The organism is Microcoleus sp. FACHB-831 (assembly GCF_014695585.1).
GTDB lineage: Bacteria > Cyanobacteriota > Cyanobacteriia > Cyanobacteriales > FACHB-T130 > FACHB-831.
Genome location: NZ_JACJON010000028.1, coordinates 115,343 through 173,013, shown reverse-complemented (window position 1 = coordinate 173,013; position 57,671 = coordinate 115,343). Strand labels below are relative to the sequence as shown.

The following is a 57,671-nucleotide window of genomic DNA, read 5'->3' as shown; positions in this document are numbered from 1 at the left end:
ACTCAGGATTGCTGACAACATCAAACTCAGCAGCAATCTTGGCGACAGTCTCCTCGCTTACGACGCCACCTGCTCCCACGAGAACTTTTTGGCGTTCTGCAATTCCATCCATCACGATCATCCGCACCCAGTCACCCGAACCAATGGGCACGGTTGATTTATTCACAATCACCTTATACCCATCAGTAAGATGGGCACCAATTCCCCTAGCAACAGCCTCGACGTAGCGGGTATCGCTTTCACCAGTAGGCAAAGGAGGCGTCCCCACAGCGATGAATAAGATTTCTCCGTGTTCGACGCCAGCGCCTAAATCAGTTGTGAATTCAAGGTTGCCGCTTTGATAAGCAGCTTGCATGATATCTGACAGTCCTGGTTCAAAGATTGGGGACTGACCAGCCTTCATTAACTTTATTTTTTCTTCGTTGTTGTCCACGCAGATAACGTGATGCCCGATATGGGCAAGACAAGCACCTGTAACCAAGCCAACGTATCCGGTACCAATAACACAAACGCGCATAAGGGGGAGATCCTCAAAATTTAGGGTTAGCAGTTAGTCTTAAGATGCTGGAGGCTAGGGGTTATCCCTAACCGTTCCCTGTTTTATTGTTCCCGTAGTTGATGGAATTCTAACTATGTGGCCGAAGATATGCGATCGCTGAAATCCTGTATCGTCAGTTTCAACCCTTGTTCCAGAGGTACGCTAGGTTCCCAACCCAAGTATGTTTTAGCGCGGGTAATATCTGGCTGGCGTTGCTTGGGGTCATCTTGAGGCAGGGGTTTAAATATAATTTCCGCCTCTGGATTCACCATCCCTTGTATTTTCTGAGCCAGTTCTAATATGGTGTATTCGCCTGGATTGCCTAAATTTATCGGGCCTGTATGCTCGCCGTTCATTAACCGCATCAGACCTTCCACCAGGTCGGAAACGTAGCAGAAACTGCGGGTTTGCGAACCATCCCCATAGACGGTCAGCGGTACTCCTCTGAGAGATTGAGCTATAAAATTGCTCACAACTCGACCGTCATTTTCTAACATCCTGGGGCCAAAGGTGTTAAAAATTCGAGCTACGCGAATATCCACACCATTTTGGCGATGATAGTCAAACGATAAAGTTTCAGCAATACGCTTCCCTTCGTCGTAACATGCTCTGATCCCAATAGGGTTGACATTGCCCCGATACTCTTCTGTTTGGGGATGAACATCTGGATCGCCGTAAACTTCAGACGTAGATGCTAGCAAAAATCGTGCTTTAACGCGCTTGGCTAAACCCAGCATATTCAGCGTCCCCATCATGCTGGTTTTGACAGTTTTGACGGGGTTGAACTGATAGTGAACTGGGGAAGCAGGGCATGCTAGATGATAAATTTGATCCACCTCTATCCGAATTGGTTCGGTGATGTCGTGGCGGATCATCTCGAAGTAGGGGTTATCTAACCATTGCAGGATGTTGCGCTTAGTTCCGGTGTAGAAGTTATCTAAGCAGACAACTTCATGACCTTGTTCCATCAAGCGATCTATAAGATGGGAACCAACGAAACCCGCACCACCTGTAACCAAGATTCGCATCGGTAACTTACTCGCCTTGTTGAATCGCCATTTAAGATTAACCGTCGGACTGTTTAGGTGTCCACATCTTCAGGTTAGCAACCAAGCTTACACTATGCAGGAGCGATCGCGATCCGCTAAAAACGGTTACTCGCGATGCTCGTCTGCGATCGCCAGGTTGTTTACTCCTTATCCAGTCGCAAAACTGCCATAAATGCCTCTTGCGGCACGTCAACTGTCCCAACTGCTTTCATCCGCTTTTTACCCTTTGCCTGTTTCTGTAGCAGCTTTTTCTTACGACTAATGTCACCGCCGTAACATTTTGCCAGCACGTCTTTCCTTAATGCCGGGATGTGTTCGCTGGCGATCACTTTAGAGCCGATTGTGGCTTGAATCGGTACCTTAAACTGATGGCGCGGGATAAGTTCTTTCAACTTCTCAGCCATCGCCCGCCCTACGTTATAGGCTTTGTCCCGATGGACGATCATTGCCAAAGCATCAACAGGATCGCTGTTGATCATAATATCCAACTTGACTAAGGGATTTTCGCGGTAGCCGATGATTTGATATTCCATGCTGGCATATCCCCGCGTTCGCGACTTCATCTGGTCAAAAAAGTCTGTAACTACCTCTGCTAAGGGCAACTCATAAGTTAGTGTTGTCCGCCCTTGGGCAAGATACTTCATATCCTTGAAGACGCCACGCCGATTTTGAGACAGTTCCATCAAAGTACCCACGTACTCTTCGGGGGTAATCATGTCCACTTTGACATATGGCTCTTCGATTTTTTCCCGTTCGTTGGGCGACGGTAACGTACTGGGATTGTCGATTAATAACACCTCTCCCTTGTTGGTTGTTACTTGGTAAACCACTGAAGGAGCCGTAATAATCAAATCCAGGTTATATTCTCGCTCTAGCCGTTCTTGGACAATTTCCATGTGCAGCAAGCCCAAGAAGCCGCAACGGAAGCCAAAACCCATAGCGCTAGAGGTTTCCGGTTCGTAGGAGAGAGCCGCATCATTTAGCTTTAGTTTATCTAGGGCTTCGCGCAAATCTGGAAACTGGTCTGCATCAATGGGAAACATTCCGCAGAAGACCATCGGCTTGGCTTGAGCGTAACCTGGTAAGGCAGCGGCAGCAGGGGCAGTAGAGAGGGTAATTGTGTCTCCTACCCTGGCGTCTTCGACGGCTTTGATGGCGGCTCCCAGGTATCCCACTTCTCCGGCGTGGAGTTCGTTTACTTGTATTTGGTTAGGGGAAAGGATGCCAAGTTCGTCAATTTCGTATTCTTTACCCGATGCCATCAGACGAATGCGATCGCCTTTTTTTACCGTACCATCTACTACTCGGAAGTATACAATTACACCCCGATAGCTGTCGTAGTAGCTATCAAAAATTAACGCCCGCAGCCGTTCAGACACAGTATCGGCAGGCGGTGGTACTAGATGCACAATTGATTCTAGAATTTCGTCAATGCCAATTCCTTCTTTAGCAGAAGCCATAATTGCACCGCTGCAATCTAGGCCGATAATTTCTTCGATTTCTTGTTTCACCCGCTCTGGTTCAGCACCGGGCAGGTCAATCTTGTTTAAAACTGGGATAATTTCCAGATTGTGTTCTAGAGCAAGATAGACGTTGGCAAGGGTCTGGGCTTCGACTCCTTGGGAAGCGTCTACAACTAGGAGCGCACCTTCACAAGCGACGAGACTGCGCGACACCTCATAAGAGAAATCTACGTGCCCCGGCGTATCAATTAGATTGAGAACGTATTGTTCTCCATCTTTGGCTGTATAGTTCATCCGAGCTGCTTGCAGCTTGATGGTGATGCCGCGCTCCCGTTCCAAATCCATGTTGTCCAGGAACTGTTCCTTCATCTCCCGGGCAGTGACCGTGCCCGTTGTCTGCAACAGTCGGTCTGCCAGAGTCGATTTTCCGTGGTCGATGTGGGCGATGATGGAAAAATTGCGAATACGAGAGACGGGAACTGAGGTCATAGGTTATGTATCGTACAGCCAGGAGCGGCAGTAGAAGGTTCGGGATACTTAATGTATTTTAATGTTTCCATGTCTGCTGGGGGCGCTCGCTCGCGACTTTCCCCTCTGACACTAGAAAGTATTTGCTTACAGGCGCTAACAGACTCAATGCAGATAATGCCGCAATCGGCCTATATCGACGGAGCGATCGCAAAAACTGAGGCAGCCCCAACTATAGAGCTAATAGATCAACTATTGTGTAAGTTAATATTACAGAGCCAGGGCTTAAGAGCGGTTCGGTAGTTTAACGTAGAATGCATATAAGGAAAGAATATGTATTGTTTCCTGTGCTTCGGCAGTTGTGCATACGCCGATCGCCAGCTTGGCTGGAAGTTTAATTAACAGAATTTCATAAAACCCCCGTAAAAGTGCTTATGAACGATCGTGCATTATATTCCCAACAGTCAGGAGAAAAGGTGGAAATTTCAATACACCTTGACCCTGAACTACTAACTCAAATTAAGCACCTGACGAACGATCCTAGTAAAGTCATTGAAACTGCTATCAGGCAGTGGCTCAGAGGTAACGGAGAGCGAGATGATGAGCTTACCCGGACGTTAGTGCGAAATCCACCCGTACCGCCGCGAGGCGAATGGAACGATTAGTTATAGCCAAGAACGAGTTTAGAGACCGTATGAACCCGGTCTCTAAACTCGTATCTAGCAAGCGAGTGTTGTCTGGTTGCATCTACGGGGGTGACGTCGAGTCATCGTTGCCTATTATACATTGCAGTTTCCAGGTCTTTTCTGATGACTGCTCCTGCTGATTTTCAATTAACTTCTCTAGAGTCAACAGATTTGGCATCTGCCAATCCTGCACCAAACCTGAATGGATTTTTGCATGGGTTAGGAGCCGAACTGGCGTTTACTCAAGATGCATCAGGCCAATACCTTGGATTTTATTGGCAGTCTGGCCAACGCTACGGTCTGACATCGGATCGGCTTGTTGGACGAGAATTAAGCCATAGTTTTGGCCCGGTAGCACGTGATGCTTATCTAGCTCAAATAAAGAGAATTCTTGAGCTGAGAATTCCCGAAAGCGGCAGTTACGAGTTTACCTGCGGCGGTCAGTCTTTAGTATTTGAGCTGACGATAACACCGATTTTGCCCCCTGATGGAATTGCAACGGCGGTTCTAGTGATGGGATGCCAATCGCATCAAATGAAAGAGGCGATCGCGCTAGTAGATCCAGATACCCACGAAAGGCTCGTGGCTTCCCTCGCCCGCAATATCAGGCGAACCCTAGATCTAGACACCATTTGGCAGCAAACAGTCATGGGTCTGGGAAAAGCATTGAATGCTAGCCGCTGTATTATCTGCTCCTACAAGCCTGGAACAACAAAAGTACAGGTAGAAGCGGAGTATGCCCAGCCCCAGTTACGTTCGATGCTGGGTGAAAAGCTCGTATTTGCTGATGAGCCGGAACTATTTCAAGCAATTGAAACCCTTGAACCAGTAACCATATATGAGGATAGGGCTAGTTCATACAAACAACTCTCGGTTCTGGCGATCGCTACCTGCGACCAAGACCATCCCAACGGCTTGATCGTATTGCACCAAACGGATCGCCAACGCCAATGGCAGCCAGAGGAACTGGATATGGTGCGCGAACTAGCCGATCAAGTTGGTTCGGCGATCGCTCATGCAACATTGTATAAAGAACTAGAGGCAGCTCGCGAACAAGCCGAAGAAGCTTCCCGCCTTAAAAGCCAGTTTCTAGCCAACACCTCCCACGAACTCCGCACGCCCCTAAACGGCATGATAGGATTCCTCAAGCTGATTCTGGACGACATAGCAGACGACCCAGAAGAACAGCGGGAATTTATCCAAGAAGCCTACAATTCAGCGCTGCACCTGCTAAACATCATTAACGATATCTTGGATATCGCCAGAATTGAAGCTGGCAAAATGAATCTGGATATGGGGCCCGTGAAGCTGCAAGAGTTATTTTCTAATGTGGAAAACTTTACAGGGAATCAAGCCCATCAAAAGAACCTCAGCTTCACTATTGATATGCCTGCCACCCATGATGAAATTATCTTGTATGGCAACTACCAGCGGCTGCTACAGGTGATGTTAAACCTGGTTGGCAATGCTATCAAATTCACTCACGAAGGTGGGGTGACAGTAAGTGCCGAGGTAATCAAAAAGAAAGTCAAGTTTGCAGGTCAGGAATTACCCGGCATGGTAAAAGTCCAAGTGGCTGATACTGGAATTGGCGTCTCCCTAGTTGACCAAGACAAACTTTTTCAATCTTTTAGTCAAGTGGATGGGGAACGCACCCGCACATATGGGGGAACGGGATTAGGGCTGGCAATCTCCCAAAAGCTAATGGAAGCTATGGGTGGAGTGGTTAACTTTTACAGTATGGGCGAAGGACTCGGCTCGACAGTCACCTTCACAGTGCCATTGTTTCAAGAACCTTTGATGGTTACTACGTCATAGACTAGATTTACTTGCCCTTTTTAAATAGGAGGGGCAAAAAAACTTGTTTAAACTCGTTAGTACTGGTCGCAATGCCGGAGTTAATTCCTAACTGTTTTAAGCTCGATTGTGGCTAAATATCTGCAAAAGGTTTCTACGCATAGATAAGTCTATTGGTTAGGAGGGGCTGTGACTGAGGAACTTTCGGCTCAATACCAAAAACAGTTGACCCAAATCGCCAAAAATATCCGTTGCACCCGCGACATAAATATAATTTGGCAGCAAACTGTTCAGGGGCTTGGAAAAGCTCTAGAAGTCAGTCGTTGCATAATTTGTCCTTATAAAAATTCCAGCTCGGAAGTACAGGTAATGGCTGAGTATTGTCAGCAGCCATTTACTTCGATGTTGGGTGGGGTAATGACTGTGGCTGAGGAACCAGAACTAACACAGGCATTAACAACTAAAGAGCCGATTGTACTGGATACTCCTGAAGGTGTTAAGGATAAATTTGAGAGATATACGCTTCTGGCGATCGCTACTTGCTATGAAGATCAACCAAATAGTTTGATTGTGTTGCATCAATGCGATCGCCTGCGCCAATGGAATGCAGCTGAAATTGAATTTGTACGAGAACTTGCCGACCAAGTAGGAGCTGCTTTAGCTCACGCCACTATCTACCAAGAATTACAAGAAGCTCGCGAACAAGCACAAGCAGCATCTCACCTGAAAAAAGAGTTTCTAGGCACTATCTCCCACGAACTCCGCACGCCGCTCAATGGCATGATTGGCTTCCTCAGCCTAATTTTAGATGATATGGTGGACGAGCCAGACGAACAAAGGGCATTTATCGAAGAAGCTCACCGTTCATCTCTACGTTTGCTGAACATTATCAATGACATTTTGGACATGGGTGAGCCGGATAAAAAAGATTTAGAGCTAGAACTGGGATCTGTAAACTTAAAAGAACTGTTGAGCGATACCGAACATCTAACGCGGCAAAGCGTACAGCAGAAGCACTTAGAATTGATCGTTGAAAAGCCGCCAACCCGCGATGAAATTCTGCTTTACGGTAACTACCGAGCGCTTCTCCAAATCATGTTAAACATTGTGGGAAATGCTATTAAATTTACCCCCGATGGTGAAATTACTATCAGCACTAAGATTGTTAAGAAGAAAATTCGCGTCCGCAACCAGCAACTCCCAGGTATGGTGGAAATTGCCATAGCTGATACTGGCATCGGGGTTCCTATCGACAAACTAGATAAACTATTTGGACTTTTTACTAAAGTAGATGGCTCCCTTACCAGTCGATATGCTGGGACTGGCTTGGGACTAGCTATCTCGAAAAAGCTTATCGAAGCAATGAATGGTGAAATTAATTTTTACAGTATGGGTGAGGGACTAGGCTCGACCGTAACTTTCACCATACCGCTGTATCAAGAACCAGTAATGATTTCTCCGCAACAAACAAGCTCGATGAATATATTAATTTAGAGCGATCGCCATGAGTCTACACAATGGCATCCCGCTTTTCCATCCATTGGGGGCGATCGCGCTGTAATTACCATGCAAAGATTTTTAAACTAGAGATGTTGATTCACTCAAGGTTCTATGACTGAGCAAACAAACGCTCGCGATTTGTTTCGGGCTGCATACGAAAACCGCTATACCTGGGATGCTGGCTTCCCCGGCTACAGCGCTGACATAAAACTGAAGCAAGGTGATGAAGTCTACGAAGGCAAAATTCGCATCAACAAAGACCTCAGCGTGGAAGTCACTGGTATCGAAGACGAAACCGTGAAAGAAAGCGTCTATACCCAGTTGAGGGATATTGTCACCCACCGCAAACGGGCAGATTTTGAAAAGGCTCACGGAAAAAATCAATTCAACGTGGGACAAGAAGACTCCACTGGTGCGGTGGAGATTCTAGTCCAAGGCGATGCGATGGGGTCTAACTACAAAATCCGGGGCAAAGAAATTTGCCAGGTCAGCCGAGTCATGGGTCGCATGGCTTTTGTCATCGATACCCAAAAAAGCTTAGACACTGGTAAAGGCTACGTTTCCAGTCGCTACGATGTTGTATTCCGCAATCCCCAGACTGGCGAGACGATCAAAGAAATGGAATTTGAGGATAGTTTCTCAGAAGTTGGCAACTACTGGGTAATGACTCGTCAGGTTATTCACTCAAACGAGCAAGGTCAGCGGATTACAACCGAGTTCAACTTTTCCAACGTCAAGTTACTCGAACCTGTGGCTGTTTAAGATTGCAAAGCCATGAATGGCGCTTGGGGATGAGTTTCCTCAAGCTCCGCAATCTTTTTTGTCCAGTTGGACTAGGATCGACATAGCTGCCTAAAGCGTAGCGATCGCTCTTCGCACGAAAGAATCGATAAGGTAAACAAACCATGTCTCAAACACTGGCACTCACTTCTGAAAACGTCGAACAAGTTCTCGATGAACTGCGCCCTTACTTAATGTCCGATGGTGGCAATGTGGAACTCGTAGACATAGACGGGCCAGTTGTCAAACTACGGCTGCAAGGAGCCTGCGGTTCTTGTCCCAGCTCGGCTATGACCCTGAGAATGGGCATCGAGCGCCGCCTGCGCGAATTCATCCCTGAGATTGCTGAAGTCGAACAAGTAATCTAGGTAGTCTTGAGTGTTGAGTATTGAGTTTTGAGTTTAAAGGCTCTAACTTAACACTCAACACTCATAATTCATACCTATCCCTATGCCTCATCCCTTATACGTCGCCTTCATCTGGCATCAGCACCAGCCGTTGTACAAATGTCGCGACAGCGTATCGATTGCCCCAGGCCAATATCGCCTACCTTGGGTGCGGCTGCACGGTACGAAAGATTACCTGGATTTAGTGCTGCTGCTGGCAAATTATCCCAAGTTACATCAAACGGTTAATTTAGTTCCTTCTCTGATTCTGCAACTAGAGGATTACATTGCTGGCACTGCCTTCGACCCATACCTAACAGTTGCCCTGACTCCTACAGAACAGTTAAGTCGGGAACAGCACCAATTCATCGTCGAACATTTTTTTGACGCCAATCACCATACCCTGATTGACCCCCATCCCCGCTATGGCGAACTTTACCATCAACGACAGGATAAAGGCGCAGCTTGGTGTTTGGAAAATTGGAGCCTGCAAGATTACAGCGACCTGCTAGCATGGCACAATCTTGCTTGGATCGACCCTCTATTTTGGGATGACCCAGAAATTGATGGATGGCTTAGACAGCAACGAAATTTTACCCTGAGCGATCGCCAGCGAATTTACTCAAAACAGCGAGAAATCCTCAGCCGCATAATACCGCAACATCGCCAAATGCAAGAGGCTGGGCAACTGGAAGTTACCACCACACCTTACACTCACCCCATATTGCCCTTACTTGCAGACACAGACGTGGGACGGGTGGCGATTCCCAATATGACCTTGCCACAAAAGCGCTTCCAGTGGGCAGAAGATATTCCCCGGCACTTACGAAAATCCTGGGATATGTACAAAGACAGGTTTGGCGTCGCGCCGCGTGGCTTGTGGCCTTCTGAACAGGCAGTCAGTCCCGCAATTTTGCCTTACATAGCCGAACAGGGGTTTAAGTGGATTTGCTCGGATGAAGCAATATTGGGTTCCACTCTGAAATATTTCTTCAACCGCGATGGTGCGGGGAATGTTTGCGAACCGGAATTACTTTATCGTCCCTATCGCCTGGAAACTCCTCACGGCGACTTAGCAATTGTGTTCCGCGACCACCGATTATCAGACTTAATTGGTTTTAGCTACGGGTCGATGGAACCGGGTCGCGCCGCCGCAGATTTAGTAGGACACTTGGAAGCAATATCCCGCAGCCAACAACACCGACAACCAGACCAACCCTGGCTGGTGACAATAGCCCTAGATGGGGAAAACTGCTGGGAACACTACTACCAAGATGGCAAACCCTTCCTGGAAAAGCTTTATCAGACACTTTCCCAGTACGAGGATATTAAACTGGTCACAGTTAGCGAATTTCTCGAACAGTTTCCAGCGACAGCAACCCTACCATCTGACCGATTGCACAGCGGTTCTTGGGTGGATGGCAGTTTGACTACATGGATTGGCGACCAGGCAAAAAATCGTGCCTGGGATTTGTTAGCAGAGGCGCGACAAGTTTTAGCAAATCATCCAGAAGCCACAGAAGAAAACAACCCCGAAGTTTGGGAAGCCCTATATGCTGCCGAGGGTTCTGACTGGTTCTGGTGGTTTGGGGAAGGTCATTCCTCCAACCAAGACGCCATGTTTGACCAGTTATTCCGCGAACACCTGAGTGGAATCTACCAGGCTTTGAATGAGCCAATTCCCCAGAATTTAAAGGTAGGTGTGGAAATTCACGACGTTCGCGGCGACCACCGACCAGAGGGATTTATTCACCCAACTATAGATGGATTGGGAGATGAGCAGGATTGGGATCGAGCTGGTCGCGTCGAAATTGGCGGGTCGCGGGGGACGATGCACAAAAGCAGTGCCATTCAGCGGCTGTGGTACGGGGTTGATCACCTGAATTTTTATCTGCGGCTGGATTTCAAAAGTGGGGTCACACCTGGTGTTGACTGCCCGCCTGAGTTGAATTTGCTGTGGTTTTATCCTGACAAGACTATGCACAACAGCCCAGCGCCGTTAGCGAATGTACCCGATGAGGCGCCTGTGAACTATATGTTTCACCACCAACTAGCGGTTAATTTACTGACGCGGACAATTCAATTTCAGGAGGCTGGGGAGAGTTATCAGTGGCATCCCCGTTTCAGTCGCGCTCAAGTGGGTTTGGATAAGTGTTTGGAGTTGGCTATACCTTGGGCAGATTTGCAGGTTGGCCCAGACTATCCGCTACGCTTGATATTGGTTTTGGCGGATCGCGGCAGTTACCACAGCTATCTGCCTGAGAATGCGCTCATTCCGATTGATGTTCCGTAGGAGATTTTTACCCCCTGATAACTTGGGGGGTTAAGAGGCACGAACCGCAGAGGTAGCAGAGGAAGAGAGGTGCGATCGCGCCTTTCTTCTTCTGTTTTTGATCTAGATGCGATCGCTCTTTTCCCACAAGGTCCAAGTTGCTGAACTTCGAGGTAGTGAAACTTCTGCAACGCGCGATCGCGAGGTTATTTTGGTAATAACTTATTTAAGGGAAACTCTTATGCAACCGACGCAAGAAAAAATTAATCAAACTGGCAGATACAACTACCTGCTGTTTCGCCCAAGAGGTTATGAAGAATTAGAACAACAATGGCCTTTAATTTTGTTTTTACATGGCAGTGGCGAACGTGGCGATAACTTAGAGCGAGTGAAAATACAGGGGATTCCCAAGATGCTAGAGCAGGAGAAGCATCAGAACTTCCCATTTATTGTTGTCTCTCCACAATGTCCTGAAGGGGAAACCTGGTCAGCCGAGCTATTGAGCGCTTTTCTGGATCGGTTAATGGATGCCTACTTTGTCGATCGCAGCCGAGTTTACCTGACTGGTTTAAGCATGGGCGGGCATGGAACGTGGAATCTAGCCGCCGCGCAGCCGCAACGCTTTGCTGCCGCTGTGCCCATTGCTGGTCGCGGGAACCCCGTCACCGCAAACACGCTCAAAGACCTGCCAATATGGGCGTTTCACGGTGCGCGGGATCGTAGAGTCCCCATAAAAGGGTCGGAAGCAATGGTGGAGGCGATTAAAGCCTGCAACGGTAAGGTGAAGTTTACCGTCTACCCGGAAGCCGACCACGTTGAATCGTGGGAACAAGCATACAGCAATCCGGCGCTGTACGACTGGTTGTTGCAGCATCGGCGCAGTTCGCGTAGTTAAATTTGTCCGTCTGGGGTTCAATCCCCGGCTTGGTAGAGAAGGTGATTTATCGCGTCTCCAAGATGAGCGATCGCTCCTCAATCTAAAATACCCTTATTGAATGAGCGCAATAATTAAAGTATGACTACTCAAACTCCTATCCCTGTCGTTGTTAACGGTGCTACTGGCAAAATGGGCCGCGAGGTTGTCAAAGCCGTTGCCCAAGCACCTGATATGACGCTTATTGGCGCAATTGACCGCAATCCCGAATACATTGGCAAGGATATCGGTGAAGTTGTTGGCTGCGGCGCTTTAGAAGTTCCAGTTCTTAACGAACTGGAAAGTACTCTGTGTATGGCTGCCCAGGAAAAACAAGTGGGGGTGATGGTAGACTTCACTCACCCTAAAAGCGTATATAACAACGTGCGAGCTGCGATCGCTTATGGCGTTCGTGTTGTGGTTGGCACTACTGGCATGACTCCTGCACAAATTCAAGAGCTTGCGGAATTTGCCGACAAAGCTAGCACTGGTTGTTTAATTATCCCCAATTTCTCAATCGGGATGGTCTTGCTTCAGCAAGCTGCCATCCAAGCATCCCAATACTTTGACCATGTGGAAATTATCGAACTCCACCACAATCAAAAAGCCGACGCACCCAGCGGTACCGCCATTCAAACTGCCCAGATGCTATCTGAATTGGGCAAAATTTATAATCCACCATCTGTGGAAGAAAGTGAAAAAATCCCTGGTGCTAGAGGCAGTCTAACAGAGGATGGCATCCGCATTCACAGCATTCGCTTACCTGGTTTAATTGCCCACCAAGAAGTAATATTTGGTGCCCCCGGTCAAGTTTACACCTTGCGCCACGATACAAGCGATCGCTCTTGTTATATGCCCGGTGTCCTATTATCCATCCGCAAAGTCCTCCAGCTAAAATCCCTGGTCTATGGCTTAGAGAAAATTCTGTAGCTGGCTAATTGCAATTACCAATTACCAATTCTCCATTACCCAAACTGATGCTAGTCCCCCTAACACGCCAGAAATTTGAACAAATAATTCCCCTAATTGCGACTGGCCCCCAGTACGCATATTACTGGGGCAAATTCGCAGATTTTTTAAAGCGATTGATGATTTCTGTTGTTGCTGTCACCGTCCTTTTTTTCACCTACAAAATCGTGGGAGAGGGATTTGGTGGACTCATATTTTTCCTGGGCATCTTTGCTGGTCTATATTGGCTGTGGGGGCCTATATACTGGGCAAGCATCCGCAATGCTGGTAGCCGCCGCTACTTGTATGCTGGGTTCTGGCGCGGTCGAGTGTTAGATATCTTTGTGTCTGAAGAATTGATTGGCGAAGAGCAAACCGTCAACAAACGGGGCCAGTTAGTAATTATTGAAAACCGGGAACGTCGCCTTAACTTAGAAGTGGGTGACGATAGTGGTTTCTCTACAGCTTTGCAAGTACCGTTGCGCCGCCTTCATAAATCGATTAGGCGCGGTCAGATTGCTGAGATGGTAGTTATGTCGAATCGCCCAGACCTTAGCAGCATTGTTAAGGTATCTGATATTTACATTCCCGATCTGAATTTATGGGTAAGTGACTATCCTTATATGCGTCGAGATGTGTTTTCTCTCGTCAGCCGCAAGTTGGAGAATACTGATGACGAATATTATCCATCAAAGCAAGAGCGTAAACCCAAACGACGCAAGCGCCAGCAGACCGATAGGCTATGAATTACTCAGGGCGATCGCTTTCAATACAACTTCTAGCGGCGGTCGATAATATTAACTTTGAATCCTATAATTTTGTGAGCTATAGGAATAGCTAGAGGTCTTTGAACCAGAGGGATACATCTCTAGGGGCGCAAAATTTTGCGCCCCTACCGAGCAAGCGTATAACTACAACGGAAAACTGCTATATTTGCTTATTAAAAGTTTTCAATATTGGAATTATAAACAAACTGATTTAAATATACTTTAATAGTTAAACTAAATATCATAAAAATGATTATTTACCAGAATAAATATATTTAAAAATCAAAATTTATAGCATTTTTTTATGCAAGCAACAGTTAAAAGTTTGCCAATTATCTGCTGTTTGCATAAAACAATTAAAAACAAAAATGATATCTACTACCCCATATTGTGGGGAGCTTGACCGTAGGCTTGCCATGCCAAATCTACTAATCCGCTGACAATAGCAGATGCCACAACAGAACTGCCCTTGCGACCTTCAATGCGGATGTGAGGAATGAGAGAATCTTTCAGCCTATCTTTGGCAACATCCACATCGATAAAACCCGAAGGCGAACCAATGACCAAAGCAGGTCTAATTTCCTCAGCTTCAATTAGCTCGACGAGTGCAGTAAGAGCAGTCTGAGCCTGACCAACAACAAAAATACCTTCTGGATAACGTTTGGCTAAGGTTTCAATACCCCAAGCCGCACGAGTTTTTTCTTTTTGCGGTCGTGTAAGTGCTTCCATACTGCAATACACGGGGTTAGCGAAGGTGCTTTGGATTTGGGGGGTGATGCCAACTTGTACCATTGGCGCATCAACCACAATAGTACTCCTAGCCGCCAATGCTGCTGCCCCAGCTTGTAAGGCACGTTCAGAAAAACGAATTAAAGACTTATATTCAAAATCAGCTGTGGCGTAGATAACCCGTCGCACAATTTCGTATTCTGCTGGAGAGAATGCGTGGTCGCCAATTTCTCGATCGATAATTGCCAAACTTTGGGCATCTGTTACGTGCCATTCCATCGTAAGTGGGCTTTTTATACGCTATGGGGCTGCAAAGAGCGAAGCTTATATCTTTTCCAAGATTGCTTCTATCAGCTTTCAGCTTATCAGACTGAGGATTTTAGATTTGAGATTGTAACTGCAAGTGAAAATCTCTTTGCGTTGCAAGCGTAGCACAATATACACATACCCCCCTATTGAGGGGGGCATCTAAAAGCCGAAATTCTCTAAGTCTCAGAAGTTGTAGACTGAGTGAATGTGGGTGAGAGGTAAGCCACCAAGGCACCAATTGCGAACCCGGCGACGTTGCGAAATAGAGGCAACCATTCTGAGGTTCGGGTGACAACTGGGCCAACACCGAAGGCAAGAAACAAAATTCCCCATAGAGGCGAGAAAATTAAAGCCCACTGCCAAGCAAAAACCTGTCCCTCTTTGCGGGGTATGGAGGCAAAGCCAAAGATAACTCCGCCCAATGTAGAAGTAATCAGAGTGAGAATCCACTGCTCTTTTGGCAGTCCGGGTACAACGCTGCAACCTCCCCGGCGCAGACAGGTTTTGAGCGTTTCTAAAGCTCCAAGGATGGCTCCGTCTTCGCCGTTTTCCCGCACGTAGTACATATTGCCGAACCGAGTTTGTAACTCAATCCAGAAGGTACGGGGCATCATTTTATAGATTGTATCGCCGACATTGAAGTTAAGAATATTGCCGCCTCGTGTATCAGCTACGAGCAAGATGCTTTTATCGTCTAGATGCCAAAAGTCTCTGACGGCGCGACCGGGGGTGCGGTCAAATTGGGTCAAAACTCTGAGCTTCCAGCCTGTTTCTGCTTCAAAGCTTTCTAAGTTTTTAGCTAGCGCCTCTTCCTGAGTAGCGGTAAGGGATTTGGCTAAGTCAATGATTGGGGTGGGGGCGTTAGGCAGTAAGTTGGGGTTGTCGTAGGCGTAGGCGACGGGAGCAATTGCCCAGAGGGACAATGCTATGAAAAATGCGGCCAAGGATACCAAAATTCGTTGGGGAAAGCGTTGCTGCATCGTGATGTTATATTTCCAGTCTCAAGTGTGTGCGGACAAGAAGGATATATTTCTGTACGAGAGGAATAGAAAAGTAATAATTTCTTTACACAACTTTACTTTACTTTAATAGTAGTAGCATCGCAAAGCATCCAGGCAATAGAGATAGCTAGTAGTAAGCAGAGGGCAATATGTGGGTAGTGCGCTGTGAAAGTATTGACAGAAAGCCCCAGATGCAAGTAGATGCTCTGGGGCAATGCGATCGCCAAAAGTGGTTAGACTTATTTCAAAGAAGCTTGAGCCTCTTGTGCGACTTGCTCAACTTCATCTTTAGCCAAAGTTTCTATAACTTTGCGTGCCTCATCGCCACCCAGTCGATTAAGCGCCTGTACGACTCTGTAGCGAATTTGCCAATCTTCATCTGTTGCATAGGGAACGAGCAGAGAAACCGCACGGCTATCGCCAAGTTCCCCAAATGAAGAGACAGCAGCAGTTCGTATCAGTTGATTTTCAGAAATGAGAGCGGACTTTAGCAGCTCAAAAGCACGGCTGTCGCCCATTTCTCCCAAAGCGGCAATAATGCTGAACTGGACGAGCCACTCAGGGGAATTTTGGTAAAGGCGCTGCATATCTTCAAAAGCATCTGTCATCCGCAACGCACCAAGGGCATCAGCGGCGGCAGCTTGAACGTCGGGTTCTGAGTCATTAAGCAGGCGATCGCGCAAAATTGTGAAAGTTTTAGATAAATCCTGCTCTCCCAACGTATCCAGTTGGCTGATAGCAGCATATCTCACCCTCGTGTTGCTGTCATTAACAACAGGCTGGATCAACTCAAACGCTATCGCTTTTTCTAACTGGCGCAACTGATTAATGCCGCGTAAGCGCTCGCCAAAATTCTCAGAATCCAGCAATTCTTTCACAGACTCAGGAGTAACGGTCATATCAAGGTTGGATTTTATATTTTGGATTTTGATTTAAGGTAAAGAGGAAAACAATGCTCAAACACACATATTTAGTGTATATGGCAGGTTAAACTGGCTGTTGCAAAAGGGGGTTTGATATTCTTCCAACTAACAAAGAATAGCGAATGGGCGAAACTGAGCGATCGCATTACTCCGCCGCCATTGCCCGCACAATATCTCCCCGCGTCAGCATCCCAATCACCAAACCCGCAGCATCAATGACTGGCAAGCGACGGATGTTCTTGTCATGCATCAACTTCGCCGCTTCCCGCAAGGGTTTATCCGGTTTAATGGTAATTGCCTCCGATGTCATCACTTCCCCAACAGTTTGCCCCAAAGCCTTGTGGAGTTCTTGTTCGTAGCGACCTGGGTTTTCCAGATAAATAACGCTATCTAGAATCATGAAATATGGTGGCGGCGTCGCTCCAGTTTCCCGCCACATCAAGTCAGTTTCGGAAATGACACCCACTAATTTGCCCAGTTCATCGACAACTGGCAAACCACTGATGCGTCGTTCCGCTAGGATTTGGATAGCCTCCTTGAGAGGCGTTTGGGGCGATACCACTATGGGGTCGTGGCTCATAACGTCGGCAACAGTTTTGGGCATATTTTCACGTGAGATCAATTACCTCGCTTTATTGTAGGCAATTGCGGGGATCAATTTTCAGGGGAATTGGTAATCGTAAATTCGGCGTCCAGAGTCTGGAGTCCCCATTCCTTGTAGAGGCGCCCATTTATCGCGTCTCGGAGTCTGAGGAAAGGGAGCTTAAACTCAAAACTCAAAACTCAAAACTCAGAACTCAATCCCCATTCCCCAGTTCGCAGTAGGCGCGGAGGATTTCGGCGCAGTGAGCAATCGCTCCTAGATGAGCAATCTCGTAGCCATGAGTGTTCTGCGTAGGAAAAGACAAACAAGCCGCACGACCAACATGACCAAATTTCATCGCAATCGAGGCATCGCTGCCAAAACCAGCGATCGCCGCTAGCTGGATGGGAATATTAAGCTTATCCGCTACCTGCCGTATCTCCCCATTGAGATCTTCATCGTAGATGCCATAGCCATCCTGGGAAAGCAAGACGGGCGCACTGCCATCTACAATTGGATACTCTGGCGCTAGGGGGCAAATTTCTAAAGCAATCAAAGCATCCAACCGCTGGCGTTGAGTAAAGTACACTGCGCCAATTGCGCCTACTTCTTCCTTAGCTGAAGCCACAAGATAAGTATCGGCTGCTGGGTTTTTCACAGTTTCGGCGAGGGCTAACAAAATAGCTACAGAAGCTTTGTTGTCGAGAGTGTAACTAGCAATATAATCTTTTAACCGGATTGGGTGCTTGCGATGCTTGCCTACAACCATCCTGGTTCCCGGTCGAATCCCAGCTTCTTCTAGTTCTGCTAACGTGCATTTAGTTTCAACCCAGGCGTTTTCCCACTCTAGAGCTTTATCGCCTTGTTGAGATTTTTGGGGAGATTCGTGGGAAACGTGGCGCGAACCAAAGCTGAGAATACCGTTAATGGTTTTATTGTCGCCAAGTAAGTCTACGACGCCTTCACCATAGACCCAAGGAAAAGCGCCGCCTAATTTGCGGACTTGTAGTTGTCCAAAATCGCTAATACTTTTGACAATCGCGCCAATTTCGTCTTTATGGGCAGTAATGGCGATCGCTCTATCTTTATTCCGACCGGGAATTTTTGCGATCGCATTCCCCGCCCCATCCATCCAAGCTTCCACTCCCATAGCAGCAAATCGACTCATCAACAGTTGGTCAATTTCTGATTCAACACCGCTGGGGGAATGGTGCAAAACTAACTCTTCAATAGTCTTAAAAAGATCGTCGTAATCTAATAAAGCCATGAGGGGGAGCAGTTGAGCTGCGTAGGGTGGGCACTGCCCACCTAGTATAGCTTTGCGTGGCTTTTAACTGGGCTGGTTTTTTGGCGTTTTTGCTTAAACCCTGAGACAGCACCTAAAGCACCAAACGCGAGTATCGCCAAGCCAGCAGTAGGTTCGGGGACGGACTTAGAGTTTAAGGCTAAATATGCCGTTTCGGCGACTAACTTGTGACCAGCAGTAGTAGGATGAAATTCATCCCAGAATAAGTATTCATTGGGGCGATCGCATACGTTGTAGATAAAATCTACGGGGTTTTGGAAGTTGGTTAGGCAAGGCTGCGTAACATTAGTGAAACCATATTGTGATGGATTAGCGATCGCGCTATCAAACAAGGAATTAACATCTACAGATATAAGATTAATTCCCGTCAATGATTGACTCAAATTGTTGACAGTCTGAGCCAAACCAGCATTATGCCCAACTGATAATTGGTTTAAACCATTAGAAACATCGCTACCGCGACTAAGACCTACAGGCGTATTTCCTAAATCTGGCAAATTAGGTACTAAGAAATTTCGAGCGCCGAGGCTAAAAAGCGAAGTTAATGCTGTCGCTAAATTAACCACTGGTTGGGTAGGATTTGTTGCCCCACCAAGCAAATAATCGTTGCCACCTGCCCACACAACATATAGCGCATCAGGGTTAGCGGACTTACCGCTTGTTGCAAGGCCATTTTTAAAGTAATCGATTTCTGTTTGCAATCCTGGGAGAGGAAGGAAAGGAAGATTGGCAACATTATTACTTCCCGTCGTAGCACCGCCGAAAGCGAAATTAACGCCGTCGCTAGGGCTATTACCAGGAAACCCTTGAGTGTAGCGAGTGGGGGTTAATCCTAATTTATTTCCCAGTTCTTCCACCCAGATAGGGCCATTGGAAAAACGTCCTTGATAGTAGGGAGGGCTTTGGGGAAAAAACCCTAACGTTTTGTCGCGAACATTACCAGGATCGGAGAGGCTGTCACCAAAAACATAAAGCTCATCGAACTTCAAATTTGCTGCTAGTGCTTGTGTTGGCAGAACAGCAATCAAGGTGACAGGTAACGCACTCAGAACAAATGCCGAACGTACTCTAGAAAAAACTTGCGTGGATAACATCGTGGTTTTAAGGCAGTGAAAATACTTAGGAAATTGCTTCTAGTTATTCACCTGCCAATTTACAAGGAGACTCTTACAAAAGTTTATCTCTAAAGGAAGTTTATTCTGGTTCCTTAGCTCTAACCTGGGAATTACATTAAGCAAAATTCAGCTAATATTCTTTGGCTCTTTTGCTAGTGTTATAGCACTTTTACAAAGATACCTAGCGGTTTTGGTAATTGCGGCTAAACAAACAAAGCCTGCGGAGGCAGGCTGAATTGAGTCCCATCGTGACTTCGTTTTTATAGCCACAGACTTAGACCGTGTGGGCAATTTCCAAAACCGGAATCTCGCAATTCACTAATTTCCCTATTGACTAGGAGAAGGTGAGGGCGTCACTTCCGGCGTAGGTGAAGGCTGACTGGGTTGACGCTGTAACTGCAAAGCTTCTTTTGCCGATACCCCTTCACCCTGCGAGCCAAAGTACCACAACACCGCCGCCGCCTCAGCCCTTGTCACGGGTTTCTTTGGCTGAAAAAGCGTCGTATACCCCAACAAACGCCGGATATTGGAGGATTCCGCATTCTGGAAATCCACCAAAACTGCCCGCAACGCTTTTGGTTCAATCTTGCCAGCGTCCTGGAATCCCCAAGTTTGCTTAACTGCATCAACTGAAGCATTGGGCAAATTCTGGCGAGTATCGAGAGGCACTTTCCACAAAATCAAATTTTCTCTCGTCAGTTGATTGCCGGGACGAAATAAAACAGCGATCGCATCCCCAGTTAGCGGACTGGGAATTAACCCAGCTTCTGCCAATCCTTGAATGGCTGCAAAATCTGGGTCTGTGCGGGGTACATCTTGGAAAGCAGGTTGACTTGTTGCTGATGCCAAACGAATTAGTTTGCCTGGATTATTGGCATGAATTTGATTATTAGCTGCAACCAGCCAACGGGCATATTCGCGACGGCTGATAGGTTTATTAGGCTCAAACAGAACGGCGCTAGTGGCTGAGTTACTCTTAGAACCAGTTGCGTTGATATTCAGTACACCTAATGCTGCCAAGTCTGCGATGTATGGACGCAATTCTTGGGGTGCTTTATTGATATCAGTGAATGCTGATGTGCCAGCCGAAGAAGTTGGTGATGTGGTAGGTTCGCTAGCAGTAGGGAGCGCAGGACTTTGAGTATTGGTTGGCGAAGGAAAGACGCTTGGGCGGGCCAAATCGGGAGCGCGAGCGCTTTCTCCACTGTCGCGGTTATACTGAATGGCCAACTGGGTCGTACCTGTAGCTGTAGCGTCGGGAACTAAGCCAGTTTGAATAGATACCGTCACCCGCAAGTTATTCTTACGAGCCACTAAAGTATTTGTCGGTGCATTACTCCCGGCAGTTTCGGCTGGCTGGTTGACAATTTCCCAATTGTTAGATTGAAACACCTTTTGATAAAAGTTCTGAACTAAATTGCTGGGGTCAGCGGTAGTCCACCTCGCCTCCCCGCTTTGAGCAGATTGCAGTTGAGCCTCTGGATAGATGGGAATGTCACTGGGAAAATCTGCTGGGATTTTAACTGCGTTGGGCTGGGGAGAATTGCTTGGAGACGGAGTACCAAAACTACCGGAACCGTCTTTTAGAGCCGGATCTGCCGCCACCAGTCGCTGAAGCGCTTCACCAGTTGGAGTATTGGCGCAGGATGTTAAAGATATTGCCAGGGAACCGATTAGGCCAGTAAGTACAGCAGGACGTAAAATAAGTAGCACGGCCAACAAAATAACGAGTCTTTATTCCTAAGCTAGCACTGACAATAGGATCTAATCCGGAGAGCGCGTGCTATCGTAAGACTTCAGCAAAAATTACATTCTATGGCATCTGAGCAAAAGGATTTAGCAGCAGCCAACGAGCCTCTAGGATTTGCTAATTCGTCAAATCCAGCTAAAGGAGATGCTTCTGCACAAAGTAGCGTTAATCCCAACAGTCCTAGTTTAGCTGACGAGGCTAAAGTATCGGCGCAAACGGCTGTAACTGCATCCAACAATAGTGTTAAAACTCCCGACAAGTTGCCTCTAGGGTGGCGCGTGGGTGAAAATTTACAAATTTTATTGATAGCGCTATGTTTGGCGCTTTTTATTCGGACTTTTGTAGCAGAGCCTCGATTTATTCCCTCTGAGTCGATGCTACCAACGTTAGAACTAGGCGATCGCTTGGTTGTAGAAAAAATCTCTTACCGCTTCCGCGCACCGCAAACAGGCGAAATTGTTGTCTTTGACCCGCCCAAGCAACTACAAATTCAGGGCTACGCCAAAGACCAAGCTTTTATTAAGCGCGTTATCGGTGTTGAGGGTAATGAAATTAAGGTTGAAAAAGGGAAAGTTTATATAAATGACGAGCCGCTGAAGGAAGAATACATCGCCGAACCCCCCGATTATCAGTGGGGGCCGCAGATTGTGCCTAAAGGCCAGCTGTTTGTCATGGGAGATAATCGCAATAATAGCAATGACTCTCATGTATGGGGCTTTTTGCCCAAGCGCAATGTAATCGGTCACGCTTTCTTCCGCTTTTGGCCGAGTAATCGCATTAGTCCGGTTTAACTTGAGAAGAAATCGCCCAGTGCTTGTTTTCTAGAACTGTAGATAGTGCATTAACTGGGCAGTTAACTTACCAGGAAGCGATAAACGTTGCTGGAAATCAACTAAGTTGCGATAATTCCCCGCAGCAAGACGGTTTTGCACTACTGCTTTGGCTAGATGAATGTCAACATGGGGAATTTTTGTAAGTTCCTCGAAAGATGCAGTGTTGGGATTTATTCTAGGGACGTTGTATATACTTTCGGTGTCGTAGTAATAAAATCTGAGCAGAGGTTCTAGGGGTTTTAGCCTAGCAATGGGCATACTCAGTGCTGCGGCAATATCTTCTAAACATAAAAATTGTACGCCTGAGTGGGAGAGGGAAGAGAGCGATCGCGCCTGATGAATGGATAGACCAGGTAGTCTCAGCCAATCATCGACAGTAGCTTGATTGACATCAATTTTCATACCCAATTCAGCAGCGATCGCAATTTCCTCTGACGATTGCAGCCGATAATATGGGTCGTTCAAAATCCGGTTGCGGACGGTGTGTAAGTTCGGGTTAAACGGTGTCTTGTGCAGCCAGCTAAAAAGTGCCATAGTCCCCAATCTTTGTAAAGACGCCAATTCATCGCGTCTACCAGTCTCCAACTCAGGCTATGCGATCGAGCCATTGACGGCGCTTTTGTTCAAATTCATATTCTGAGATTAACCCATCTTGGCGGAGACTATCGAGCTGGCGTAAAGCATCGGCGATCGCGCTTACCTCTGAGGGGTCAATTCCCGGGTTGTTCTGGCGGCTGTTCTTTGGGGACGAGTCCTCGCCTAGATTAAAATTGCGCTCAAAGTCCAACTCATCTTGTGCTAAGTACCAAACCGCCTCAATAGCACTAGCAACGTGGGGGATGGGAGTCCAAGACAGGAGTAAATAGACAAGACCCCACATCGGCTGACCCAGATAAAATTTGTGTAGTCCCGAAATAGGGATTACAGTCCCAGTGAATGCCAGAATTGCGGCAAATTTTCGACTTTTTGGCTTAGTGAACATGGGCGGCGATCGCGGCGTCGGGTAAAAGGCTCTATGTTATATTTCAATCCCTAATAGAGTTTTTGACCACTGTCCGCACAAATTTTATAGCAATTTCCCCACTTCTTTGTAGCTCCTACAGGCGCGATCGCGCTGTTGGGTGAAGGAGGGGAGCAAGTAGGATGCGTGTCTAATTTATTTCATTTTTATCTTTAAAAATAAGTGGTAGAGAGCTGCCTATCACTTATATTTTTACTGTATCTAACTTAACTGAAAGCTGCTAAAGCAACTATGGCGCTAGCCCAGGACAGTTAATTACAAGGAAAAATTAATTTTTCCTTAGTGCGACCTATTAGGGTCTTCTTTTCTAGCAAGACATCACCTACATTGCACGCTTTGGGCGGGAGAGTAGCCTTAGCGAGGCAGGATTGGAACAGCTTTGCCTTAGCACCATAGCAAATTATACGGAAAACCGAATTAAACCGAATCGAATGCAACCTTACTGCCTGAACTAAAATTATATTTAAACCAATCAAACTACCCATCCGGGTGAGCGATTCTGTTGATGGCAAGGTGGGAAGGCAATGGGATTTTTTGATTCAGAAATTGTTCAGCAAGAAGCCAAACAGCTGTTTGAAGACTATCAATCCCTGCTCAAACTGGGCAGCAGCTATGGCAAGTTTGATCTTGAAGGAAAAAAGATTTTTATAGAGCAGATGGAAGCCATGATGGATCGATATCGAATTTTTATGAAAAGATTTGAGCTATCAGATGACTTCATGGCCCAGATGACTGTGCAGCAACTCAATACCCAACTGGGTCAATTTGGCATTACCCCCACGCAAATGTTTGACCAGATGAATATGACCTTAGAGCGGATGAAATCTGAATTGGAAAAGTAATACTAAGTATTTTGGATTTTAGATTTAAAAATAAAATCATCGGAGGCGGAGAAACTCCGACCTCCGCAAAATCCAAAATCATTTAGGGTCTTTCAAATTTTGAAGGCGAGGGGAAGTATTCGACAGGCGTACCCTTTAACGCTGTTGCCATGAAATCTCGCCAGATGGGAGCGGCATATACACCACCCGTTATACCACCTCCTAAGCTGCGGTTATTATCTTTCCCAATCCAAACAGCAGTTGATAGCTGCGGTACATAACCCACAAACCAAACATCTTTTTCGGAGGATGTCGTACCAGTCTTGCCAGCTGCCGGACGGCCTATCTGCGCGTTTTTACCAGTACCGCTAGTAACTACCCCCTGTAGGGTGCTGGTAACCGAAGCAGCGGCCCAAGGATCGAGAACTAGCTTTGGTTTGGGCGTATTATCAAGCAACACGTTGCCACTACTATCAGTGACTCGCGCAATAAACGTTGTGGGCGAATACCAGCCATTACTCGCAAAAGCGGCATAACCGCCAGCCATTTCCAGAGGTGTTACGCCAACAGCCCCAAGAGGTAAGGAAACTACAGGTTCAATAGGACTTTCAAAGCCAATGGTTCTTAGAGTTGCAATTACCTTATCCAGGCCAACTTTCCGTCCTATAATAACAGCTGGAACATTTTGCGATACGCGCAAAGCCTCGCGGATGCTCATACCACCAGAGTAACCGCCGCCATAGTTTCTAGGAGAGTAATAGCCGCCACCATCGCGATAGCTAATCGGGCCATCGTAAACCCACGAATTGGGCGTATATTTGCCACTGGCAAAAGCTGTGTAGAAGACAAACGGCTTAAAAGCAGATCCGGGCTGGCGGCGGGATTGAGTTGCACGATTGAACTGACTCTTTTTGCGATTGACGCCGCCGACCATTGCTTTAACAAAATGTGTTCTAGGATCGACTGCTACTAGAGCAATTTCGTTGTTATAAACTCCATAGCTTTCGAGCCGATTGTGCCAACGAGACACTTTCCTTTCCGCCATCTGTTGGAATGTAGCGTCGATGGTAGTTTGGACTCGCATCCCCCCTTTTTGTACAATGTCTGCACCAAAGCGCTTATTTAACTCAGCAAGAACAGCGTCAGTGATGTAAGGCAGTTCGCTGCTCTTCCAAGAGGTTCGCTCGGCGCGTTTAATGGTTTGCTTGAGAGCAGCGGCTTCATCTTGGGGGGTGATCCATCCCACCTCGCGCATCCGGCTTAGAACCAGTGCTTGTCGTTGTTTGGCAATTTTATAGTTGACAAAAGGACTGTATTCTTCGGGAGCTTGAATCATCCCCGCCATCATCGCAGCTTCGCCCAAAGTTAGCTCTGAGGCTTTTTTGCCAAAATAGCTTTGGGATGCTGTTTGGACACCATAGTTGTTGTGACCCCAATACACCTGATTGAGGTACATCTCCAAAATTTGGTTTTTGCTAAAAATTTGCTCTAAACGGATAGCCAGAACGGACTCTGCCACTTTACGGCTAACCGCACGCTTCTGTGAGAGAAAGAGATTTTTCACCAACTGCATGGTGATCGTCGAGCCGCCTTCCACAACCGAGCCTTTCTCCCAGTTGGCTCTAAGTGCCCTAGCAACGCTGTTAGGGTTGATACCGTGGTGGAGATAAAAGTGGCTATCTTCAATCGCGAGAACAGCCCGCTTTAAGTTAGGAGAAATTTTGTTAAGGGGTACAACTTCGCGATTGGCTTCGCCGTGAATGCTGGCGAGTTGTTTACCCTTGATGTCGTAGATGTAAGTAGTTTCGGTCGGGGCGTAAGTGCGGAGAACGCGCACGTCAGGTAGGTTGCGGAAGCTAATCGCTAAACCTACTAGGCCACCAGCAATGACCGAACTGGTTAGCATGGTGATGCCAAGGAGGGTTCCGCCCGTTACCTTGCCAACTCCTTGTGCAAACTTAAAAATCGGTGGTGATGGCTCTTGCGGTTGTTTTTGGTCAATTGTGCTAGACGACACGACGATTCACTTCCTCACTAAAAAGCGTATGGGAGATTAGGCAAACGGGTCAGGACTCTTTATTAGGATTGCAGATATTCGTAGGTAGAGCCGCGATCGCGCAGACCTTTTTTCCCCCATCGACTGTGGGAGAATGGCCAGACCTACTAGGAAACTGATACACTACCGAATCATCATAATTACACCGACAAATTAAAGTCTGTAGATTAAGCATCGATTATGGTAATTTTTGCAAATTATAAATGAGTATGGAACCATATTCCTTGATGGAGATGCTAAAAAAAGTACAGACAAGATTATGTTAGAGTCTAACTCAGGTCGCAACGCCGCGCGATCGCCGGAGCAAACCTATAGCACTAAAGGGCTTGGCTGTCACCGTTGCTAAACCTTGTATTAAAGATAGCGCCCTTCCATAGGCTTTGGATAGCGTAATCGCTCCTGCTGCTGCTGAATCTTAAATACTTAAAGCCCAGCCCTAATTCAGGAAAGATTAACACGCTTAGTCACTCGCTTGACGATTCCCTGCTACATGAATTTTGAGAGTAAGATTGTCAAAATAGTCGTGCCCCCCTTACATTGGCATACTACTCGCAAGTAAGCGATCGCATAACACAAACAGTTATTTTTCCCAAGATATGACCGCTAGTGAATCCTCAAAGCCTGTCCTCGCTCAAAGCGAAGGAACGCCAGAAAACCTCGCTTGGCTATACCGGGGTGCGTGGGAAATTTTTCCCAACCAGCCAAACTCTAAAGACGCGAGCGAGAATTTGGCGGCTCGGCTAGCCCAAACTGACCGACCTTTACGGGTTAAGTTAGGCATCGACCCCACAGGCTCAGATATCCACTTGGGTCACAGCATACCTGTCCGCAAGCTGCGAGCTTTTCAGGATGCTGGTCATACCGCCGTCCTAATCATTGGTGACTTTACCGCACGAATTGGCGACCCAACTGGTAAATCTGAGGTGCGCCGTCAACTAACTCCGGCAGAAGTAGCGCAAAATGCTCAGACGTACATTAACCAAGTGCGTCCAATACTAGATTTTGATACACCCGGACGCCTGGAAATTCGCTATAACTCCGAGTGGCTATCCTCGCTGGATTTGGCAGAAATTCTAGAGTTACTCTCCACAATGACAGTGGGGCAGATGCTAGCTAAAGAAGGGTTCTTCGATCGCTACCAAAAAGAAAACCCAATTTTTCTGCACGAGTTCCTCTACCCGTTAATGCAGGGTTATGATTCTGTGGCAGTAGCAGCAGATGTGGAGTTGGGCGGTACAGACCAGAAATTTAACATAGCTGTTGGCAGAGACTTGCAGCGGCATTTTGGCAAGCAGCCCCAGTTCGGCTTGCTGCTACCGATTTTGATCGGTACGGATGGCGTGCAGAAGATGTCAAAGTCGCTAAACAATTATGTGGGAGTATCGGAACACGCGACTCCGATGTATCAGAAGCTAGAAAAGGTTCAAGATAATTTGTTGGAGCAGTATTTTGAACTGCTGACAAATTTGCCCCTCGACGAACTACCCTCAGCACCGCGCGATCGCCAGCAACTTCTCGCGCACGATATTGTCAGGCAGTATCACGGCAAAGAAGCAGCCGATAAAGCGAGGTCGGGAGATACGGAAACAGGAATACCCGAATTTTCCCTCTCGCAGGTGCAATTTCCGGTTAAATTGTCCTACATTATCAGTGCCAGCGGCCTGTGTAAAAGTAATGGGGAAGCACGGCGAGAGATTCAAGGCAAAGCAGTTAAATTAGATGGCGATCGCATCGATCAAGTCGATCTCGCCTTCGACTCCCTCGAACAACTAGCAGGACGCACGTTGAGTGTGGGTAAAAAGCGATTTGTTCGCCTGGTGGGTTGAGTTGAGCTAAAAATTAGGATAAGTATATCCTCCAGCGCCTATAGGCTCGTGAAAACAAATAACTTGTCACTAACAGATCGCATTATTGTCCCTCTGGATGTGCCGAACATCAAGGCAGCGATCGCTCTCATCGACCAATTGCCTCAGATAACATTCTGGAAAGTCGGACTAGAGTTATTTGTCAGTACTGGTTCTGAAATTCTCACGGTTCTCAAAAACAGGGACAAGCGAATATTTCTCGATTTGAAGTTTCACGACATCCCCAACACCGTCGCGGGTGCTTGTCGCCAGGCTGCTGGTTACGGAGTGGACTTGCTCACCATCCACGCCACAGCAGGAAGCGCGGCGCTAAAAGCAGCTAAATTAGCGGTACAAGAAGGCGCAGAAGCTTCGGGCGTTGCACCGCCAAAATTAATCGCAATTACACTACTAACAAGTCTATCGTCGCGGGATTTGGCTTTTGATTTAAAAATTCCTCTGGAATTACCAGAATATGCCCTACAAATGGCGCTTTTAGCTAAAAATGCCGGGTTAGATGGAGCAGTTTGCTCGCCCCAAGAAGTGGAACAACTGCGACAGACTTGTGGAGAAGACCTTCTGCTAGTGTGTCCTGGAGTGAGACCGAGTTGGGCAGAAGCGGGAGATCAGAGGCGATCGCTCACACCAGCGCAAGCCTTCAAAGCAGGGGCAGATTATTTAGTTATTGGGCGTCCCATCACAACAGCTAAAGATCCATCAGCTGCTTGGGAACGAATTTGCCAAGAGGTAGCAACTTGAAATGCATACCAGCGATCGCGGGCGCTGTGTGGATAGGGTTGCAGCTAACAATAGGGCAACTATCAGCGATCGCTGTTCCCCAGCCACTAGCAACTAATAAAGCCCAAAAAGACAACAGACAACGGACAAGAAATAACACCCAACCTCAACCTCGCCAGTGTCCGGCTGATGTGGAAAGCTTAACCGCCTTACTCGTAAGAGACTTGCCAAGCTATGCAAATCGCATCTATCAACGCTCTCGACCCCAGGTAAGAACCAGACTTCCACGAGGCAAAACAGCCCACGTCCCTAACTATGTTATAGTCGCCGGACGCGCAGACTTTAACCCGCTGAACCTCGGCCCTGGAATATATACCCCACCTGAACCAGGAAGCGAACCAAAAGAGCCAGATCAGGTATTCCTGACTACCTTAGAGCGGCAGTACACATTTGCTGACCAGCCTGTACAATTGCAGCAATTCCACTGGCTGTTTCTAGTTCAGACACCCAGCGGCTGGAGGCTGGCGATGGCATATTCTCGATTCAGTTCCTATCCGCCTGGAAGCCCTCCCTCACCGCCGCGAGAGACGAGTAACGCGGTTCTTGGTCAGGCGGTTCGCACTTGGTTGGATGATTGCCGTGCGGGGAGGATTCGACCTTTGCCAACTGCTTCAACACCTAGAAGTTCTTAAAGTTGCCATCCTCCCCTTAGCTTCAGAAGAAAAATAGATTTTCTTTCTTACCCAGCGTTGCAAATTTCATCAAATTTGGCACGAACAGCTTGAATATCCTGCCACATCAACCATTTGGGGCTGCCTTGTTCCCGTCCAGGGTTGCGAAGCAGATAAGCTGGGTGAAGAATTGGCATACACAAACGTCCTTCCCACTCAATCCAAGTGCCGCGAATTTTAGTAATTCCCCGCTTATCGTTGGTTAAGCCTTTGACTGCTGTTGCGCCTGTCAAGAGAATAATTTTGGGGTCTACCATGCGAATTTGTTCTAACAGGTAGGGTCTGCAAGCGGCGATTTCTTCGGTTGTGGGGACGCGGTTACTGGGTGGGCGGCACTTATTTACATTGGCGATATAGATATCTTTTTCAAGATCTAGCTTGACAGAGGCGAGAATTTTTTCTAGCAACTGCCCAGCTTTGCCTACAAAGGGTAGCCCTGTCTCATCTTCATTTTGACCGGGCGCTTCTCCCACAATCATAATTGGCGCTTGCAGGTTGCCGCGTCCGACGACAGCGTGAGTGCGGGTTTTTCCCAGACCACAGCGTTGACACTGGTTGCAATGTTCAGCCATCTGAGTCATGGTTTGATAAGTGCCGGGAGGAATGGGGATTTTGGCACTTGTGGGAATTAGTTCTGATACAGTCGCGGGTGGTGTAGATGCGCTGTTGGCTGAGATGTCAAAAAGGCTGAGTTGGTCTTCGTTGGACATAAATATAACTTTGTTGTTCGTTGTTCATTGTTCATAGTTCATTGCCCAAGATTGAAAGGCGGCAAGATGTAGGTTGACAGGTTATGAACAATCTGATGCCGTCTTTGTTAGATCCTATCAAGCCAGTTAAGGCGAAAATCAGCCATTATAGAGGCAATGGTGCTGCCTAGTGTTGGAGGGAGCTATGTCATCTACCCCGATGTTTAGCGATCGCGTCGATGCTGGGGAGCATCTGGCGATTTCCATCAAAGCCGAACTTGCCGCCCTGTATGCGGGTGGTGTTTCTGCTTCTCCTATTGTTTATGCGTTGCCACGAGGCGGTATCCCTGTTGCCGTACCAGTAGCACGCTGTCTGGATTGCCCTTTGGATATTTTAGCGGCAAAAAAAATTACCCAACCAGACAACCCAGAACTGGCTATCGGTGCTGTCACATCAGATGGTCACGTACTTTGGTTTGAGCCTGCGCCATTGCGTAAACAGAAGAAAAGTCAGCGCGAGGTGGTGCTTGCTAATGCGCTGAAGAAAGCGCAAGCTTTACAGGATAAGCTTTCCCCCAGTTGCCCTTCGATTAGCCCCAAAGGCGCGATCGCTATCTTAGTGGACGATGGCATTGCTACAGGGATGACAATAGCCGCAGCCGCGAAAGCTTTGAGGGCGCAACAGCCAGCATTAATCTGGATTTGTGCCCCCGTCGCGCCGCAAGGATTGAGCGATTGGCTACAGCAATGGTGCGATCGCGTTATTATCCTGGGAACGCCTAATCCGTTTCTCAGTGTCAGCCGTTTTTATGCCAGCTTTCCCCAAGTTGAAACAAGCGAAGTCATCGCATACTTGCAGCAGCACAACCAACAGCGATCGCCAGATACCCAGCCTACAGATACTCCCAGGGATGGGTAGATTTCGATAGTTGTTCTGAATTATCCTAATCTTAGATCTTGCCCTGCGAATGTGTTAATTTAAATAGCCAATCTAACAACTAAAGACCAACTATGAGAACTGTGCAATTTTGGTGGCGCACGTTATTTTTTTCGGTTTTATATAATCCCGCTTGGTTTATCGATTTGCTGCTGACGGTGTTAGCAATGATTTTGCTGGGAAGATGGGAAGTAACAAAAGAGTGGCCATATTTGGTGCTTAGTTGCAGCTACGCGATCGGGGCAGCTATGTCAATGTGGGTGCAGGCTACAGTAACGCCCTTGCACGCTCCGCCCATGATGAAAGTACTTGCTTTGCTGTTGTTAATTTATAGCTTTTGTGGTTTTGCTGAATTAACTCCTTACCTTAAATAAGAACGCTTTTAGAGTATTAAGATTTTGTAGTTTAGATTAATCAAAATCTAAACTAACTATGTTTGATGAAGAATCAAGCGATTGCCAGCAGGATCGCAGGCATAGATTTCTCTACCGTGCGATGCTGTGAGAATTTTTCCTGGGGGTGGGTATCCCAAGGTAGTAAGGTGAGCGATCGCTCCTTCCAAGTCGCTTACTTCCAGACACAAACTCATACTACCTTTAGCTGGGTGAGAGTTTTCAAACTCTTGCCGATGGGTTTCTTTTGGCCTAAAAATTCCTAATTTCACGCCGGGAAGTTGAAATTCAGCATAAACATTTGGGATCCAGATTGATGGTTCTTGACTTAGCAGTTGAGTATAAAAACTCACCACTTTTTCAATATCAACAGCCGCCAAGGTGACGAGTGCGCCAGTGTATTGGAAGACCATAGCTAGATATACCTCAAAATTATTTGAAACTACTTAATGATTGAGGATGGAACATACACAAAAGCAACGCTTAGGGAGGAATGATTAGCCTAATAATCCAAAATCAAACATCAAAAATTGATAGAACCTATCTAAAGATGGGGGAAACTAAGGCAAAAAATGGCTAATTGTGAGAGGGCAGGGCTGAGATAAGTAGGAGAAGTCAATGCCAGATGGACGCGATGACGCATCAGACAAGAATCGCTCGTTTTTAGACTTTAAGCGTCGGGAATTCCTCAAAAAACTGGGCGTCATCGGCGCAGGAGCAGCGATCGCTGACTGGATATTGCTAAACGCAGATCGACACGTCAATGCCACCGAACCAAATGTATCACCAACAATAGAGAAAATTGCACTCAAAGATGGTGAAATACCGCGTCGAAAACTTGGACGTACTGGGGTTGAAGTTTCGGCGCTGACATTAGGGGGATTTCATATAGGGTCTCAGAAAGACGAACAAGAAAGCATCCGCATAATTCAAGAGGCGATGGATGCAGGAATTAACTTTTTCGATAACGCCTGGGAATATAACAATGGCGTCAGTGAAGAACGCATGGGTAAAGCACTGCAAGGGCGGCGAGACAAAGCATTTTTAATGACAAAAGTTTGCACGCACGGGCGCGATCGCAAAGTAGCCATGCAGCAGCTAGAACAATCATTACGGCGCCTGAAAACAGATCGTATCGACTTGTGGCAAGTTCACGAAGTCGTCTACGATAACGACCCGGAAAAGCATTTTGCTAAAGGCGGAGTTATCGAAGCTTTAGAAGAAGCCAAGCGTGCGGGTAAAGTCCGATTCGTTGGATTTACAGGTCACAAAGACCCCGCAATTCATCTAAAAATGCTTTCATACGATTACCCGTTTGATGCTGTGCAAATGCCTTTAAATTGTTTTGATTCCACTTTTCGTAGCTTTGAAAAATTAGTATTGCCGGAACTCACCAAGCGCGGTATCGGCGTAATTGGTATGAAGAGTCTGGGTGGTAGTGGCGAACCAATTAAAGCAGGCGTTGTTACAGTACAAGAAGCACTGCGTTATGCGATGAGCCTTCCTGTTTCCACAACAGTCAGCGGTATTGATTCTATGCAAGTGCTGCAACAGAATCTAAATATTGCGCGTGGCTTCACGCCAATGAATGCAGAGGAGATGCAAGCTGTGCGTATAAAATACGCGACTTATGCTGCCGATGGTCGTTATGAACTATACAAAACATCGAAAAAGTATGACGGCGCACCGGGAAGAGAACAGCACGGATTTCCAGCTAAAGAACAAGTAGAAACTTGAAGCGTTACCCTATCTGTTAAGTGGTTTAGTATAACGCAGACCAAAATCCAAAATCCAAAATCCAAAATCCAAAATCCAAAATTATTATGACTGCTACACTATCGATGCCAAATTCTCTAGAGTCTTTGCTTGGTGAAGAAGCACAAGACTTGCTGACTTACAAAGCGAAAGTTTCCAAAGATGTATTGCATTTGCCGGGGCCAGATTTTATAGAGAGAATTTTTGCGGCGAGCGATCGCTCTCCCCAAGTTTTACGCAGCCTCCAGCAGCTTTATTCCAGCGGACGTTTAGCCAATACGGGTTATTTGTCTATCCTGCCAGTAGACCAGGGAATTGAACACTCTGCTGCTGCTTCTTTTGCGCCCAACCCGATGTATTTTGATCCAGAAAATATTGTCAAACTAGCCCTTGAAGCTGGTTGCAATGCAGTTGCCACAACTTTGGGCGTTTTGGGCATTGTTTCGCGGAAATATGCCCACAAAATTCCTTTCATTCTCAAAATTAACCACAACGAACTACTCACCTACCCCAACCAATTTGACCAAATAATGTTCGCTTCTGTCGAACAAGCTTGGAACTTGGGAGCTGTTGCTGTGGGGGCAACAATTTACTTTGGTTCGCCAGAATCAACAAGGCAAATTCAAGAAGTAAGTAAAGCTTTTGCCCGCGCCCACGAACTTGGTATGGCAACTATTCTCTGGTGCTATCTCCGTAACAGCGCTTTCAAACAAGATACAGATTACCACGTTGCGGCTGACCTCACAGGGCAGGCAAATCACTTGGGTGTCACCATTGAAGCTGACATTATTAAACAGAAGTTACCTGAGTGCAATAATGGCTATGAAGCTGTTGCTAAAGCGACTGGTAAAAGCTATGGCAAAACCGACAAGCGGGTTTATTCAGATTTGACTACAGACCACCCAATTGACCTCACCCGCTACCAGGTATTAAATTGCTATTCTGGTCGCGCTGGGTTGATTAATTCCGGTGGCGCTTCTGGAAAGAGTGATTTTGCTGAAGCAGTTCGCACGGCGGTAATTAATAAGCGGGCTGGTGGCTGTGGATTAATTTCTGGTCGCAAGACATTTCAGCGTCCTTTTGAGGAGGGAGTGAAGCTATTTCACACCATTCAGGATGTTTATTTGTCGCCTGATGTTACGATCGCTTAATTGTAGAACTGCCAGAAAATAAATTTTCTGGCTAATAGCTAAGTCTGTTAAAACTGACATCTTGAATCATTATCATTTAGTTTTTGGTACTGGGAGGCAGCAGCCGCCCTCCCAACCCTTGTACCCTCGTTCCCAGGTTGAACCTGGGAACCAGATCAAGAGGCTCTGCCTCTTATTGATACTGGTGCAAGATCTCAGTTAAAACGGACTGAAAAACTTCTTTTCGTTCCCACGCTCTGCGTCTAGTCCGAGAGGCAGAGCCTCTCGTAAGGCGTTCCCAGGCTCTAGCCTGGGAACGAGAGAAATACTGTTAAACTCTAACAATTAATTTATTAAGGTCAGAGGCGAAGCAAACTTCTTTTCACTCTGACCTTTTTGTTTTCAAAAGGGGTTAAACATTATAGATGTTACAAATATTGATACAAATTACTCTTTTATAAAAATATGCGGGTAAGGTAGATACTACTTTACAAGCATCACCAATATAATAGCCATGTCCCGCATCTCTCGTCGCAACTTCTGCCAATTTGCTGGGTCTGCTCTGGCAAGCTTGTGATTAAGCTAGGTGGGTGAATAGCTGACAGGCAAGATAGCGCGATCGCTCGATCCATCTATTATTAAAATTCCCCAGCTAAGAGGGCGATCGCACATCTAACATCAAAATAGTAGAGGAAGCAGGAGAAGCGCCACGAATGTAGGTGAACCTTATTCATCCTTGAGATCGGCTCTAACTGTTCCGAATACTGCCATCTGGCATGATGGTATTTTGGAAAACAACTTGGTGGAGATTAGCTCCTTCCAAATTAGCTCCAGTCAAGTTAGCTTCTCGCAGACTGGATCTTCCCAAGTCAACACTACTCAAGTTAGCCCTGGTGAGATTAGCCCTATCGAAGCTGGTTTCATGAAATCTCGCCCCGCGCAAGTCGGCATCAGTCAGATTGGCAGCGCTGAGTTGGGTATAACGCAAGTCAGCTCCATTGAAAAATGCTCCACTGAGATCGGCAGCGTTCAAACAAGAATCAGTCAACCTAGCGTTACGGAAATTAACTCCTCTCAAGATGGCACGACCCAGATAGTACTCTTCCAACCTGGTATCACTCAAGTCGGCACCACTCAAGTCAACACCATCCAAGTCGTCCCCTCCCAACTTAGCCCCAGCAAAGTTTCGTTCTCCGGCAGCATACCTTCTGAGCAACTCTTCCGTGTCTATTGTGTGCATAACCCTACTTCCGAATCAATCGACACCTTAAATAATATTAGCCGAAACCTCGGAAACACCCTCCTTACAAATTCTCGCCCTCGTGCCTGCAAATGAGCGCCAGCAAGCATTCGATTTTACTGCAAACCGTACAACAGCAACTAGACCCGACTTAGCGCAGTATCGCACGATCCATTTTGCCACTCACGGGCTGATCGACAACGTGAATCCAGAGTTATCTGGAGTAGTGCTGTCTCTAGTAGATGAAAAAGGCGTAGATACTGACGGCTTTTTGCGTCTAAACGACATTTTCAACCTCAATTTGCCAGTAGAACTCGTCGTTCTTAGTGCTTGTCAAACCGGGCTGGGTAAAGATGTCAAAGGAGAAGGATTAATTGGATTAACGCGCGGTTTTATGTATGCAGGGGCGGCGCGAGTAGCTGTAAGTTTATGGAGCGTCAATGATGCGGCAACAGCTAGCCTAATGACGAAATTCTATCAACAAATGCTCTCCAAAGGTTTAAAGCCTGCCGCTGCTATGAGAGCAGCACAACTAGAAATGTGGAAAACACAAGAATGGAAAGCACCCTATTACTGGGCTGCTTTTGTAGTTCAAGGTGAATGGAGATAAAACAATATCGCTTAAGGCGGAATTTGATAATTTTTAGGGGTTGAACGTAAATAGCGATCGCCATTTTATATTTCTATTACTTAAGCGTTTGTTTCTAGATGCAATTTAAGAAATATACCCAGCGATCGCTACACCCCAAAACATCGAATCAGGTTTGAAGCATAACCTTAAATTGCATACTATCTCATACAGCGTTTTCGCTTCGCGCAAATTTCTGACAAAAGTTAGATGAAGTTATTATAATTAAATTCTACAGTGTAAATATAAATAACAACTGGGGTCTTATAATGTTTGCTAGTGGTGACGATTCCCTTATTGCTTACGGATGGGAAAATTTATTGCAAGTTCTTTCAATGATGCTTTTTTTAAGCATTGTATTTATCGTGGGATTTTTAAGCCGGAAATTAGAAAATGCTTTGATTTTTACTATTAGTTGTAGCGTGGTAATATTTGGTCTTTATATAATTACCTTAAAAAGGTAATAAGGTCAAAGTCTCTAGTTTAGAAATGAAAATCAAGACGGGAGAATGCGGGAAGATTGTGAGAAGCGATCGCGCCGATTTATTTACCCCGAATAAAGAAATTTATACCGTACAAAGTGCATCGCACATCACCCTGATACAAACGCAGCAAAGGCAGTAATTTTAATACGCGATCGCCACCCACTTCGACTTAATCCACTACTCTCAGCACTCCCAGCCGCACCCCAGAAAAAACCCGATCGATCATAATTCGCTCTCGTTCGTCCAGTGAATCCTTAGAAAGCAGAGCCGACATCAGCTGCTGCTGGTTGAGTCGAGTAATCTTGCGAGATAGTAATATCTGCTCAACAAGTTCCTCAATGGTTCCTTGAAGCATCAAAACCTGCGTCAGCATAGTCTAGGAAAAAAGTTGATAACTCTAATATGAACTTTAGAGCAACAATCCCTAGCGATCGCGCCCCCACAAGAGATGTGATATTACTCTGACAATTAGGTGATGCCCCTCACCGCGTAATTTAACAAATAGGGCATCTTAAATTTTGACGAACCACCGTTGGCGGTACATAGCATAAAGAACCGCCCACCAAAACAAAACAGTTAGTATCGCCAAGAATAAAGAACCGTTCAACGCACCAGCCCAAGGCACGAAAAAATTCTTGTATATCCACTCATAAGTAGTTGGTGCCGCATCCCCCGTACCGATACGAGTTTTGACCATAATTTTTATTACCAAAACTGAAGCCACGAAGACAAATATTGCATTCAACCCCATCACTTCAAAAGGCTTACTCCAGGCGCGCAACTTTCGCACTTCAATTAGTTCATAACAAGCTGCAAGTAACAGCAAAGCAATTCCAGCGGTGAAGAGAACATAGGAACTCGTCCACAACTTCTTGTTGATGGGGAACTCCAATCCCAACCCCCAAACCCACCCCGCAGCCACGCAACCGATGCCAAATAATGCCATACCTGCGCTGGTGCGCGACTGTACTGGTTCGGTACGCAGCCAATCGCCAGTAAAGTAGCCAAGTAGAACGGTGACAACAGCAGGAAGGGTGCTGAACAACCCTTCGGGATCTCCCAACGATTTGTATCCATCGCCCTTGTACAAGTGCGCCGCACCAATTATCAAGCGATCGATATAAGCCCCCAAGTTGCCTTCTCGCGTTAGAATACCCGCGCCATAACCGGGAACGGGGATAAAAGACATTGCCAGCCAGTACCCGATTAGTAACCCAGCCGCGATCGCCCACTGTCCTTTGCGCGGCATTTTGAGAACTATCAGCGATGCTAGCAAGTAGGTAAGACTGATGCGCTGCAAGATTCCCATGAGGCGTATATTTGCCCAATCGTAATTCCAGAAGCCGTTAAGCAACAAACCAAGGGCGAAGAGAATCAAGGCGCGACGCGCAATCCGCCAGTAGACAGCGGCGGTGGGGCGGTTTCGTTCGGTGTACTTGCAAAGCGAGAAAGCCATTGCTACACCGACAATGAACAGAAAGAAGGGAAACACCAAGTCAACCGGGGTGCAACCGTTCCAAGGCGCGTGATCCAGCCAGGGATAAGCTTCCCCAAGACTTACTGTATTAGCGAGGATCATGCCCGCGATCGCAATACCGCGAAACACATCGAGTGAAGTCAGGCGCATGGATGATTTATGGAAGTAGTGAAATGCTATTAAAGCATTACTACCGTCTTTTAGTTCATATAGCAGGAACTATTAGCAAGCCAGAGGCTGCGATCGCTTAAATAAAAAACGCGGCATACCGCGCTATGCCGCCACTAATAAATTTTGTATTGAATAATTTCAAAAACACCGAATGCAATTTTTTTTATTGACCCTGCCGCTAAATTTAATCTACTCTTTTTAGCAAGCCGTGCCGCACGCCATAAAGCAGCCGATCTATCAAAGTATGGTCTGCTTCGTTGAGTGAATACTCTAATATGACTGATTTTAGTTTTTGTCGCTCGTGGATTGTAATTATACCAGAGGCCAATATCTCATATATAAGTGCCTCGATCATCGCTTGAGGTTTATGAGATTTAAGGGAAAATGCTGTCATTGCACTCATTCAACTCGACAATGTAAGTATGAATGGCTTCTCTTACAGTTCGTGCGATCGCAAGCGGTAAGGTACAGTGATTAAAGTCTGCATAAAATTGTGACGAATTCCCTACATTGGAGTGATTGGCGTCACTGTGAATTATTCTTATAAATGAGCGGGGTAAATTCTTTTGCCTATCCCCGGTAGGGCGTCGATCTAAAAGCCGATTTTATACATTATGTTGTATTGACTATATTCTAGTTAAATGACTATTAGTCCTAAAAACCCCTTTATTAAAAAAAATTGCTTTGTAAAAGAGTAAATACTTAGGAACTAGGAGAGGAATATGCAACCAGAAGATTTTATGAAAGTAGCGATCGCAGAAGCCAAGCTTGGAGATGCTCCTTACGGTGCAGTTATTGTCAAAGATAATAAAATAGTTGCCCAAGCACACAACACAGTCAAGACAGACAGCGATCCAACCGCCCACGCAGAAGTTAATGTTATTCGTAGTTTAACAAAAAAACTTAAAAACCCGTCCTTAGAAGGTTATACATTGTACGCAAGTTGTGAGCCGTGTCCAATGTGTACCGCAGTATGTATTTGGGCGGGAATATCTGAGATTATAATTGGTGCTTCAATTAAAGAGTTGATTGAAGCTGGGGTATCACAAATCGACATAGCAAGCGAAGAAATTATAGACAAGGGATTTAAGAAGATAAAAATTACCAAAGGTCTTTTAAAAGAAGAATCGCTGCAATTATTTAAATAGTGGTGGATAGAGAAAAAAGTTGCGCGATCGCATTCAAACAACACAGTATGCCTGAAAATTTAATTAGGCACTTCGACGTTAGATAAAATTAAGGCGATCGCAGTCTAGCAACTCTCTTTTGAAGGAAGTACTTTTAACCCGAACCCTGTCCCTTCACTGGTGTGTCTAACGGCTAACCCCTAACGCGCTGACGTGGTTCAATAACCGCCGTCTGTAAGTTTCACAAAAAGCTGAAAATATCTCGCCTTTAATCAAAAATTCAAAATCAAAAATCCAAAATCGATATTAACCCCCTCCCCCCGCATTCTGGTATGGGAACCCGATCGGCTAAGATAGCAAGGCACACCCAAACGGTAACAGGGCAGGGAAACACGGTGAAAGTCCGTGGCTGTGCGGCAGCTGTAAACGATGCGATCGTAAGCCAGAATGCCTACCTGTTAACCGTCCGCTGTAATTTTCCGCCTTGCACGGAAAAGGAACTTTGTCGATGCATACTGTTGATTCAACCCATTTGACTGAACTCTCGACTCCATCTGCCCCTTCTGTTCAATTGCCGCCTCTACCGCTACAACGTCCTTTATTAATGATCGGGCATGGCACTAGAGATGAGGATGGTAGGCAGTGTTTTATGGATTTTGCCGCCGCCTATCAAGCTTTAGATGCATCGCGCCCAGTCGTGCCGTGTTTTCTGGAACTTACTGGCCCTACAATTCAAGAGGGAGTAGATCGGTGTGTAGAGCAGGGATACACTGAAATTTCTGCTCTGCCAGTGCTGTTATTTGCGGCGCGGCATAATAAGTTTGACATTACTAATGAATTAGACAAAGCAAAGGCAAGACATCCCCATTTGAAGTTTCACTATGGGCGTCATTTTGGCATTACACCTGGGATTTTAGATTTGTGGCGATCGCGTCTGACACAATTAGACGAGATCCAACATAATCCCAAAGCAATATCGCGTGAGGATACTGTCCTGCTATTTGTAGGTAGAGGTTCTAGCGATCCTGATGCTAACGGCGATGTCTACAAACTCGCTCGGATTCTCTGGGAAGGCAGCGGTTATCTAACAGTTGAAACTTGCTTCATTGGCATTACTCATCCTAGACTAGAAGAAGGTTTCAATCGCGCAAGACTCTATAAACCCAAACGCATTATCGTTTTGCCGTATTTTCTGTTTACAGGGTTGCTGGTTAAAAAGATTTTCGATAGCACCGCGCAACAGCAAGAGCAATACCCGGATATTGCGATGACTTGTCTGCCAGAAATGGGACTTGACCCGCAGCTTTTTGCCATAACGCGCGAGAGGGAAATTGAGACACAGTTAGGACAAGTGCAGATGAACTGTGAAATGTGCAAATTCCGTCTTGCAGCTGTAGGAACTGGTAACGGTCATACTCACAGCCACGATAGTAGCCATCATGGACATGGACATAGCCACGATAGTCATCATGGGCATTCTCATGGTGATGCTAATAACCACAGCCACGATCATTCCCACGCAGCTATTGACCCTTATGCCAATTTAGAGCAATATCATCAGAAGATTTGGCAAGCACCCTAGCCATTTTGGATTTGCGATTTTGGATTTTGGATTGAAGCTGTAGGTGGGCATTGCCCACCGTTAAGCAAATAGCCGCGAACTTATGTCTAAAGAATTTGTAATTGGTGAAAAAGTCCGAGTGGTGGCATTGCCGCCTTATGTTAAAACAGCAGAATCGATGCCAATGCTGCGTCCGCCGGATGTGATTCGCGTTGGTGAAGAGGGGGTAGTTTTAGACAGGCGTCCGGGTGGATATTGGGGGGTGCGCTTTGCTAGAGGTGCATTCTTACTGGATAGTCAGTATATAGAGTCTGTAACAGCGTCGGCGAGTGGAGAAGAAGAGCGATCGCATACAACTCTACCAGAAGAGTAAGGCGTACCCTCCTTAGCTATGTTCTCCAAAATAGCTTCAGTCTAGTACATACACTCACAACGCACGCCACAACCAAAGTATAAGCAACTCCTTTTAAAAATCCAGTAAATGGGGTTGTTGTACTCTCTATAATTCTCGTTTCCAGTTGGGTTAGCGCCAAAATCGGCCAAATTAAATTAGCAAATCCAACGTAAGCAATCATCGGATTTTGGCCGTTATCAATTAATAATTGCAGCCATTTTTGCTTTTTTAGAATTTCTATAGCGATCGTAAATACAATTAATAAAAAAAGAGCAATTCCACTACACACAAAATAGTAACTCAATGTGGCTGGATCTTTTTTAATCCCCTTCTCATAAGGCTCAAACAGCAAACCAAGCGCCAGCCAGTAAACGCCCCACCTATAAAACTTACTAAGTAACTTATCTGTTTCAGTAACAGGTTTTGCAAACAAAAACCAACCTGCTGAACAAATTACAGCACTTATTAAGGTAGTTTGCCACACCCATCTACCTTGCAATCCCATCAGCAGTATAATACAGATACTAAACATCAATGCGATAATGCAATAATAACGCTGTATCGTCCATTGTATGGGCGCTTTTATAATAGAAGTCTCTTCCAAACCTGCTTCTACTTTAACAGCAACAATTGAGCTTTGCAGCCAGCTTAGTATCAAATCGCCTGCAATAGTTCCAGGAATGATTAATAACAAATATGATAAATATCCGAATTGAAAAATCCAGTTTAGTTTGAAAAACCCTAAAGATGGTGAGGATTTCCAAATCTGTGCAATCCAACCATCTGTGCTAGCCGACAACCGCAAGGCAAGTAATAACCCCATGCATCCAAGTCTTAACAGCAAGTTAGATTTGGTAAGCAACCAAAGTAACGAGCCAAAAACGGCCATGTTAGTAAGGACAATTAGTATAATATCGCTTCTAGAAAATGAAAATCCATTTCCGTTAGGATATTGGATCGTAGATAAAACAATAATCGCTGTTAACCAGGCGCTAATAGTAATTATTCGGCGCTTCCAGGGTAGCCAGAAATTTGGCAAGCGTACAAACATTAAAAATAGTAAGACGAACCCCAATAAAGCCAACCACCATTTTTGATTATTTGCCTCGGCGCTTATCACATGCGGTCGGAAGTGCTGAATAAATATAGCAAATGCTCCCAAAAAGAAGCCTCTTTTTAAGATAGATAAAAGAATTTGTATTTTAGAAAAACCTTTTTCAAGACGGCGAGATAATGCTAGCGGTATGGCTGCACCCATCGAAAATAAGAATAAGGGAAATACAATATCGACCCAGGTTAATCCGGGCAAATTAGGATTATAAGTATGGTTTGGTGGTGGATTTTGGGCATGATACATCCAAGCTGGCAATATACCAAACTTTATAGTGCCCGATAATACCATTGCTAGAACGGCGAATCCGCGCAGCGCATCGAGTGCGTAGGCGCGTTTTTGGGTTGCTACAGTGGAAGATAGAACAATGTTTGACATTTAACCAGCAGTCAATTTCTGTTATTAATCTTTTAATTTTCGCATAGCGTCGCGATATTAAAACTTTAGATAGATTGTCCCGCCAGCCACAAACAGATTAATTGTGGTAAAAGTCCTAAATAAAAGGTTACTGGCGAAGGGGAATTTCGATAACAAATTCTGTGCCACATCCAGGCGAAGAGATACAGCGCAAATCTCCGCGATGACGTTCTACTACAATTTGATAGCTGATAGACAACCCCAATCCAGTGCCTTTTCCAACAGTTTTGGTGGTAAAAAAGGGATCGAACAGCCTTGGCAGTACATTAGCGGGAATTCCTGGCCCGTTGTCTTTTATTCTAATAGCAACACGATTAGATTCTAGTATCTCGGTTATTATCCAAATCTTACCTGGATTAACTTGAATTTCTTCAAATGAGCGGGTTTCATTGAAATCGTCTATAGCATCAATGGCATTTGAGAGGATGTTCATAAATACCTGATTCAGCGAACCAGCGTAACACTCAACCATTGGAAGATTGCTGTTATATTCTTTGATGACAGGGATGGATGGATGAGCTGCTTGTGCTTTCAGGCGATGGAGCAAAATCATCAGCGTACTGTCGATATTTTCATGGATATCGACTGACTTCATATCCGCTTCATCTAAGCGAGAGAAAGTGCGTAAAGACTTAACAATTTCCCGAATCCGTTCTGCTCCTACTTCCATAGAATGCAGCATTTTTGGCAAGTCTTCTGTTAAGAAATCTAGTTCGATGCTTTCAATTTTATCTGTAATCTCAAGAGTTGGCTGGGGATAAGCTTCCTGATAAAGCTGAATCAGTCCTAAGAGGTCAGAAGTGTAATCAGCGGTATGAAGAAGGTTGCCATAGATAAAGTTAACGGGATTGTTGATTTCATGGGCGACACCAGCTACCATTTGCCCCAGACTGGACATCTTTTCAGTCTGAATGAGTTGGGTTTGAGTGCGTTGCAATTCCTGCAATGTTTGTTGCAATTCTAAACTTTTTGCTTGCGCTTGCAAGGCAGATTCTTGGCTTTGGGTGTAGAGTTCAGCTTGGTTAAGAGCGATCGCCAACTGATCGCATACCGCTTGCAGCAGTTGCACTTCAGCATCACTCCAGCACCGCGAATCCCTAGAATGGCTACAACTAACTACACCAAACTCACCGCTTAGAGTCTTAATGGGTATAATCAATGCAGATTTGTAACCTACATTAATTAAAAACTGTCGCATCACTGGATCGGGTTCGGTTGTCACATCATCTGCTCTGAGTACTCCCATCCTAAAAATGCGCTCCTTAGCCAGATTTCCAACTTGTTCATGTGGGTAACAACCCAACAGTGAAGGCAGATCGGGATGCTTTGCTTCTTTCGCTACTTCCCAGTAGAAATTTTGAATTTCAGACTCCTCTGACAATCTCAAATCTGCTTGTCTATACCAGCTAAACAGACAGCGATCGATCTGAAATAGATTTTTAATCTCGTGTACAGTCGTCTCCAGAATGGTGTCCAAATTAAGCGAATTACGGATTTGTGTTGCCAAACGATTCAGCAGTGCTTCTTGTTGAGCAAGTTCTCGTAATTGTGCTTCTGATTGCTCTAATGCTAACTGTGCCTGTTTGCGTGCGGTGATATTACTAGCTGTAGCCACAAGTTTAGAAACCTCTGCCTCATCATTTTTCAGGGGTGTCATACTCATTTGCCACCAACTGTCTTTACCATCGACTATGTGGCAATCCTCAAAAGAAATTGTCATCCCTGCCTCAACGCAATCGGCACAATGTTGCCTCACTTGATGAGCTAGCTCAGGCGGGAGTGCCTCTGCCAGAGTTTTACCCAGCAACTGCGAAGGGGAAATCAGAAGCTTGCGTTCCATTGCCGGGTTGAAGGCTGTATAACGAAATTCTCCCCCCTCCAAGACATCTAAAACTTGGATGGCTAAGTCTACCCCTTCGTAGATGCTACGCAAGAATTGTTCGCGCTCGGAAAGCGTCGCTTCGGCTTGTTTTCGCTGCGTGATGTTAGTTGATGTGCCAATAAGCCGAGAGATTTTTCCCGATTCATCCCGCATTGGGTTGAGGGTAATAAGCCACCAAGTTTCTATCTCATTCCTGCTTATACGTTCCTCATAAGTTATCGTTGAACCTGACTCTAAGCAATTAGCGTATTTCTGTTGCAGGGAACTACCCAGCTCCCCACCAAATAGCTGCTGGGGAGTTTTGCCATAACCATCGGCGGTGCTGATGCCAATGGTCTTCTCTGCTGCTGGGTTCCAACCAGCATAACGAAATTCGTTATTTTCCCGAACATCAACAACAAAAATTAGTTGTTCTACACCATCATAGATAGTGCGTAAGAATTGCTCTTTATCTCGCAGCGCTTGTTCGGCACGTTTTCGATCGGTAATATCTATTACTGTGCCGATTACTCGCACGACTTGTTCTTGTTCATTGCGAATCGCTTCCCCTCTAACGTTGATATATCTGAACGAACCCTCTGACCCTATGATGCGAAGGTCAGTTTCATAAGATTTTCCCTCAGTTATAGCACTTGTTACTTTTTGGTGTAACAATTCGCTGTCCTCTGCGTAATATAGTTTTAAATGTTCTGTATAAGTGGGTACTGGTTGCCCAGGTTCAATATTAAAAATTCGGAATAGTTCATCTGACCAAGTAATTTGCCCAGTGGCTACATCAAATTCCCAATTGCCTATGTGGGCGATTCTTTGAGCTTCTTGCAGTTGATATTGACTTTGGCGCAGCGCTGCTTCTGCTTGTTTGCGCTCGGTGATGTCTTCAGCAATGGCTAATAAATATTGGGGTTTGCCATTTGCATCTAAAATAGCTGTTTTCTTGGTGTGCAATATGGCTATCCCGCCTTGCTTTAGCTGAATAAACTCTTCGGGGATGTCCAAGACTTCTCCGCTGTTCAGCACTTGCCGATCTTTGCTTGTGAAAAAGTCAGCTTGGTCTTTAGGAAACACATCATAGTCGTTTTTGCCCAACACTTCTTCTGGGTTAAATCCAAATAAGTCTTTTGCGGCTGAATTCCATAAAGCAAATCGCAATTCTTCGGCTTCTTTAGCGGCAACCGCAACTGGCAAATTTTCTAACACTGAAGATAAGAATTTTTTTGTCTGCGCTAGTTCTTCCTCTGCACTTTTGCGATGGGCTATATCTTTATGCGTACCTGCCATCCGCAATGGCTTGCCATCGCGATCGCGCTCTACTACTTTACCTTGAGCCAAAATCCATTTCCATTCGCCGGATTTTGTCAGCATTCGCAGGTCAATTGCATAGCGAAAGCTGGAATCTTCAAAATGCTTGTTCAATGCCTCCATCGCATAAGGCAGATCGTCAGGATGCATCAGCTTTTGCCAAGTACTGACGTGTGATTCTAGCTCATCTACTTCATAGCCCAGCATCCATTTCCAACCAGGGCTAAAATAAACTTCATTTGTTACTAAATTCCAATCCCAAAGTCCATTATCCGTCGCCCACAAGGCCAGACTTAATCGCTGTTCGCTGATTCGCAATGCCTCTTCAGCCTGCTTTTGTTCTGTAATATCGCGAGCAATGCTAGCTATAGCCAACGGCTTATCTGTTTGTTTATCTTTGATAGTAAAAACATTCAAATTAATAAAAATTTCTGCCCCTGTCTGAAAATGCTGAAAACGCATTTCGCCTTCCCATTGTCCCTCTTGCATAACGATGGGTAGGATATACGCCTCAACACAGGCGCGGTCTTCTAAAAAGAAATATTGCAATAAGTTAGTATGCAAAGCCTGTTCTTTGTCTGATATCCCGACTAGCTTTTCTCCTGCTTTATTAAGGTAAATAACCTTACCATCCAAGCTAGCAATAGCGATGAAGTCGGATATGCTCTCAACTAAGGTAATAAACTTTTGTTGTTCCTGGTCAGCTTGTTTGCGTATTTCGCTGCTGCGATCGCATTGCTCCACTTCTGCAATCTCGGTGACAATCCCATCGATGCGTACAGCATTACCATTTTCGTCTTCGATTAGCCAAAACTTGTCGCGAACTAGGCGCGTTTCGCCGTCTGGTCGAATAATATGGTACTCCGTCTCAACTGTGCCAACTTCGAGTACTCTTGCAAGTGATTCCAAAACGCGCGATCGCTCGCTAGGGTCTATTGCTTGCAGCCACAACTCTGAGTTATCGTAAAATTCGCTGGCTTGCCGCCCATAGATCTTCTCGACTGCTGAATTAACGTAAATTAATTCATAGCTAGTAGCGTCCAGCGATCGCACCACTTGTTGTATTTCGTTAAAAATCCTACCGATCCATGGCTCAGTTTGAAGCATACATACCTGGGTTGGCGATGGAGCATCGAACAATCTGGACATATTACATTTATATTTTTAAAATATCTATCATTATGAATACTTTTACCAAATTGTTCCTTAAAAACCTTTCCGTATTTCTTCGGTACTTTCCTAGCCATGCAAATATATAACCCAAAGCAAAAAGCGCCCCCTTCTTGGAGAGCGCTTTTTATTTACATACTTAATAAAAACCAAAAAAGCCCCCTCGTCGGTAGAAGTGCATGCGTCCGACACCCAAATATAAACCGTAGGCTTTCTCACCAGCCGGAAAAGCCGTGACGCCAAAAAGATACACGCCACTGGAAAACGGGTTGCGGACGGGACGAAGCGCGATCGTAACGGTTTTACCTGGTGGCACTGGCGGGTCAAAGTTGACCGAAACCGTGCGCTTGTCGCGATCTATGCTTACTTCTCCTAGTTTTACTTTCTTCCCTTCACGCGATCGCTTCCCCTCAAAGGCGTAGCTGTCTTTCAGGTTATATCGGATATTATCTAATCCTTCGATTTGCGCGATTGTCACTCGTTGCAACGGTTCGCCTGCATTGAAAGGCACAGCGATGGTAAAAAAGTACGTCGCACCCCACACATCAACGCTGTTAAACGTGGTTGTGGCTGCAACTAATTCAGGAGCCTTCTCAAAGTGGACTGTTCCATCTGCGAGCTGAATTGCCCTTGTTGGTGGGGTAGATACCCCCCAAAGACCTGCGGTTACTGCTAGGGTCGCTGCGAATATGGTTGAGCCACGCATGGATTGATACAAATTTCTTTAATTTAGTTGTAAACCACTTGTAGCTTTGGCTATAGCAATTTTATGCACAATTGTGAGATGTCAGACCTTACAGCTCCCCGAATTCTTGGAGAAGTCGGGGAGCTGGTAAACATAAGCACGACTCACTTATTAGCCTTCTTTTAAAGACTTGTTAACAATTCTTAGTAATAGAAATAGGTGTAAATTACTAAAAATATATGCTTTTATTTGATATTAAATTGTAAAAATAGTTCACATTTAAAGGAAAAATAATTCGCTAAGCTGAAAGTAAGACAAAAAGGAGAGGAAAAGCTATGGCCGCTATCTCTGGCATTGAATTAAAGCGACCAGCATGGCAAAATACCGTCATGCTTGCCCTGGGCTTCTGGCTGAGTGGCAGTCTGGTTTTAGACTTAGTGATCATGCCCACTCTTTACGCTACGGGCATGATGAGCGGAGCAGGGTTCGCAACAGCAGCATATGCAATTTTCTGGATTTTTAATCGCATCGAGCTACTGTGTGCAGCCTTGGTGTTGACAGGTTTATTGGTTCTGAAACATAATCAAAATACTTCTAGTCAAGAAGGCCGCAGGTCGGTTTTATTATCCCTGCTGCTTCTGGCGATCGCAATCATCTATACCTACTTTTTAACCCCTCAAATGAGTGCTATGGGGATGCAGTTAAATCTGTTCGAGCCAACTGCTACACCTGCGGCAATGACGACCATGCACGGAAGCTACTGGATATTAGAAGCGCTGAAGCTGATAGGATGCGGCACGCTTCTAGGCTGGTGCTACCGCAAGTTTAATTTTAATTAAGATTTTTAGGGTGGGCAATGCCCACCTTATTTTTTTAAGTATTAAAGTAGGGTGGGCAATGCCCACCTTATTTTTTTAGGGCGTTTCTTCCAGTTCTTCGGGCACTTCGGCAGAAGGCCACAGCAGCCGCACCGCCATTACAGTAAAGCCAATAGCGGCGATCGCTTTCACCAGACGCGCAGGCAATAACTCTGCTGCTCCTTCCCCCGCCAAAACTCCCAACAAGCTAGCCAGAATCAGTGCTGTCACAGAGCCGAGAAACACAGCGCGAGGAAATTTGGAGCTACCACCGAGGGCGATCGCTGCCAGACTGCTTTTATCTCCAATTTCGGCTAAAAATACTGTGATGAAACTGATTCCTAGAAGCTGCCAGTTCATAACTTAGTGCTTTGTGTAGAAATTAAATTGGGCGGGGGGTCAAAATCCCCAATATGGATTGAAATTACTCAAACTAAAATTGCAATATTTCCCAGAATAGCGATGCGGCAATAAACAGCAAACTTACCGCAGCCGCCGAGTTCAGCGTTTTAGGAGAAATCCGAGTTGCCAACCATCGCCCTAAAAGTACCCCAACTAAGCTGGTAGCTATAAGTGCCGTCGCCGCACCAGCAAAAACGATCGCAGGTGATTGGGATTGGGCGCTCATCAGCAGAGTTGCCACCTGGGTTTTGTCGCCCATTTCTGCCAGAAAGATGGTTAAGAACGTAGAGCCGAACACTCCCCAGAAGCCTTGCTTAAAACTTCCTGGTTGAGCCATCGCTCTAGGTGTAGCTGGTTTAACTTGAGGTGCAGTGTCGCAGGGAGGCTCTAAGGTAGTGAGGGTAGGAGGCAAAGCGGAAGTTTTCACTCTGGTGTTTTGCTTAACGCTGTGTATTTTTCATATTCTTTTCATTTTCTCATTAAAAACCCGTTTTCCACAAGAAAACGGGTTGAAAAATTTGATAATTATAAGATCAGATACCAACTTCTCTATCAAAGCGGATCATTTCTAAACTGCGATCGCCATAAACCCCCTCAATCTGCTGGCGACAACACTCAATCGCAAAGTCGTTCAACTCTGGTGACTCAACACCGTACAATTCCTCGAACACATCCGGCAGAACCCGGCAAAATCGCGGTCTATCGGCGTAAATCCGGCATTCGCGGCTGTCGCGATCGAAATTTACGCACCAGCCGTCTTGACCAACCATACTTAAATAAAGCTGCAACTCTTCAAAGGAGAGATACTCATCCAAGTCCGGACGCTCGGCTGGATCTAGATGACAGCAGGCTCCGCATTGCTTAACACACCGCCAAGTTGCCATTTTTTGCAATTGACTCTAAAAAATTTCCCGTCTCCCCAGTCTAGCGGAATTGGGCATGAGGTATGGGTAAAAGTAGGGTTTTAATAACGGCGTAAGCAGACCCCATCGAACCATTGTCAATGTTGGATTTCGTGCCTCAAAGCCCACATCGCTTAACGGGGAACCCCCGCTTTTCTTGTGGCTCCCCAACCTACATCAGATGTTTATTTAATTTGCCTCTAGGCACTGGCAAAAACTCTTAAATACATAGCTTTTCTTTCTTTTGCATGACAGCCCTCATTCCCATAACTCTGGTTGGGAATATTTTTAACTTGCTTATTAGGCAGGGGACATTGGATCTAACCAGCGGAGAATTTCTCGCCTTAGCAGATTTAGTTCGCGGTACAAAATTTCTTGCTTTACCCATTGCCCAACTGCATCAAATGCTGTGAATTCTTTTCCCGCTTGCCAGCTAATATCTTGACCCAAAGGCGTGACATGAGTTCCTGCTAGAATCTGCATCGCTACCATGTTAGGAAAGCGTTTTTGCAATAACTCGCTTAAGCCTGTTGTTTGGTCGATAGTGTCGTTAGTAAATCTAACTAATAAATTGCGGGCAACGTTGTATTTTTGAGCAATGATGTTGTTAGTTTCAACAGGCGAAGGGGTAAACTCAACATTAAAAGCAGGACTGAAATTGAACTGCCCCACAAAAGGAATGGCATCGCGTGCTGCGTAGTTGTTGAAGGAAATAAGAATATTGCCAGCACGTTCGACTTGAAAAAGACTACCAATGAGTAGATGTAGCTTGCAGCCCATACTATGTCCGAGTCCGTAGATGGGGAGATAGCGGCGGCGCAGTATAGCTTTTTGGCGTAATTCGTCGAGGACGCCATTGAAGCTGAGAAGTACGTTACCTGCGATCGCGCTGTGATCCAGGGTATTTACAAAGGGCGTGGCAACTACAGCATAACCTTGTTTTGCTACCTGCTCTAGCAACCAACGGTAAGTTAGTTGGGGTGCGGCGGCAACGAATGCGCCCCCCAGAAAATGTACTATGCCAATAGGATGTTGCGGAATTAGTACCCAACTGCCAGAGATTTCTTGCCAGTCCATGAAGCGATCGCCTAGTAATACTTCTTTATATTAAACCGTGCGAATGGAATTGTCGGCTAGAGAAACAAAGTATTCCTGTGCGGGCTAATGAGCGATCGCTATTATGCTGCATACTCTCCGATAACAAACCCGAAACAGAGGACAATATAAAAATAGCTGTAGGTTGGGTGAAATGACATTGCAACCCAAAAAGGCTTATGATAGTTCGGTTTCCTTCCTCAACCAAATCTACGCAAGTTTTGTATTTTTAGGTCTAAGCGAACTGTATTACTCCAGATAATGCAGCAATCTCACTTTAAATTATTAGCCCAATTTATACCCAAGATGAGATAAGAAACCGCCGCGATCGCATAGGTAATCGATGAATTATCCCTACAAGACTTAAATTAAACAAATTGCGATATTTACTAAAGAACTTCACCGCCCAAATCTGGGAATATAATATCGGCGGATATCAAATACTTAAAAATTTGCTGTAATACCCCGCCGCAAAATTATTAGAGCGATCGCTTACTAAAAATCAAGGTAGCTAAACGATGCTATAGCCTTTTACATCGCTGCAATTTGCTGCTATAAACAGATAAAATGGGGCGCGGGTTTGTTGAGCCTGGTATTATCTGCGCGATCGCGCTCCCCCTAATTGACCTCATCTGTAGGCTAATATTTAGCTTATTCTTAGTAACAATCGCAGACTCGGGCTTATCGTTGCGATCGCCCTTTCGCCCATGTGGAAAACTTCTCGCTATCGCGGTGCGCTAATTGTCCTATACGGCACTTTAGCTTTTGTCAGTCTTGCCTGTAGCAGCGAAGATACTGCTACACCCCCCGCCGAACCCTCAAAGCCTATTGTCTCAGCCTCTCCGGCTGCCCCTCCCGCCCCCAAGCAGCTTGCTAAACGTAAGCAGGCTGCCACACCAGTGCCTCAGCCATCTCCCGTTATAGCCAACGCCTACGAAAGGGCGCTCGATGCTGCTCAAAGTGCCTCTAGTATCAGTCAATCTGCCCAGTCGATAGATGATTGGAACTTAGTCGTAAACCGCTGGGGGGAAGCGATCGCGCTTCTAAAAGCCGTCCCCTCCTCTAATCCCAACTCCGACGCCGCCAAAACCAAACTCTCTGAATATCAGCGTCAGCTTAACTACGCTCAAGCTCAACTAACTCGCCCTAAACCCACCCCCAAGCCAGCACGCATAATAGCGATCGCGCCCCCCAGAGTCCCTAATTCAGCTACTAACCCTGCTCCCAGCCTCCAAAACACTATAAATCGCCGCCTCTCTCCGGCTCCCGTTCCCCCAGTCTCCTCTACCGCAACTAGGCGTCCGCAACTGCCCCCCTCTTCGATCGCCACCCAACCCACGCCAGTCGTTCTATCCCCAAGGACAAACCTGCTCCCACCGTTGTCCCCATCCCCAACTGCAAGTCCGTCTGCTTCACCATCCCCAACGACAAACTCATCCGCCTCCCCATCGCCATCGCCAACGACAAGCCAAGCAGTATTTCGCACCCCAATCAAACGCAGAGCCGGACTGACACCAGTAATTGATGTCACCTTCAATGGCACGTCTACGTTTGAAATGATTGTGGATACTGGTGCTAGCGGAACTTTCATTACTCAAGCTATGGCGGAAAAACTCAGCGTTGTAGCGGACAGCGAGGTGACAGCCGATACAGCCAGCGCCAAAGGGGTAAAATTTCGCGTAGGGAAAATCAAGTCAATTGCCGTCGCGGGTGTCGTGGCTAAGGATGTATCGGTAGCGATCGCGGGGCCAGATTTGGATACGGGACTGCTAGGGCATGACTTTTTTGGCAACTATGACATCACCATCAAACGCGATGTTATTGAATTTCAGGCGCGATCTTAAAAAGTAAAAAATAAATCGCCTCGTTCCCAGGCGCAGGCTGGGAACGCCATTTGCTTTAATCGCGCAGAAATTGCACTAACTGTTCTAGCTTTGACCAAGCAGCGCCGCTGTGCAGGATATCAAAAGCAAGCGCGATATTGCTTTGCAACGCTGGTGCGATCGCTGTCTCATAATCTCCCGTCGGTATTGTCCCGCCCACCAAGATCGCCAGCGCCGCGTTCAACGCCACCACTTCCTGTTGTGCTTGAGTCCCCTTACCTTGCAGGACGTTCCGCAGAATTTCCGCATTTTCCTCTACGTCCCCGCCCCGTATTGCCCCTGTAGTTGCTGGCGCCAAACCTAGCTCTTGCGGATGCAGTGTTGCTACTTGCACCTCACCCGCCGACAGTATAGCTAAATCCGTACTATCGGCTAACCCCGCCTCATCCAGCTTTTCACGCCCGTGCAGAACAATCGCCTGTTTAGTACCCAATTGCCTCAAGGCATGAGCAACTGTCCCCACCAAATTTGGATCGAAGACGCCAATCACTTGCCCAGTTGGTCGCAGTGGATTAACTAACGGCCCTAGTAAATTAAACACCGTCCGTACTTTCAGCGTTTTCCGTAGCGGTGCAACCACCTTCAATGCTGGATGCCAACCGGGGGCAAACAAAAAAGTTATGCCAACTTCTGATAGTGCCGCCTGCACTTTCTCACCAGTGGCGTTGAGGTTGATTCCCAGCGCTTCCAACACATCAGCCGAACCCACCCGACTAGAAGCAGAACGATTGCCGTGCTTGGCAACTGGCACGCCAGCAGCAGCAGCGACAAAGGCAACTGCCGTCGAGATGTTAAAGGTTGATGCGCCATCCCCCCCAGTGCCACACGTATCTATCAAGGTTGTGGGGAGGCGCGATAAATCGCCGTCTTTACTAGATTGAGCCTGCAAAACTTGAGCCATACCAGCCAGTTCGTCAGCACCAACGCCTTTGGCTTGAAGCGCTGCTAAAATTGCGCCCGATAAGACTGGCGGAATTTCCTCGCTTAACCATCCATGCATTAAAGAAGCCGATTGTTCTAGGGAGAGCGATCGCCCCATTAGCAGTTCTTGTAGATAGCTTGGCCAGTCTTGCGCTTCGTTTCCGTCGGGCTGCGCGTCTTTTAATACTGATGAATCGGGTATTGCCATCGATAATTTTGTTGGTGACGTACTGCGTTTTATTAAATTTACGCCTTTAGCTGACTTATCACATATATGTATTTTTTTCAACAGCTAGAATTTAAATTCTAGTTAATTGCTAAGGCTGAATGTGATGATATTTACTTACACATTTAATTAATACCAATTCACTTTATCGCTACACTTGTGATTTACTGTTTGCCCCATCGTTCCCACGCAGAGCCTGGGAATGTGGAGGGTTGGCTCTATTGCAGGCAATTTGTGAAATGGTATCAGATGGTGGTAAAAAACACGCGGTTAATCGCAGCGTTACTCTTCCTTGAGACAGAGTTGAAAATTTGTAGATAACTATAATAGCGCGATCGCCAATTTAACCAAAATATCAGGCGATCGCGATATCTACTACAGTCTGCTCTAGCACCTAGTTACTTCACGCATTCTTGAAAACTTTTGGCGGCAGCATCAGGTAGTTGGTCAAAGCGTAGTTTAAATAATCCTTCCAAGCCGAGAGATTCAGCTAGCGATGGTTCCCCATTCATAGAAGCAGGCTTTTCTTGACTAACATCCTTATTACCGGTGACCTTATCTGTACCCGCGAAGCAAAACTTGATATTTTGTTCACCTTGTTGGTAGAAAAGACCTGCAATTTTGCCACCTGTTTTGCGAAAAACCACGTATCCCGCTCCAGCTTCGGCAGGAGATGATGCTTCCCCAAAAAAGTAATCGCCATTGGGAAGACTTTGAAGATTTTGTCCAGATTGGGCTAAGACCGATGAAGATGCAACGGTCATCAACGTACAACCCATCATTAAACTTACTAGCAACCCGCCTTTCATCACTGCTCTCCCGATCTTGATAAACTCCAAATTTGCTAGACGAAAACTGAAGACAAATGTTGCTTAACTGTAATATTTTTTATTAGCGATCGCTATTAGTTATTGGTTGCTCTCTAGTACTTATGGTGATGATTAGAACTGATTAATTCGCTCAAATGCTTGCTGGCTAATCAATTGCCTATCTCCTATCCCTCATGCCCTATGCCTAAAAAAGGGTTTGGCCACCACAAGTACGATATAACCTTATTTGTTTGCGTTCCCGTCAACATTTTCTCTTATACATCTAAGGGGAAGTAGTTATTTAAGAAGTTCGTTTAATCGAGAAGCTAAAGCATCTTTACCAAATTTAGCTAAGGTTTGTTCTCGCAACCAGCGACCATCACAGCGGCGATCGCCTCCCTTGAGCATTTCAATACAAGCCTTTGCTACTGCATCTGGCTTCCGGTGGGGGACTCGCCAGCCCAAAAGTCCATCCTGCAAGGGGTCTGCTGACCCATCGTTGTCGCCTGAAAGGACTGGCAGCCCGCAGGCCATCGCCTCTAAATAAACAATACCAAAGCCTTCCTGGGAAGGCATGATGTAGGCATCGGCGACACGGTAATGCTCTACTAACTCTTCTGTGGGGACAAAGCCAGCAAACACAACGCGGTCGGCGACGCCCAAATCTTGGGCTAGTTGAGCTAGTCTGGGTTGGTCGTCGCCGCGACCGATTACTAAATATTTGACTTCTGGAAAAACTTGTAATATCTCTGGCAAAGCGCGAATTGTCACATCAACGCCCTTGTAGATATCGCCAGACCACAAACGCGCTACTGTCATTAATACTTTCGCGCCTGCAAGATTATATCGCTCGATTAAGGCTTCTGGCTTGGAGCCTGGGGTGAAGGCTTTACCATCGATAGCGCACGGTAACATATGAACTTGCTTAGGGTTTAGCTTATTGGCAGCACAAGCCTTGTCGCGGCTAAATTTGCTTATAGTCCAAATTTCATCTGCCTGCTGAAGCGCCTTTCTCTCTGGTTCGGGTAAGGGTTCCCAAACTTCCTTGCCGTAAGTAAGAACTGTGTAGGGAATACCCAGCGGCTGACAGAGCATCTGAACGAGGGGTGCTAGATGAATGTGACCGCAAAAAACGTGTTGTGGGCGTCGTTGCAACAGAAAAAGTAATAGCCCCGCCGCCAAGCGGCATCTACCCAGCTGGCGAGGCTGGGTTTTCATATAATGAAAACCCAGCCTGCTATTTTTTTTGCTAGTGCGGGTTTTCTCAAAAGGATTTTGACATCCAGGGCGATCGCGTAGTAAAAATACTTCCGCTCTTGGCCGATCTGGTAGTGATAGATAAGCGTTCAAAATGTCTTTGACATAAGATTGAATGCCACCTTCGGACTCAAAAATTTCTAAGAAAACAAATACATAGTTGGCAGCGGAGTTATCTGTCTGACCCACTTGTGTGTTTTCTCCCACATGACTCTCCCAGGATCTTAGAAAACCTTGAGGGCGCGATGAATCAGTAATTTTGCTTAATATAAGCTTAGATATACCTTAATTTCCCCACTCCCCCAATAAATTAGTAGCTGCCCTGAAATGGGGACGTGAAAAACTCGTGTAACGAGGCTAAAAACTGATGTTAAAGTGCCGACAGATTCAATGCAAATTCCGTAGCAAAGTGTTACAAATTTAATTTAACTAGGGGCAATTGTTCAAACTATTGAAGCGCATAGCTGTTGTTTTTTTTGCCTTTTAACTTACTTAGCGATCGCCCTTTGCATCCCATCCAGCCCTAGACAGTAACGATGCAATTGCCACTAATCTTCCCACATTTCGGGATGATTGTATTTTTTTACGATGGTGTTTGCAACATTCGGCACATACGTTTCCCAGAATCACCAACCAACTATTATTTTCGGGACTTGACAATCAGCAGGCAGTTTCTATTATCCGGAAGGCGATCGTAAACAACCCGATCGGATAACCGACGCAACAGGAACCACCCGAACCCGCCTTCTTGTAGCGTTCCCGGCTCCGGCTCCTTAAGTAAATCTGGATTAAAAGGGTTTCCCCAATCCCAAATCCTGATTTCCATGCGGTCATCCCACAACTCTAGCTCAAGCTCAATTGGAGTTTCAGGCGGTAATTTGTGATGCGCGTGGCGGACGGCGTTACTAAATCCTTCAGCCATTGCCAGTTTAAGAGCATAGACTTGTCTGTCCGACCAGTCGTCGGAGCAGATATGTAGAAGGCTGAATTGCTCAAACCAATCCAGCACCTGGTTCAGGAGGTTCAAATCGCTCTTTAGCGTCAGACGGTCGTGCTTCAACATATCTCCCGCTCGTCCCTCACCTGCCCCTACCTTACCTCAGTTAGCTGCATATTGAGCCTCTTGGCATCGCATAGCTGTCGCTTACCCCCGAACATAAACCTATGCCATAAAATCGACGCCTGCTAAGTTTACTGGCAGCACATTCGCACGGCTAACAAACTCACAGGCGTCAAATCTTAAGATATTAAACTTTTTTTCACTGGGGGAAACCCCCAGCATCCCCACTTTTGAGATTGCGAACTTGCCCTCTTAGAACAAGCCAAGCGTTAGGGATTTGTCAATTGGGAAAGTAGCACCGATACCCAGCCAGATTGTAAACAGAGTGCCAAACAGGAACAATGTTGTAGCAACTGGACGGCGGAACGGGTTTTGGAACTTG

Annotated in this window: 55 protein-coding genes, 1 pseudogene and 1 riboswitch (2 of these 57 running past the window's edge); of the genes and pseudogenes, 25 read left to right on the top strand and 31 right to left on the bottom strand. The window is 46.1% G+C overall.

What is annotated here, in order from left to right; translation table 11 throughout:
• From H6F77_RS05270 to lepA, 3 genes are all read right to left on the bottom strand, one after another.
• A protein-coding gene (locus H6F77_RS05270) for a UDP-glucose dehydrogenase family protein (RefSeq protein ID WP_190486077.1) crosses the window boundary here: on the bottom strand, positions 1-517 show its 5' end (the start). Its footprint begins 875 nt before the window's first position; 517 of the gene's 1,392 nt are visible here — the first part of the coding sequence; its start codon is at positions 515-517; its stop codon lies beyond the left edge, outside the window.
• A 113-nt stretch (positions 518-630) separates the two neighbouring features.
• Entirely contained in the window at positions 631-1,566 is a 936-nt protein-coding gene (locus tag H6F77_RS05265; protein ID WP_190486074.1) for a UDP-glucuronic acid decarboxylase family protein, read from the bottom strand.
• 161 nt (positions 1,567-1,727) lie between these two features.
• Positions 1,728-3,539 (bottom strand): translation elongation factor 4, encoded by a 1,812-nt coding sequence (lepA, locus tag H6F77_RS05260; RefSeq protein WP_190486073.1) that lies wholly within the window; start codon positions 3,537-3,539, stop codon positions 1,728-1,730.
• A gap of 413 nt (positions 3,540-3,952) precedes the next feature.
• Between lepA and H6F77_RS05255 the strand changes: the two genes are divergently transcribed.
• The 9 genes from H6F77_RS05255 (at position 3,953) to H6F77_RS05215 (ending at position 13,546) form a co-directional block, all read left to right on the top strand.
• The gene (locus H6F77_RS05255) at positions 3,953-4,183 is read left to right on the top strand and encodes a hypothetical protein (protein WP_190486071.1); all 231 of its coding nucleotides are present in this window, start codon (positions 3,953-3,955) and stop codon (positions 4,181-4,183) included.
• A gap of 144 nt (positions 4,184-4,327) precedes the next feature.
• A complete protein-coding gene (locus H6F77_RS05250; RefSeq protein WP_190486069.1) occupies positions 4,328-6,022 on the top strand; it encodes a GAF domain-containing sensor histidine kinase in 1,695 nt (564 codons plus the stop codon).
• A 168-nt stretch (positions 6,023-6,190) separates the two neighbouring features.
• A complete protein-coding gene (locus H6F77_RS05245) occupies positions 6,191-7,495 on the top strand; it encodes a GAF domain-containing sensor histidine kinase (RefSeq protein ID WP_190486067.1) in 1,305 nt (434 codons plus the stop codon).
• A gap of 117 nt (positions 7,496-7,612) precedes the next feature.
• The gene (locus tag H6F77_RS05240) at positions 7,613-8,263 is read left to right on the top strand and encodes a DUF3386 domain-containing protein (RefSeq protein WP_190486065.1); all 651 of its coding nucleotides are present in this window, start codon (positions 7,613-7,615) and stop codon (positions 8,261-8,263) included.
• A gap of 143 nt (positions 8,264-8,406) precedes the next feature.
• Positions 8,407-8,649 carry a NifU family protein gene (locus H6F77_RS05235; RefSeq protein ID WP_190486063.1) on the top strand — a complete coding sequence of 81 codons (243 nt, stop codon included), beginning with the start codon at positions 8,407-8,409 and terminating at the stop codon, positions 8,647-8,649.
• An 82-nt stretch (positions 8,650-8,731) separates the two neighbouring features.
• The gene (locus H6F77_RS05230) at positions 8,732-10,960 is read left to right on the top strand and encodes a glycoside hydrolase family 57 protein (RefSeq protein WP_190486060.1); all 2,229 of its coding nucleotides are present in this window, start codon (positions 8,732-8,734) and stop codon (positions 10,958-10,960) included.
• A gap of 220 nt (positions 10,961-11,180) precedes the next feature.
• A complete protein-coding gene (locus H6F77_RS05225) occupies positions 11,181-11,834 on the top strand; it encodes a carboxylesterase family protein (protein ID WP_190486058.1) in 654 nt (217 codons plus the stop codon).
• A 120-nt stretch (positions 11,835-11,954) separates the two neighbouring features.
• Positions 11,955-12,782: a 4-hydroxy-tetrahydrodipicolinate reductase gene (gene dapB, locus H6F77_RS05220; RefSeq protein ID WP_190486056.1), complete on the top strand. Its 828-nt coding sequence runs from the start codon at positions 11,955-11,957 to the stop codon at positions 12,780-12,782.
• 47 nt (positions 12,783-12,829) lie between these two features.
• Positions 12,830-13,546, top strand: a complete 717-nt coding sequence (locus tag H6F77_RS05215) for a DUF8619 family protein (protein WP_190486102.1) — start codon at positions 12,830-12,832, stop codon at positions 13,544-13,546.
• Between the two features lie 399 nt (positions 13,547-13,945).
• Here H6F77_RS05215 and H6F77_RS05210 read toward each other — a convergent pair whose 3' ends face one another.
• The 7 genes from H6F77_RS05210 to H6F77_RS05180 all read right to left on the bottom strand — a co-directional run bounded on the left by H6F77_RS05210 (position 13,946) and on the right by H6F77_RS05180 (position 21,246).
• Positions 13,946-14,575, bottom strand: a complete 630-nt coding sequence (locus H6F77_RS05210; RefSeq protein WP_190486054.1) for a precorrin-8X methylmutase — start codon at positions 14,573-14,575, stop codon at positions 13,946-13,948.
• Between the two features lie 206 nt (positions 14,576-14,781).
• Positions 14,782-15,585, bottom strand: coding sequence for a TPM domain-containing protein (locus tag H6F77_RS05205; protein WP_190486051.1), 804 nt, complete (start codon positions 15,583-15,585; stop codon positions 14,782-14,784).
• Positions 15,586-15,845: 260 nt separating this feature from the next.
• Positions 15,846-16,505, bottom strand: coding sequence for a phycobilisome degradation protein NblB (nblB, locus tag H6F77_RS05200; protein WP_190486049.1), 660 nt, complete (start codon positions 16,503-16,505; stop codon positions 15,846-15,848).
• 169 nt (positions 16,506-16,674) lie between these two features.
• Entirely contained in the window at positions 16,675-17,133 is a 459-nt protein-coding gene (locus tag H6F77_RS05195) for a CBS domain-containing protein (protein ID WP_190486047.1), read from the bottom strand.
• 193 nt (positions 17,134-17,326) lie between these two features.
• Positions 17,327-18,379 carry a M42 family metallopeptidase gene (locus H6F77_RS05190; protein ID WP_190486044.1) on the bottom strand — a complete coding sequence of 351 codons (1,053 nt, stop codon included), beginning with the start codon at positions 18,377-18,379 and terminating at the stop codon, positions 17,327-17,329.
• A 41-nt stretch (positions 18,380-18,420) separates the two neighbouring features.
• Complete coding sequence (locus H6F77_RS05185) at positions 18,421-19,512, bottom strand: SGNH/GDSL hydrolase family protein (protein ID WP_190486042.1); 1,092 nt, start codon at positions 19,510-19,512, stop codon at positions 18,421-18,423.
• Positions 19,513-19,860: 348 nt separating this feature from the next.
• A complete protein-coding gene (locus H6F77_RS05180; protein ID WP_309228805.1) occupies positions 19,861-21,246 on the bottom strand; it encodes an S-layer homology domain-containing protein in 1,386 nt (461 codons plus the stop codon).
• Positions 21,247-21,348: 102 nt separating this feature from the next.
• On the opposite strand from H6F77_RS05180, the gene lepB reads away from it, so the two are divergent.
• On the top strand, positions 21,349-22,074 hold the full coding sequence (gene lepB, locus H6F77_RS05175) for a signal peptidase I (protein ID WP_190486040.1): 726 nt from the start codon (positions 21,349-21,351) through the stop codon (positions 22,072-22,074).
• 30 nt (positions 22,075-22,104) lie between these two features.
• Here lepB and H6F77_RS05170 read toward each other — a convergent pair whose 3' ends face one another.
• Both H6F77_RS05170 and H6F77_RS05165 read right to left on the bottom strand, forming a co-directional pair.
• A complete protein-coding gene (locus tag H6F77_RS05170; RefSeq protein WP_190486038.1) occupies positions 22,105-22,650 on the bottom strand; it encodes a ComEA family DNA-binding protein in 546 nt (181 codons plus the stop codon).
• Between the two features lie 52 nt (positions 22,651-22,702).
• Positions 22,703-23,098, bottom strand: a complete 396-nt coding sequence (locus H6F77_RS05165) for an NINE protein (protein ID WP_190486036.1) — start codon at positions 23,096-23,098, stop codon at positions 22,703-22,705.
• Positions 23,099-23,661: 563 nt separating this feature from the next.
• Between H6F77_RS05165 and H6F77_RS05160 the strand changes: the two genes are divergently transcribed.
• Positions 23,662-23,979 carry a DUF1825 family protein gene (locus H6F77_RS05160; protein WP_190486034.1) on the top strand — a complete coding sequence of 106 codons (318 nt, stop codon included), beginning with the start codon at positions 23,662-23,664 and terminating at the stop codon, positions 23,977-23,979.
• Between the two features lie 82 nt (positions 23,980-24,061).
• Here H6F77_RS05160 and H6F77_RS05155 read toward each other — a convergent pair whose 3' ends face one another.
• On the bottom strand, positions 24,062-25,975 hold the full coding sequence (locus H6F77_RS05155) for a transglycosylase domain-containing protein (protein ID WP_190486032.1): 1,914 nt from the start codon (positions 25,973-25,975) through the stop codon (positions 24,062-24,064).
• Between the two features lie 635 nt (positions 25,976-26,610).
• On the opposite strand from H6F77_RS05155, the gene tyrS reads away from it, so the two are divergent.
• Genes tyrS through H6F77_RS05140 form a run of 3 tightly spaced genes read left to right on the top strand, consistent with a single transcriptional unit; the run spans position 26,611 to position 29,288 of the window.
• On the top strand, positions 26,611-27,840 hold the full coding sequence (tyrS, locus tag H6F77_RS05150) for a tyrosine--tRNA ligase (RefSeq protein WP_190486031.1): 1,230 nt from the start codon (positions 26,611-26,613) through the stop codon (positions 27,838-27,840).
• Between the two features lie 48 nt (positions 27,841-27,888).
• A complete protein-coding gene (gene pyrF, locus H6F77_RS05145) occupies positions 27,889-28,617 on the top strand; it encodes an orotidine-5'-phosphate decarboxylase (RefSeq protein WP_375335922.1) in 729 nt (242 codons plus the stop codon).
• Positions 28,614-29,288, top strand: a complete 675-nt coding sequence (locus tag H6F77_RS05140) for a hypothetical protein (RefSeq protein WP_242021914.1) — start codon at positions 28,614-28,616, stop codon at positions 29,286-29,288. Before pyrF ends, H6F77_RS05140 begins: the two co-directional genes overlap by 4 nt.
• 47 nt (positions 29,289-29,335) lie before the next feature.
• On the opposite strand, the gene H6F77_RS05135 is transcribed toward H6F77_RS05140, so the two are convergent.
• On the bottom strand, positions 29,336-30,037 hold the full coding sequence (locus H6F77_RS05135; protein WP_190486029.1) for a uracil-DNA glycosylase: 702 nt from the start codon (positions 30,035-30,037) through the stop codon (positions 29,336-29,338).
• 184 nt (positions 30,038-30,221) lie between these two features.
• On the opposite strand from H6F77_RS05135, the gene H6F77_RS05130 reads away from it, so the two are divergent.
• Together H6F77_RS05130 and H6F77_RS05125 are read left to right on the top strand one after the other, a co-directional pair.
• A complete protein-coding gene (locus H6F77_RS05130; protein WP_190486027.1) occupies positions 30,222-30,935 on the top strand; it encodes a phosphoribosyltransferase in 714 nt (237 codons plus the stop codon).
• 92 nt (positions 30,936-31,027) lie between these two features.
• Complete coding sequence (locus tag H6F77_RS05125) at positions 31,028-31,327, top strand: hypothetical protein (RefSeq protein ID WP_190486025.1); 300 nt, start codon at positions 31,028-31,030, stop codon at positions 31,325-31,327.
• 56 nt (positions 31,328-31,383) lie between these two features.
• On the opposite strand, the gene H6F77_RS05120 is transcribed toward H6F77_RS05125, so the two are convergent.
• Positions 31,384-31,758, bottom strand: coding sequence for a VOC family protein (locus H6F77_RS05120; protein ID WP_190486023.1), 375 nt, complete (start codon positions 31,756-31,758; stop codon positions 31,384-31,386).
• Between the two features lie 205 nt (positions 31,759-31,963).
• Between H6F77_RS05120 and H6F77_RS05115 the strand changes: the two genes are divergently transcribed.
• Positions 31,964-33,082, top strand: a complete 1,119-nt coding sequence (locus tag H6F77_RS05115; RefSeq protein WP_190486021.1) for an aldo/keto reductase — start codon at positions 31,964-31,966, stop codon at positions 33,080-33,082.
• An 86-nt stretch (positions 33,083-33,168) separates the two neighbouring features.
• Positions 33,169-34,251: a class I fructose-bisphosphate aldolase gene (locus H6F77_RS05110; RefSeq protein WP_190486019.1), complete on the top strand. Its 1,083-nt coding sequence runs from the start codon at positions 33,169-33,171 to the stop codon at positions 34,249-34,251.
• Positions 34,252-34,978: 727 nt separating this feature from the next.
• Here the strand turns inward: H6F77_RS05110 and H6F77_RS05105 are convergent.
• Positions 34,979-35,470 carry a pentapeptide repeat-containing protein gene (locus H6F77_RS05105; RefSeq protein ID WP_190486017.1) on the bottom strand — a complete coding sequence of 164 codons (492 nt, stop codon included), beginning with the start codon at positions 35,468-35,470 and terminating at the stop codon, positions 34,979-34,981.
• A gap of 76 nt (positions 35,471-35,546) precedes the next feature.
• Between H6F77_RS05105 and H6F77_RS05100 the strand changes: the two are divergent.
• Positions 35,547-36,080, top strand: a pseudogene (locus H6F77_RS05100) (CHAT domain-containing protein); the annotation flags it as partial.
• Between the two features lie 507 nt (positions 36,081-36,587).
• A complete protein-coding gene (locus tag H6F77_RS28235) occupies positions 36,588-36,722 on the top strand; it encodes a hypothetical protein (protein ID WP_255515691.1) in 135 nt (44 codons plus the stop codon).
• Between the two features lie 30 nt (positions 36,723-36,752).
• On the opposite strand, the gene H6F77_RS05095 is transcribed toward H6F77_RS28235, so the two are convergent.
• The 3 genes from H6F77_RS05095 to H6F77_RS05085 form a co-directional block, all read right to left on the bottom strand.
• Complete coding sequence (locus H6F77_RS05095) at positions 36,753-36,956, bottom strand: hypothetical protein (protein ID WP_190486015.1); 204 nt, start codon at positions 36,954-36,956, stop codon at positions 36,753-36,755.
• A gap of 138 nt (positions 36,957-37,094) precedes the next feature.
• A complete protein-coding gene (locus H6F77_RS05090; protein ID WP_190486013.1) occupies positions 37,095-38,210 on the bottom strand; it encodes an acyltransferase family protein in 1,116 nt (371 codons plus the stop codon).
• Between the two features lie 205 nt (positions 38,211-38,415).
• The gene (locus H6F77_RS05085) at positions 38,416-38,625 is read right to left on the bottom strand and encodes a hypothetical protein (protein WP_190486010.1); all 210 of its coding nucleotides are present in this window, start codon (positions 38,623-38,625) and stop codon (positions 38,416-38,418) included.
• A gap of 328 nt (positions 38,626-38,953) precedes the next feature.
• On the opposite strand from H6F77_RS05085, the gene H6F77_RS05080 reads away from it, so the two are divergent.
• The 3 genes from H6F77_RS05080 (at position 38,954) to sipA (ending at position 41,292) form a co-directional block, all read left to right on the top strand.
• A complete protein-coding gene (locus tag H6F77_RS05080; RefSeq protein ID WP_190486008.1) occupies positions 38,954-39,379 on the top strand; it encodes a nucleoside deaminase in 426 nt (141 codons plus the stop codon).
• Between the two features lie 341 nt (positions 39,380-39,720).
• Positions 39,721-39,831: riboswitch (cobalamin riboswitch) on the top strand.
• 35 nt (positions 39,832-39,866) lie between these two features.
• A complete protein-coding gene (locus tag H6F77_RS05075) occupies positions 39,867-40,940 on the top strand; it encodes a sirohydrochlorin chelatase (protein ID WP_190486007.1) in 1,074 nt (357 codons plus the stop codon).
• A gap of 82 nt (positions 40,941-41,022) precedes the next feature.
• Complete coding sequence (gene sipA / locus H6F77_RS05070; RefSeq protein ID WP_190486005.1) at positions 41,023-41,292, top strand: regulatory protein SipA; 270 nt, start codon at positions 41,023-41,025, stop codon at positions 41,290-41,292.
• A gap of 16 nt (positions 41,293-41,308) precedes the next feature.
• Here sipA and H6F77_RS05065 read toward each other — a convergent pair whose 3' ends face one another.
• From H6F77_RS05065 to H6F77_RS05055, 3 genes are all read right to left on the bottom strand, one after another.
• Positions 41,309-42,802, bottom strand: coding sequence for a DUF5009 domain-containing protein (locus H6F77_RS05065; RefSeq protein WP_190486003.1), 1,494 nt, complete (start codon positions 42,800-42,802; stop codon positions 41,309-41,311).
• A gap of 127 nt (positions 42,803-42,929) precedes the next feature.
• A complete protein-coding gene (locus H6F77_RS05060; RefSeq protein WP_190486001.1) occupies positions 42,930-47,171 on the bottom strand; it encodes a PAS domain S-box protein in 4,242 nt (1,413 codons plus the stop codon).
• A 160-nt stretch (positions 47,172-47,331) separates the two neighbouring features.
• Positions 47,332-47,898, bottom strand: coding sequence for a DUF2808 domain-containing protein (locus H6F77_RS05055; RefSeq protein WP_190485999.1), 567 nt, complete (start codon positions 47,896-47,898; stop codon positions 47,332-47,334).
• A gap of 314 nt (positions 47,899-48,212) precedes the next feature.
• On the opposite strand from H6F77_RS05055, the gene H6F77_RS05050 reads away from it, so the two are divergent.
• Complete coding sequence (locus H6F77_RS05050) at positions 48,213-48,716, top strand: DUF4149 domain-containing protein (protein ID WP_190485997.1); 504 nt, start codon at positions 48,213-48,215, stop codon at positions 48,714-48,716.
• 75 nt (positions 48,717-48,791) lie between these two features.
• Here the strand turns inward: H6F77_RS05050 and H6F77_RS05045 are convergent, their stop codons facing one another.
• From H6F77_RS05045 to H6F77_RS05030, 4 genes are all read right to left on the bottom strand, one after another.
• Positions 48,792-49,094: a TMEM165/GDT1 family protein gene (locus H6F77_RS05045; RefSeq protein WP_190485995.1), complete on the bottom strand. Its 303-nt coding sequence runs from the start codon at positions 49,092-49,094 to the stop codon at positions 48,792-48,794.
• A gap of 73 nt (positions 49,095-49,167) precedes the next feature.
• Positions 49,168-49,563, bottom strand: a complete 396-nt coding sequence (locus H6F77_RS05040; protein WP_375335921.1) for a TMEM165/GDT1 family protein — start codon at positions 49,561-49,563, stop codon at positions 49,168-49,170.
• Between the two features lie 106 nt (positions 49,564-49,669).
• On the bottom strand, positions 49,670-50,020 hold the full coding sequence (locus H6F77_RS05035) for a YkgJ family cysteine cluster protein (RefSeq protein ID WP_190485993.1): 351 nt from the start codon (positions 50,018-50,020) through the stop codon (positions 49,670-49,672).
• 318 nt (positions 50,021-50,338) lie between these two features.
• Positions 50,339-51,115 (bottom strand): DUF1350 family protein, encoded by a 777-nt coding sequence (locus tag H6F77_RS05030; RefSeq protein WP_190485992.1) that lies wholly within the window; start codon positions 51,113-51,115, stop codon positions 50,339-50,341.
• Between the two features lie 725 nt (positions 51,116-51,840).
• Here H6F77_RS05030 and H6F77_RS05025 point away from each other — a divergent pair.
• On the top strand, positions 51,841-52,977 hold the full coding sequence (locus H6F77_RS05025; RefSeq protein WP_190485990.1) for a retropepsin-like aspartic protease family protein: 1,137 nt from the start codon (positions 51,841-51,843) through the stop codon (positions 52,975-52,977).
• 55 nt (positions 52,978-53,032) lie between these two features.
• On the opposite strand, the gene trpD is transcribed toward H6F77_RS05025, so the two are convergent.
• The 5 genes from trpD to petD all read right to left on the bottom strand — a co-directional run.
• Positions 53,033-54,145, bottom strand: coding sequence for an anthranilate phosphoribosyltransferase (trpD, locus tag H6F77_RS05020; protein ID WP_190485987.1), 1,113 nt, complete (start codon positions 54,143-54,145; stop codon positions 53,033-53,035).
• 416 nt (positions 54,146-54,561) lie between these two features.
• Entirely contained in the window at positions 54,562-54,972 is a 411-nt protein-coding gene (locus tag H6F77_RS05015; protein WP_190485986.1) for a hypothetical protein, read from the bottom strand.
• 297 nt (positions 54,973-55,269) lie between these two features.
• A complete protein-coding gene (locus tag H6F77_RS05010; RefSeq protein ID WP_190485984.1) occupies positions 55,270-56,436 on the bottom strand; it encodes a glycosyltransferase family 4 protein in 1,167 nt (388 codons plus the stop codon).
• A gap of 433 nt (positions 56,437-56,869) precedes the next feature.
• On the bottom strand, positions 56,870-57,292 hold the full coding sequence (locus tag H6F77_RS05005; protein ID WP_190485981.1) for an ATP-binding protein: 423 nt from the start codon (positions 57,290-57,292) through the stop codon (positions 56,870-56,872).
• Positions 57,293-57,541: 249 nt separating this feature from the next.
• Positions 57,542-57,671, bottom strand: partial view of a cytochrome b6-f complex subunit IV gene (gene petD / locus H6F77_RS05000; protein ID WP_190485979.1) — the end only. 353 nt of this gene lie beyond the right edge of the window; the window shows 130 of its 483 coding nt (coding positions 354-483); its start codon lies beyond the right edge, outside the window; the stop codon is at positions 57,542-57,544.

Coding starts and splice junctions, on each gene's coding strand:
- H6F77_RS05225 (WP_190486058.1), top strand. CDS start 11,181: ATGCAACCGACGCAAGAAAAAATTAATCAAACTGGCAGATACAACTAC.
- sipA (WP_190486005.1), top strand. CDS start 41,023: ATGTCTAAAGAATTTGTAATTGGTGAAAAAGTCCGAGTGGTGGCATTG.
- H6F77_RS05240 (WP_190486065.1), top strand. CDS start 7,613: ATGACTGAGCAAACAAACGCTCGCGATTTGTTTCGGGCTGCATACGAA.
- H6F77_RS05135 (WP_190486029.1), bottom strand. CDS start 30,037: ATGTCCAACGAAGACCAACTCAGCCTTTTTGACATCTCAGCCAACAGC.
- H6F77_RS05045 (WP_190485995.1), bottom strand. CDS start 49,094: ATGAACTGGCAGCTTCTAGGAATCAGTTTCATCACAGTATTTTTAGCC.
- tyrS (WP_190486031.1), top strand. CDS start 26,611: ATGACCGCTAGTGAATCCTCAAAGCCTGTCCTCGCTCAAAGCGAAGGA.
- H6F77_RS05205 (WP_190486051.1), bottom strand. CDS start 15,585: ATGCAGCAACGCTTTCCCCAACGAATTTTGGTATCCTTGGCCGCATTT.
- H6F77_RS05210 (WP_190486054.1), bottom strand. CDS start 14,575: ATGGAATGGCACGTAACAGATGCCCAAAGTTTGGCAATTATCGATCGA.
- lepA (WP_190486073.1), bottom strand. CDS start 3,539: ATGACCTCAGTTCCCGTCTCTCGTATTCGCAATTTTTCCATCATCGCC.
- H6F77_RS05195 (WP_190486047.1), bottom strand. CDS start 17,133: ATGCCCAAAACTGTTGCCGACGTTATGAGCCACGACCCCATAGTGGTA.
- H6F77_RS05095 (WP_190486015.1), bottom strand. CDS start 36,956: ATGCTGACGCAGGTTTTGATGCTTCAAGGAACCATTGAGGAACTTGTT.
- H6F77_RS05090 (WP_190486013.1), bottom strand. CDS start 38,210: ATGCGCCTGACTTCACTCGATGTGTTTCGCGGTATTGCGATCGCGGGC.
- H6F77_RS05120 (WP_190486023.1), bottom strand. CDS start 31,758: ATGGTCTTCCAATACACTGGCGCACTCGTCACCTTGGCGGCTGTTGAT.
- H6F77_RS05060 (WP_190486001.1), bottom strand. CDS start 47,171: ATGTCCAGATTGTTCGATGCTCCATCGCCAACCCAGGTATGTATGCTT.
- H6F77_RS05005 (WP_190485981.1), bottom strand. CDS start 57,292: ATGTTGAAGCACGACCGTCTGACGCTAAAGAGCGATTTGAACCTCCTG.
- H6F77_RS05255 (WP_190486071.1), top strand. CDS start 3,953: ATGAACGATCGTGCATTATATTCCCAACAGTCAGGAGAAAAGGTGGAA.
- H6F77_RS05125 (WP_190486025.1), top strand. CDS start 31,028: ATGAGAACTGTGCAATTTTGGTGGCGCACGTTATTTTTTTCGGTTTTA.
- H6F77_RS28235 (WP_255515691.1), top strand. CDS start 36,588: ATGAAAATCAAGACGGGAGAATGCGGGAAGATTGTGAGAAGCGATCGC.
- H6F77_RS05130 (WP_190486027.1), top strand. CDS start 30,222: ATGTCATCTACCCCGATGTTTAGCGATCGCGTCGATGCTGGGGAGCAT.
- H6F77_RS05105 (WP_190486017.1), bottom strand. CDS start 35,470: ATGCACACAATAGACACGGAAGAGTTGCTCAGAAGGTATGCTGCCGGA.
- H6F77_RS05110 (WP_190486019.1), top strand. CDS start 33,169: ATGACTGCTACACTATCGATGCCAAATTCTCTAGAGTCTTTGCTTGGT.
- H6F77_RS05250 (WP_190486069.1), top strand. CDS start 4,328: ATGACTGCTCCTGCTGATTTTCAATTAACTTCTCTAGAGTCAACAGAT.
- H6F77_RS05170 (WP_190486038.1), bottom strand. CDS start 22,650: ATGGCACTTTTTAGCTGGCTGCACAAGACACCGTTTAACCCGAACTTA.
- H6F77_RS05055 (WP_190485999.1), bottom strand. CDS start 47,898: ATGCGTGGCTCAACCATATTCGCAGCGACCCTAGCAGTAACCGCAGGT.
- lepB (WP_190486040.1), top strand. CDS start 21,349: ATGGCATCTGAGCAAAAGGATTTAGCAGCAGCCAACGAGCCTCTAGGA.
- H6F77_RS05215 (WP_190486102.1), top strand. CDS start 12,830: ATGCTAGTCCCCCTAACACGCCAGAAATTTGAACAAATAATTCCCCTA.
- H6F77_RS05030 (WP_190485992.1), bottom strand. CDS start 51,115: ATGGACTGGCAAGAAATCTCTGGCAGTTGGGTACTAATTCCGCAACAT.
- trpD (WP_190485987.1), bottom strand. CDS start 54,145: ATGGCAATACCCGATTCATCAGTATTAAAAGACGCGCAGCCCGACGGA.
- H6F77_RS05160 (WP_190486034.1), top strand. CDS start 23,662: ATGGGATTTTTTGATTCAGAAATTGTTCAGCAAGAAGCCAAACAGCTG.
- H6F77_RS05085 (WP_190486010.1), bottom strand. CDS start 38,625: ATGACAGCATTTTCCCTTAAATCTCATAAACCTCAAGCGATGATCGAG.
- H6F77_RS05080 (WP_190486008.1), top strand. CDS start 38,954: ATGCAACCAGAAGATTTTATGAAAGTAGCGATCGCAGAAGCCAAGCTT.
- nblB (WP_190486049.1), bottom strand. CDS start 16,505: ATGACCGTTACTCCTGAGTCTGTGAAAGAATTGCTGGATTCTGAGAAT.
- H6F77_RS05075 (WP_190486007.1), top strand. CDS start 39,867: ATGCATACTGTTGATTCAACCCATTTGACTGAACTCTCGACTCCATCT.
- H6F77_RS05035 (WP_190485993.1), bottom strand. CDS start 50,020: ATGGCAACTTGGCGGTGTGTTAAGCAATGCGGAGCCTGCTGTCATCTA.
- H6F77_RS05165 (WP_190486036.1), bottom strand. CDS start 23,098: ATGTTCACTAAGCCAAAAAGTCGAAAATTTGCCGCAATTCTGGCATTC.
- H6F77_RS05230 (WP_190486060.1), top strand. CDS start 8,732: ATGCCTCATCCCTTATACGTCGCCTTCATCTGGCATCAGCACCAGCCG.
- H6F77_RS05015 (WP_190485986.1), bottom strand. CDS start 54,972: ATGAAAGGCGGGTTGCTAGTAAGTTTAATGATGGGTTGTACGTTGATG.
- H6F77_RS05115 (WP_190486021.1), top strand. CDS start 31,964: ATGCCAGATGGACGCGATGACGCATCAGACAAGAATCGCTCGTTTTTA.
- H6F77_RS05050 (WP_190485997.1), top strand. CDS start 48,213: ATGGCCGCTATCTCTGGCATTGAATTAAAGCGACCAGCATGGCAAAAT.
- H6F77_RS05265 (WP_190486074.1), bottom strand. CDS start 1,566: ATGCGAATCTTGGTTACAGGTGGTGCGGGTTTCGTTGGTTCCCATCTT.
- H6F77_RS05025 (WP_190485990.1), top strand. CDS start 51,841: ATGTGGAAAACTTCTCGCTATCGCGGTGCGCTAATTGTCCTATACGGC.
- H6F77_RS05235 (WP_190486063.1), top strand. CDS start 8,407: ATGTCTCAAACACTGGCACTCACTTCTGAAAACGTCGAACAAGTTCTC.
- H6F77_RS05190 (WP_190486044.1), bottom strand. CDS start 18,379: ATGGCTTTATTAGATTACGACGATCTTTTTAAGACTATTGAAGAGTTA.
- H6F77_RS05185 (WP_190486042.1), bottom strand. CDS start 19,512: ATGTTATCCACGCAAGTTTTTTCTAGAGTACGTTCGGCATTTGTTCTG.
- H6F77_RS05065 (WP_190486003.1), bottom strand. CDS start 42,802: ATGTCAAACATTGTTCTATCTTCCACTGTAGCAACCCAAAAACGCGCC.
- dapB (WP_190486056.1), top strand. CDS start 11,955: ATGACTACTCAAACTCCTATCCCTGTCGTTGTTAACGGTGCTACTGGC.